Origin of the sequence: Clostridium ganghwense (assembly GCF_026735165.1) — a bacterium.
In the GTDB taxonomy this organism is placed as follows: Bacteria; Bacillota; Clostridia; order Clostridiales; family Clostridiaceae; genus Clostridium_H; species Clostridium_H ganghwense.
This window is the reverse complement of sequence record NZ_JAPQES010000001.1, coordinates 1-57,671: the sequence shown is the minus strand read 5'-3', so window position 1 is coordinate 57,671 and position 57,671 is coordinate 1. Positions and strand designations below refer to the sequence as shown.

Here is a 57,671-nt window from a genome sequence, read left to right as displayed (position 1 = left end):
TATTGCTTATCAAGAGTGGTGGAGGGACTGGCCCTATGAAGCCCGGCAACCAGTATGATATTTTATACGATACATACAATGGTGCTAAATCCTGCAGCTTAAGCTGGAAGATAAGGGTGAATAGGACTTTTAAGACCTAAGGTTATCCTTAGGTCTTTATTTTTTTATCTAGATAAGTATGACAAAAGGGGGCGTGAATTGTAGTTTATTGAAAATGTATTTAAGTTTAAATAAAATAGGGGGGCTATTGAATAATGAAGAAAATAGTTTTAAGTTTATTGAGTTTTATATTGATATTTGGTTTTATAGGATGTAGTGATAAAAGTACTTCTAAAAAAGAAGGAGAAGATAAAAAAGTAATTAAAATAGGGATTACACCAAATCCTTTTAGAGAAATTGTAGAAGAAGTTAAACCTTTGCTAAAGGAAAAGGGATATGAATTAGATATTGTAGAATTTACTGACTATATAACTCCTAATACTGCTCTTGCAGATGGAGAATTGGATGTTAACTTATACCAACATATTCCGTTTTTAAATAAGTTTAACAATGATAAACATACAGATTTAACTTATACAGCAAAGGTGTTAGTAGCTCCTATAGGAGCTTATTCAAATAAAATTAAAGATTTGAAGGAATTAAAAGAGAATGCGGAAGTAGTAATTCCTAATGATCCAACTAATGAAGCAAGAGCTTTAAAATTGCTTGCTAGTGTTGGACTTATAAAAATAAAAGATAGTGATTTTGTAACAATTTTGGACATTATAGAAAATCCTAAGAAGCTTAGTATAAAAGAGCTGGATGCTGCACAGATTGCAAGAACCTTAGATCAAGTAGATGTTGGAATAATTAATACAAATTTTGCATTAGCAGCAAAATTAGATCCAGTAAAAGATGCTATTTATAGAGAATCAAAAGATTCACCTTATTCAAATGTTTTAGCAGTAAGAAAAGAAGAGAAGGATAAACCTTATGTAAAAGCTTTATCAGAAGTATTAAATTCAAAAGAATTAAAAAAATTTATTGAAGACAAATATAAAGGAGTATTAATACCATCATTTTAACTTGTGCGTTAGTTAAGGGCTGTATTAGGGGGCTTATAAATGAATATAGAGAATTTAGCAAATAAGTATAAAGAGCATGTCATTAACCTTAGGCGAGAGTTTCATAGATTTCCAGAGGAGAGCTGGAGGGAAGAAAGAACATCTAGGCGTGTAAAAGAGGAGCTTCAAAAAATAGGGGTAGACTTTGAAGCGACTGCTAAAACAGGCATTGTAGCAACGCTTAGAGGAAAAAATCCAGGAAAGATAGTAGCTCTTAGAGCAGACATGGATGCAATTAGAGTTAAAGAAGCTACAGGAGCTGAATTTGAATCTGAAAATGAAGGTATAATGCATGCTTGCGGTCATGATGGGCACATGGCAATGCTTATAGGGGCAGCTAAAATATTAAAAGAATTACAAAATGAATGGGATGGTACAGTTAAGTTTATTTTTCAACCAGCAGAAGAAGTCGGTGAAGGGGCAGCTAAAGTAATTGAAGAGGGATTTTTAGATGATGTACAGGGGGCTTTTGGTATACATCTTTGGAGTGATTTGCCTTGTGGAAAAGTATCTGTAGAAGAAGGTCCTAGAATGGCTTGTGCAGATATATTTAAGATTAAGATTAAAGGAAAGGGCGGTCATGGTTCGCTACCGCATCAAGGGGTAGATGCGGTAGTGGCAGCTTCAGCAATTGTTATGAATTTACAGACTGCTGTAAGTAGAGAAATAAATCCTATGGAACCTGCTGTTGTAAGCGTGGGGGCGTTAAAAGCAGGAACAAGATTTAATGTCATTGCAAGTGAAGCTATTTTAGAAGGAACAACTAGGTGTTTTAATGAGGAAATTAGACAACAATTTCCTAAAATATTGGAGAGAATTTCTAAGAATACAGCTGCAAGTTTTAAAGCAGAGGCAGAGTTAGAATATATTTTTGCAACACCAATTACTATCAATGATAAAAAATGTTCTTCTATTGCAAGAGGGTCAGTAGAGAAAATTGCAGGTAGTGATGCTGTTGTATTAATGGATAAATTAACAGTAACAGAGGATATAGGAAGATATTTTGAGAAAATACATGGAGTTTTAGCTTTTGTAGGGGTTAGAAATGAGAAAAAAGATGCTATATATCCTCAGCATCATGAAAAATATACTATTGATGAGGATGCATTAGAAATAGGAACAGCATTATATGCACAATATGCTTTAGATTTTTTAAATTATAAAGGACTTTGATTTTTTTGAGACAGGGGGGAATGGCTTTGATAGAAATACAAAAAGTAGATAAGTATTTTTCAGGTAAAAAAGTTTTAGAGGATGTAAACCTAAATATAGGTAAGGGAGAAATATTTGGCATTATAGGTCACAGTGGTGCTGGCAAATCAACACTTTTAAGATGTATAAATAGATTAGAAAGTTATGATGAAGGTAGTGTTAAGGCTGATTATAAAGAAGTTAATGAATTAAAGGGAAAAGAATTAAGAGAATTTAGAAAAGATATTGGAATGATATTTCAAAATTTTAGTTTATTAAATAGAAAAGATGTTTGGCATAATGTTTCATTACCTATGGAAACATGGAAATATGATAAAAAAGAGATAGATGAAAAAGTTAAAAACCTTTTAAAACTTGTAGGGCTTGAAGATAAAGCGAAGAGTATGCCGAAAGAATTAAGTGGAGGACAGAAACAAAGAGTAGCTATAGCAAGAGCTCTTACTCTTGATCCGAAAATATTGCTTTGTGATGAGGCAACTTCTGCATTAGATCCTAATACTACAAAAGCCATTTTGCAACTTTTAAAAAAAATAAATAAAGAGTTAGGAATAACTATTGTAATAGTAACTCATCAAATGGAAGTTATTAAGGAAGCATGTAATAAAGTAGCTTTAATGGATGGAGGAAGAGTTACTGATGTAGGAGATGTAGAAGAACTTTTCTTAAATCCAAGTGAGCATATGGAGAAACTTCTAGGAGAAGAGGAAATTCTTCCAGAAGAAGGAGTAAATATAAAGATATTTTTCCCAAAACAATTTAGTAAAAATGCAGTAATAACAGCTATGGCCAGAGAACTTAATATGGATTTCTCTATTGTTTGGGGTAAACTTGAGAAATTTGGAGATGATGTTCTTGGAAGTCTTGTAATTAATATTGAAGAAAATCAAAAGGAAAGTGTATGTTCCTATCTTAGTAATAAAGGAGTAAATTGGGAGGTGTTGTAGATGGAATTAAATGAAATTTTACTACCAGCTTTGGGAGAAACTATATATATGGTTTTTATTGCTACTTTTCTTGCTGTAGTAATTGGTTTCTTGCCAGCAATCATTATGGTTATAACAGATGAAAATGGATTAAATCCAAATAAATCAGTATACAAAGTATTTGATATAATTGTTAACATTTTAAGGTCTTTTCCTTTTATTATACTTATGATAGTGATTTTTCCATTTACTAAGATAATAATAGGTAAAACTATAGGAACTACTGCAGCAATTGTTCCTCTAACTATTGGTTCAGCACCTTTTGTTACAAGGATTATAGAAGGAGCATTAAAGGAAGTAGATAAAGGTGTAATTGAAGCTGCAAGGTCTTTTGGTGCAAGTACTAGCCAAATTATTTTTAAAGTTATGCTTCCAGAAGCTCTTCCAGCCATAGTATCTGGTTTAACACTTACAATAATAAGTGTTGTGGGACTTTCAGCTATGGCGGGAGCAATTGGCGGTGGCGGTCTTGGAGATGTAGCTATTAAATACGGATATTATAGATTTAAAACAGATATTATGATATACACAGTAGTAGTTTTGATAATTTTAGTACAGGTACTTCAGACTTTAGGAATGTTTGTATATAACAAGGTAAATAGATAATATAGTTGACAATGGACAGTTATGAATGTTTTTCTTGTGAAAAGCTAAAATAAAATATTTAAATTAATTTAAGGGGGCAATAAATATGAAGAAAAAAATATTATCAATTGTATTAGCAAGTTCTTTATTAATCGGGGTAATTGGTTTAACTGGATGTGGGGCTAAGAAGGAAGCAGCAAAAGAAACTAAGAAGAAAATAGTAATAGGGGCAACACCAGAACCGCATGCTCAAATTCTTGAGAAGGTTAAGCCTATTCTTGAGAAAGAAGGATATACTTTAGAAATAAAAGAGTTTACAGATTATGTTACGCCAAATACAGCATTACAAGATGGTGAGCTAGATGCAAACTTCTTTCAACATATTCCGTACTTAGAGCAATTTAATAAGGAAAAAAATACTGGTTTAGATTATACAGTAAAGGTACACTTAGAACCAATGGGGATATATTCTAAGAAAATAAAAGATTTGAAGGAATTAAAAGATGGAGCTACTATTGCAGTTCCAAATGACCCTACAAATGAAGCTAGAGCCTTGAGAGTATTAGAAAAACAAGGAATTATGAAATTTAAAGAAGGAGAATTAATTTCTAAATTAGATATTACAGAAAATCCTAAGAATATCAAAATTGAAGAGTTAGATGCGGCACAACTTCCAAGAGTTTTAGAAGATGTTGATGCAGCAGTTATTAACACTAACTATGCAATTTCAGCAGAATTAAATCCAACAAAAGATGCTCTTGCAATTGAATCTAAAGATTCACCATATGCTAATGTTATTGCAGTAAAGAAAGAAAATAAAGATAAGGATTATATAAAAGCATTAGATAAAGCTATTACTTCTGAAGAAATAAAGAAGTTTATTGAAGAACAATATAAAGGAACTATAATTCCAGCTTTCTAGGAAAAGAAGAAAATAAAGTGAAAATACTCTAGTTGATTTCAGCTAGAGTATTTTCATTATCATTTATTTAGGGATTGAAAAATTTAAGTGAAAGTAGTATAATTTCAATATACCCTTATGGGGTATTCTGAGTGAGGAGGGATTAATTTTGAAAAAGGCATATATAGATTCAAATAAATGTGATAGATCACCGTTTTGTCCTGTGAAAAGAGTCTGTCCTGTTGAAGCAGTTTATCAAGAGAAAAAAGGATTATTTTCAAAGGGACCAGCTACTGTAGATAAAGATAAATGTGTAGGATGTGGTAAATGTCTAAAAGCTTGTCCAAGAGGTGCAGTAACTATGAAATAGAATTATATATATTGTGAGAATGAAACTTCTTAAGAATTTAGGAATTAAAGCAATCAAATAATAGAATATTAGTTAATTTTGAAAGGGTTAATTCTTAATGGATTAGCTCTTTTTTAATTTATATATAAAAGTCTTGACTTAGAGTAAACTCTAAATGATATATTTTATTTAAGGAGTGAGGCTAAATGAATATTGCTGAAGTATCAAAAAAGTTAGAGGTTAGTTCATATACTTTTAGATACTATGAAAAAATAGGACTTATAAAAGATGTTCAAAGAGATGAAAGAGGAAATAGAGTATTTTTTGATAAAGACATTAAAATGTAGGGCTGACTTATGAAGAAGTTGAAGAGATAATTATTCAAACAGTACCATATTCAGGATTTCCTACGGCTATAAATGCATTAAATGTTTTGAAATAATTTGAAAAAATATAACACGATTTACTTTTAATATATTATTGTTATTTACATTTTTTAGGTTGTTTACCTGTTAATATAAAGCTTAAAAAGCATTGTAAATAGATGCTTTTTTATTTTTTTGTTCTTTTTAAAATTAATAAATATTATCACAAATAGATGTAATTCTTTAATATCATAAGTACATATCTTATATTATATAGATTTTAGAAGGAGGGCAAAAGGTGTTGAACAAATTTATTGAATCAGAGGTGTCCAAAATTATTCAAAACAATAAAATGGAAAAAAATCAGATTTGTGAAAATAATATAAGTAAGGAAGAAAAATCAAATGAAAATTTAAAATTAAGTAAATCTTGTGAAACTGGACCATTAACACCTCATCAGAATAGTGAAAAAGCATATAAAATCCGTAAAGATGCAGCTAGCTTTCAAAAGGATCTCCCCATGCCAGGTCACCCTTGTAATACAGATGAAGGATTATATTCAAAAAAAATTGCAAACTACTCTAAGGCATTGCCACATAATAAATTAGGTGAGGTTAAGATAAGAGCCTATAATATATGGATTAAAGCGTTAACAACAGGTAATCCTGAAATGTTTGAAGATTTACCTTTAGGTGGCGTTAGAAAATTTGCCAATCCTCAGGCTTCATATGCATTCGATTTGGAAGGTCCTAATTCTCATCAATTAACTATGCCTGCACCACCTAATTTTAATAGTGCATGGATGGCTAGTGAAATGGCTGAAGATTATTGGAGAGCATTAACTCGTGATATACCTTTTGCAGAATATGATACTGATCTTCTTATTCATGAAGCTGTTTATGACATGTCAAATTTTTCAGATTATCATGGACCAAAACATGGTGGAGTAGTTACTACAGGAACATTGTTTCGTGGTAATACTGCGGGAGATTTAGTTGGGCCTTATATTTCTCAATTTTTGTGTAAGGATGTTCCATTTGGAACTAAAATTTTTAAGCAGCAATACCGTACTGCATTAGCTGCAAAGGATTATATGACTTCATATGATGAATGGTTAAACATTCAAAATGGAGGTGTTTCTAGTAGTTCAGATGTATTTGATCCTAAACCACGTTATATTCGAAATGGTAGAGATTTAGGAGAGTGGGTTCATAGAGATTTTACGTATCAAAGTGTCTTAAATACTTGTTTGATTCTATTAAGTTTTGGAGACAAAGCACTATGTTCAGAAAATCCTTATTTATATTCAAAAACACAAGTTGGTTTTATTACTTTTGGGTCAGCATATATTTTAGATTTAGTTGCAAAATCAGCAAGAATAGCACTAGAAGCTGCTTGGTTTCAAAAATTCTTAGTTCATCGTCGATTGCGTCCAGAGGAATTTGGAGGACGTATTCATAATAATTTAATAGGGGTTACTAATTATCCTATTAATTCAGAATTATTAAACTGTAAGGCTATTTCTAAAGTTTTTAATAAATATGGAACATACTTATTGCCTATGGCTTATCCAGAAGGCTGTCCTACTCATACATCATATCCAGCTGGTCATGCTTGTATTGTTGGAGCAGGTGTTACTATGATGAAAGCTTTCTTTAATGAAGATTTTATTATACCTAATCCAGTTGTAGCTAGCGCCGATGGTTTATCGTTATATTCTTATTCAAATAGACCTTTGACTATAGGCGGTGAATTGAATAAACTTGCTTCTAATATTTCTCTTGGTCGTGATACTGCAGGTGTTCACTGGCGTTCGGATGGAACAGAGGGGCTAAAAATAGGTGAAGCTGTTGCTATTGGTATTCTTCATGATTTTAAGAAAACTTATAATGAGGATTTTAAAGGTTTTTGTCTTAAAAAGTTTAATGGAACTACAGTAACAATTTAAGGTGGTATGACAGCGGAAAATTGAACTGAATAGTTGAACTAATAATTAAAAATCAAGCAAGCTCTAAATTTAAGCATTGCTTGATTTTTTGTTTTTATTGGATTTTTAGCAAGAAAAGTTGAAAATAAAAAGGGTTAATTTTTCTTTTAAAATAAAATGTAAACACTTAATTAATGATTTCACCGAGAATACATACATATACTAAGGGAATATATATAATAGGGGTGATTTAATGAAAATAAAAAGAAGTGAAGTATTACTATTGATTAGTATTATTATATTTATGTTTATAGGCTGCAAGAAAGCTCCGGCACAAGATCCTGTGAAAAATGATTTAATGAATTATATTAGTAGTGTTTCAGAAGTTTTTGTACTAGAAGAAAATGTGCTAAAAGAGTATAGGAAAGTTGTTGGCGAAAATTATAAAGAAGAAGATACTCATATAATCATTAAAAAAATAGTTATTCCAAAATATACAGAATTTGTACAGACATTAGATAATATTAAACCAAAAACAGATGAAGTGAAACAGCTTCATGAAATTTATAAAAAAGCAGCATATATTAGATTAGAGGCTTTTAGGCAGATGGAAGAAGGGTTTGAAAAGAAAGAGGGAACATTAGTGAAAGAAACAGATAAAAAGCTAGATGAAGCTCAAAATAGTATAAATAAGTATAGGGATCAGCTTACTGAATTGGCAGAAAAGCACAAAATCAAAATAAAGATTAAATAATTAAAGCATAAATTAATGTTATAATTAAACATATAGATAAAAATATTTGAATGATTGGGAGAAAAAAATGTTAGGAACTAGACTATTAACTTTTCTTACAGTTGCTAAAATTAAAAATTATACTAAATCTGCAAGAATTCTTAATTTAACTCAACCAGCTGTATCTCAGCATATTAAATTTTTAGAAGAACATTATGGAGTTAAGTTTATTAAAAAGAATGGAAGGAATATAGAACTAACACAGGAAGGTGAAGAATTTCTAGAATATGTTAAAGAACTAGAGGTCAAGGAGAGAGAAATTTACAAAAAGCTGAAGAATAAATCATCTGTAGAAAAAACTTATAACATAGGTGCAACTTTAACAATAGGTGGTTATGTACTTCCCAAAATTTTAGGTAAATATAAAGAGCAGTATCCAAACATAGAAATAATACTAACTGTAAATAATACAAAAGAAATATTGAGAAAATTATTAAGAGAAGAAATAGACTTAGGATTAGTGGAAGGACCTTTTGATAGAAATAAATTTGAATATAAAAGATTAAAGGAGGATGAGTTAATATTAGCTTTTTCGCCTAAACATGAATTTTCAAAAGAAGAATATGTTCAATTAGAGGATATACTTTCAGGGAAGCTTATTTTAAGAGAAGAAGGTTCAGGTACAAGAAAATACTTTGAAAATACTTTATTAGATGAAGGATATAGTGCAAATGATTTAAATATCTATATGGAAGTAGGGAGTATAGATGCCATAAAAGCTCTTGTAGAAGCAAATTTGGGATATACAATTATATCAAAAGCTGCTATTGAAAGAGAATTAAAGTTAGGTGTCATAAAAACTGTACCTATAAAAAATAAAAGGTTAAACGTGGTTAATTTTTATAGAGAATTCAATTTTGTATATTTATCAGGAAGTATGAATAATTATTTAAGTGATTTCATGGAGTTTTGTTTTGATTCAATTATATAAGGAAGTAGTACTATATAAGGCTATTGATAGATATCAATAGTCTTATATTTTAGATTATATATAACAAAAATTTATGGAACTATAATAAATTATAATTTTAATTTATGTAAAAGCTTTGATATAATTCATATGAGGGGTGATTAATATGGAAAAGATAAAGAAAATGATACCTGGAATTATTTTTGTGTTTTTAGTTTCTGTTTTATCTATGTATATAAATGATTCTATAAAAAATGTGATAAACTTAGAAGCATTAACTATAGGAATTATTATTGGTATAGTTTATAACAACACAATAAAAACTCAAACTGTATTTAAAGAAGGAGTAAAATTTTCTCTTAAAAAGCTTTTAAAGGTTGGAATAGTGTTGTTAGGTTTTAAACTTAATTTTAATTCTCTTTTAAAATTAGGACCTAAGGTTATTTTGATGGTATTAATATTTGTTCCAAGTGTTTTAATACTTTCAGTACTTTTAGGAAAGCTTTTTAAGGTTCAAGATAAGTTGGCTACCTTAATTGGAGTTGGTTCATGTATATGTGGAGCTTCAGCTGTAGTTGCCTTAGCACCTACAATTAATGCAGATGATGAGGATTCAGTTGTAGCGGTTTCTATAGTTAGTTTTTTAGGAGCTGTAGGAGTTTTAGTATATTCAGCAATAGCTGTAACCAGCAGTATAAGTAATATTCAGTATGGAATTTGGTCTGGAATATCTCTTCATGGAGTTGCCCATGCTATTGCAGCAGCTTTTGCTAGAGGAGATTCAGCAGGAGAAATAGGAACTTTTGTGAAAATGGCAAGAGTTGTAATGCTTGTACCTGTATCTTTAGCTTTGGGAATTATTTGCAATAAAGGTAATGGTAGCAATAAAAAAGCTAAATTTCCTATGTACGTACTATACTTCATTATTGCAGGAATAGTTAGTTCTACTGGCATTATACCAGCTAACATATTAAAAATATTAACTAAATTAAGTTCAATTTTCATATTGATGGCTATGGTAGCTATGGGACTTTCTGTAGATTTTAAAAGTATTAAGGATAAAGGAATGAAAGCATTACTTATAGGAAGTATAGTGTTTTTGATTACTTCAACATCTACTTATATGATTGTAAAAAGTTTTATATAAAAAAATAAATGAGCTCAAAAATTCAACTAAATTTTTGAACTCATTTATTTTATACATCTATTGAGTTAGCATCAAGTTTATAAACTACATCTTTTCTTTCTACAATTATTTTAATTTTTTCACGAGTTTTTGTATCTTCTAAAAGTTTGTTTATAAGTTCTTTAGTAGGATTTATTGCTGTTGGATGTTTAACTGATTTTAGCATAGAAAAATCTCCAGCAGTATCTCCATATGCATAGCTCTCACTTAAATCAATATTATATTTATCAATAAAATGCTGTATAGCTTTACTTTTATTTACACTATCCCACATAGGAACAATTTCGCCAGTGTAATTCTGGTTATCATCAAGGATATACTCTGTTCCAATAAAATCATCAAATCCATGTTTAATAGCCATTTCACGTACAAGCTCTTTTGGACTTCCTGAAATTGTTATAACAGTATGTCCTTGAGCTTTGTGCCAAGCTATCATATCTCTTGTATAAGTATAAACTCTATCTCCTTTTTCTTTAATAACTTTTTTAGCTATGAATTCTATTTGAGTTTTATGAAGTCCTTTTACTGCTTCAATGTATATATCTGCCATTTTTATCAAATAATCATCATAATTACCCAGTCTTTTATCCCATTTAATGTAGTAATCTCTTACATCGTTATACCATCGTTCAGGTTCAATTATTTCGGATTTAATTAATTTTTTAAAGATTTCAGTTATTAATCCCTCTCTATATAATGTTCCATCAATATCGAAAAATGCTGCAATTGTTTTTTTCATAGCTATATTTCTCCTTTCCTCAATGCATTACTATAATTTCAAAATATACGTGTTAAATTTTGTTATATCTAAAGTTTTTAATATCAATTATACAATAAAATATAATGATATACAAATAGGAATTTTATGATTGGCAGAGAAGAAATAAAAGATAAGCTTATTGGTGAATTTAAAGCTTATCTTTTATTAAGAGGTAAGTAATTAGATTTTTTTATAGGATTAACTTTATAGGAGGTTTCAGAATCATCATCTGAAAGTTGAGGAGTTTTTTTGGAAACCATGTTTGAATGGGCCATCATAGCGGTTACAGCTTGCATTAAAATTTTATTTTTAGTAATCTTAAAAAGTTCTTCGTTCATGTCTATAGTTTCTGTTGGAGGTTCTATACAAGTTAAAGTTTTGGAGGAACTTTGTTTGATTTTTTCAGCATTAGATATGGAATTTATTGAATTTTTTATTGTAGCAAATGAAGGCTCAGTATTTGAAGCATTTGATACTTTATGAATAGTTCTAGTAGAATTAATTGGAGGAATATTTGAGGCTATGGTTAAATTCATAAATTAATCCTTCCTTAAAATTGATAAAAGTTTTATATCATTATATGAAAGAAGTAAATAAATGATGCCAAAATATATACTTATTAAGAGAAGGAATATTTTTGTTAAGTGTAATTAAAAAAATCAAAAGAGAGATAATAAAAACGATAGATTAAAAAGCTAAATTTTTAGGAATAAACTAACAATGCAACAAATGCAAATATGTAATATATATATATGTTGACGAGAAATGCCAACGTAGATTACAATAAAAGAAGTCTTATAATAGATTAAAAATAATGTAGAAATTTATTGAATAATAAATAATAATAAAGTGAAGGTGAAAATCAAATGATAGAAATGGGAAAAATTCAAACTTTAGAAGTTGTTAATATTGCAAAAATTGGTGCTTACTTAGATGGAGGAACTGATGATTCAAACGATAATATTTTAATTCCAAATAGTCAATTGCTAGAAAATGTACAAGTGGGAGATAAATTAGAAGTATTTATTTATAGAGATTCAGAAGATAGAATTATTGCAACAAGAAAAAAACCATTAATTCAAGTTGAAGAACTTGCAAATCTTGAAGTTAAACAGATCACAAGAATAGGAGCTTTTTTAGATATGGGTCTTGAAAAAGATTTATTATTGCCATTTAAAGAGCAAAAGTATGAAGTGAGTGCAGGAAATAAATATTTGGTTGCAATGTATGTTGATAAAAGTGATAGATTAACTGCTACAACTTATGTTGGAAATTTTTTAAGAACTGATAGTGATTATAAGAAGAATGATAAAGTTAAAGGAACAGTATACTCAGTTAATCCTGAACTTGGTGCTTTAGTTGCTGTGGATAATAAGTACAAAGGATTAATACCAAAAAGCCAGTATTTTGAAAAAATAGTAGCTGGTCAAGAAATAGAAGCTAGAGTTGTTAGAGTCAGAGAGGATGGAAAGTTAGATTTAGCTACTAGAGATGTTGCTTATAAGCAAATGGACAGTGATGCTGAAATGATTTTAAAGAAAATAGAGAGATATGATGGTTTTCTTCCACTAAATGATAAGAGCAATCCAGATGAAATTAGAGATAGATTAAAGATAAGTAAAGCTGCATTTAAGAGAGCAGTAGGAAGATTATTAAAAGAAGAGAAAATTGTTCAAACAGAAAAAGGGTTAAGACTAAAAGAGTAACGAAATTATCATTAATATAATATAATTTAAATTATAAGTACAAAACATTAGAGGTGAAGTAATGAAAGCTAATAGTATTGAGGTAGCAAAGGCTGCAATAAAGATGGCTACATCTGAAAGAAGTGAAGAGAAAAGGCTTGAAGCAGCTTTTAAAGAGAGAAATATATTAACAGCAGCAGTAGATATAGGTGGAAGTCTTAATGCTTCTATTTCTAAAATTATGGAAAGAGCCCTAGTAGCTTCTAAGCGTACAGGGATTATTAAAGATTGTCATGTTCATGATGGAGCTGTAGTAGGGGCAGCAAGAGAAGCTATACTTCAAGTGGCGGCTAAAGCAAACGGACTTAATGTAGGTGGAAAAATTGGTATTGCAAGATGTGGAGAACATATTAGTGTATGTATTTTTGCAAGCATTGGATTACTTCATTTAAATGAAGTTGTTATAGGATTAGGACATCGTTCTATACCTGATGATGATAAAAGATGTTGACAAATATATTAGTATAATGTAGAATATAAGAAATTTAATTAAAAAAATTTCACATAAAAGTATTAGTAGTGAATTAATGGAATACAATTTAATAGAAATAGATTGAAGCATGGTAGATTAATAGAAGAATAGAAGAATAGTAGAATAGTAGAAGAAGAGGTTTTGATAGAAATAAAGATAAGTTAAGAGAAGAATGGTAGAAGAAAGCTAAAATTAGATATGGAAAAAATAAGCAAAGTAACAAAAAGCTTATTTAGTATATATAATTTTATTAAAAATAGCAGTATGGTAGTTTGGTAGGAGATATGGAAAGTTATTAGGTGATATACAATACATGTTTGTATTTATATTGCTTTAATAAGTATATAAAAAATACTCTCCTAAGGGAGAGTTTTTTATTTTAAAGAATTTTTAGGAGGATGGTAGTATGGTAGGAAAAAAATTATCAATTTTAGTTTCAACAATATTATTGGTAGGAGCTTTAGGTGGCTGTTCAAATTCAAAGACATCCAAAGCAGGAAATACACAAAAAGATAATGTAAAAAAAATTGGAATTACTCAAATTGTAGAACATCCAGCATTGGATTCAGCTCGAGAAGGATTTATTCAAGCACTTAAAGATAAGAATTATGTAGATGGTCAAAATATAAAAATTGATTTTCAAAATGCACAAGGAGATATGCCAACAACTCAAACAATTGCTGATAAATTTGTTAATGATGATGTGGATTTAATTTTGGCAATTGCAACTTCATCAGCACAAGCTTCGTATAATGCTACTCAAAAATCTAATAAAGATATTCCAATAGTAATTACAGCAGTAACAGATCCAGTAAAGGCAGGAATTGTAAAATCTATGGATAATCCAGGAACAAATGTAACAGGTACTTCTGATGCAGCACCTATGGATGGACAATTTAAACTTATAAAAAAGATAGTACCTTCAAGTAAAAAAATAGGTATAGTATACAATACTAGTGAAGTGAATTCAGAAGTTCAAGTAGATGAAGCAAAAAAAGTCGCAGCTAATTTTGGGTTTGAAATAATAACTCAAGGTATTACAAGTGAAAATGAGATTCCACAAGCTTTAGAAGCAGTTTTAGATAAAATAGATGTACTATATGTAATAAAAGATAATATGGTTGCTTCAGCAATGCCAACTGTTACAAGAAAATGTTTTGCTAAAAAAATACCAGTTATAGGATCAGAAAGTGCTCATGTAAAAGCAGGTGCAATAGCAACAGAGGGAATTGATTACAAAAAGCTAGGATATGAAACGGGACTTAAAGCAGTGCAAATTTTAGAAGGCAAAACACCATCAGAAATACCAGTTGAAACTCAAAAGGAATCAACAATAGTGATAAATCAAGATGCAGTTAAGAAACTTAATATAAAAATTCCTGAGGATATATCTTCAAAAGCAGAAAAGATGACTGGGGGCGTTGAATAATGGAAGGTTTCTTATTAAGTGTATTAGAGCAAGGTCTTATTTTTGCTATAGTTTCATTAGGTGTGTATATTACTTATAAGATATTAGATTTTCCAGATTTATCAGTAGACGGTACATTTCCATTAGGTGCAGCAGTTACGGCTTTGTGCCTTTCAAAAGGAATCAATCCTTTGGTGGCATGTTTATTTTCGATTTTTGCAGGCATGATAGGTGGATTAATAACTGGAATGCTGCATGTTAAGCTAAAAATAACAAATTTATTATCTGGAATATTGGTTATGATAGCGTTATATTCAGTTAATTTAAGAATAATGGGTAAATCTAATATATCATTTTTTAAATTTAATACTATTTTTACATCAGCAAAGTTTATAAATTCGGTAATTCTTATTGCACTATTTGCAGTTGGGGTTAAATTATTATTAGATTTATTTTTAAAAACAAAGATGGGATTTATGTTAAAAGCAGTAGGAGATAATGAACAGCTTGTTACATCTTTAGGAGTTAATAAGGATACTATAAAAATTATTGGTCTTATGATTTCAAATGGTATAGTTGCATTAGGCGGTTCTATAATGGCACAGCATCAGGGTTATGCTGCCGTTGGAATGGGTACTGGTACAGTAGTAATAGGACTTGCAGCAGTAATACTTGGAGAAGCAGTGCTAAAAAGATTAAAATTTGTTAGAGCAACTACTATGGCACTATTAGGGGCAGTGCTATATAAACTTGCTATTGGTGCATCTCTTAGAATGGGGCTTCCACCTTCAGATTTAAAACTTATTACTGCGGTTATAGTTATTGCAGTATTAGGAACTAATAATTTAAGCTTTAGCTTTAAAGGAAGGAAAAAGGAAGAAAGAGAGGTGAATACTATTGCTACAAGTAAAAAATCTATACAAGGTATTCAATAAAAATACTGTTAATGAAAATGAAATTTTTAATAAATTTAATTTAAAGGTAAATAAGGGGGATTTTATAACTATAATAGGTAGTAATGGGGCAGGAAAATCTACACTGTTAAATATAATTTCAGGAACAATACCTGTAGATGAAGGGGCTATAATGTTAGGAGAAAATGAAATATCAAAGTTTGCAGAGCATAAATGCAATAAGTTTATAGGAAGGGTATTTCAGGACCCATCAAAGGGAACATCACCATCTATGACTATACTTGAGAACATGTCCATGGCATACAATAAAGGAAAGAAATTTGGTCTTGGTTTTGGAGTTAATAAGAAAAAGATTTCTTATTTTAAAGAATTACTTTCAAAACTTGAACTTGGACTTGAAGATAAGCTTAATACACAAGTTGGACTTTTATCAGGAGGACAGAGACAGGCACTTACTCTTATAATGACAGCTATGTCAAATCCTGAACTTTTACTATTAGATGAGCATACTGCGGCATTAGATCCTAAAACTTCAGAAAAAATAATAGAGCTTACCAAAGATATAGTAGACGAAAAAGGTATAACAACTCTTATGGTAACTCACAATTTAAATCATGCTATAAAGTTAGGGAATAGACTTATAATGCTTCACCATGGGGAGGTTATTTTAGATATAAGTGGAAAAGAGAAAGAATCTCTTACTATAGAAAAATTGCTTAAGCTTTTTGAAAGTAACAAGAAAGAAGACTTAATTAGTGATAGAGGGCTATTTGCATCATAGAATAAAAATGCTGCATAAGTTATAAGTAACTTATGTAGCATTTTTTTATAAATCGTTGTTTTTTTCTAATTTTCTAATTCTAATTTCTGACACAATAAATACTATGCTAGTAAGTACAATTTGAATAATAATAGCATAGGGAACATATACATCCTTAAGAAAAGTTTTTTGATCCATAGTATCAGTATAAGCTAAATATCCTAATATTGAGGCTAAAAAAGTTACAGGAGCTGCAATAGTTCTATAGTCCTTAACATTAAATAAATGTGAAATACCTTTTACTGCTGCAAACAAAGTTGATGTTATTTTAGCAAAACCTACAATCATAAAAATTAAAATTACAGCTATTTCTATTCTCTGAAAAAATTCTCCCACAGTAAGTCTTCGTAAGCTCATATATGAAGGGAAATATGCCTTTGAAAAATCACTTTTTCCTAAAATAGATATGTCTAAAAAAGTAATACTAAAAAGCACTATTGTTCCTAACAAAACACCTTTAATCAAAACCTTGTAGCATGAATTATTGTTTTTTAAGCAGTCAAAAAACATTAAAAAAATTACATCTTGCGTAAATGGAAAACCTAATGCATAAATTGTTCCTTGCATAACTGGCTTTACACCATCATACATAATAGGTACAATATTATCTAAATTAATTAATTTAGTAAGAAATATTATCATAATACCTACAACAATAAATACTATAACTATAAAAAATTCACACCATTTTGCAAAAGGTTTTACTCCTTCTTTAAGAGTTAATATACTTAATACAACAATCAAACTTAAAGATAGCATTTCAGGGGTATCATCTAAACCTGCTATAGATATAAATTCTCCTACAGCTCTAAATAAAATAGATGCTAAATAAACTGCATTCCAAGTAAATAATACAGCAAAAAATTTCCCTAATATTTTTCCGAAAATAATATCTAAAAATTCAAAAAAATTACTACTATGAAAATGACTAAGGAGTCTTCCATACATTAATTGAAAAGGAATAGAAATTAATGCAGCTAATATAATTGATATCCAAGCGTTTTCTTCTGCTGGTCTAGCTGCACCATAAATCATAGCTGTACCTATTGTAAACATACAAACCATACTAATTGCCTGTCTATCAGATATTACTTCTTTTTTCATATAACATCACCCAACCATTAATTATGTAAAAAATTTTACTAAAAATTCAACAACTCTAGCAAAATGACGAGGTATAAGTTCTAAATAAGCCATTGTTCCAATTACTAAAGTTAACAATAACAAAAATGTGTACAAAAATAATTCTCTATTTTTATTATTTTTGTATAGGGTAGCTACCTCAAATATTCCAAATAAAAAATACAAAATTAATATACTGTGTGTCATAGCTTACTCCTCAACTTTTAATGGGTTTGAATATAAAGCACTTCCTTTTATATTTACTTTAACATTTATTTCATAAGAAATATTCTCAAAAATATTATCCCAATCATCTTCTACTTCTCTCCAAACATCTGGCATTTTATTCTTTACAATTTCTCCAAAGCCCAATATATCACTTTTAAACTCATTTTGAGCCTTATGAATAATATGTGCTGCATTATCTTTTATTATTTTTGTAGCTTCGTCTTTTAAAGTATTTTTTCCTTCTTCACTTATAATGTCAACGTCATAATTCATAACTTCTCCTATAAAGGAGTTAGTCGTTATATCTATTTTCATGAAAATATTATTATCTCTATATATAGGAATTATTTTGGTTTTACTATTATCAATTTCTAAAGTTATTTTTATAGGTTTAGAATCTACCTTCCACTTAACTGGCAAAACCCCTCCCTTTTCTCTATTTCTTATAACTCTTAAACTTTTTGATTCTTTTGAATTTAAAGTACCTATCATTTTATCTTTTTTAAAAACAGCATTACCAAAAATTAATGGTTGATTGATTTCAGCTATATCTTCCATTCTAATTAATGGTAGTAATCCATCTTTTCCCTTAAGAGATAAATCATCTCTGAATTCATACATTTTGTACGGATCATATTTTGATGTAGTCTTTACACTTTTAAGAGCATCAGGAATATAAAAACCGAGCTCTTTTCCGTGGGTACTGAGTTTTAATATATCTGCTGCAGAATATCCTCCAGTAGAAACTAAGACCCATATATCTTCTCTTGTTTCATCATCTCTAGCAAAGAAATCAAATACTGAAGAAATACCTTCTCGAGCAATGTCTTCACTTACTATAATAAATTTTAAGTGACCCCAAAAAATTCTTTTACCACTTTCTATTATAAAATCCCTTATTGCATCAAAAAGAGTTTCTCCTTCTGTTTGCCTAAAACTTGTATGTAAAAATTTTTCTTCTACAGATATCATTGGTTTTACAACTTGAGTAGTTAATATATAGTTATCCTTTTTCATATCTATAGCAACTCCTATAACCATTGGCATATCATCTATCTCTCTATAATTCCAGCAACCTGAAAAGTATATACACATTGTTCCTAATATAAAAATAGCTACTGATTTTCTTAATGTTTTCACTTCATTTCCTTCCTTTGTTTTTAATCTTTCTTCTAACTCTATTTTTGGATACATCTTTAGGTCTATAATTCATATTCCACAATGGCATTCTAATGGCTACATCTTCAATATCTTCAATGTTTTTGGGAATTACGTAACTCATGTAATCTATGCCATAGCTTTTCATAGACATTAAAACAATAAAAATACCCATAACTCCAAAAATATAACCATATAAACCAAAAATAAAAGATAAAATTATAAGCAAAAATCTTATTACCAACATAGGTTCCAACATAACAGGTAGAGCAAAACTAGATATACCAGTTATTGCTGTAATAATTACTATTGGGGCACTTACGAGCCTAGCGCTTACAGCTGCTTCACCCAGTATTAATGCTCCAACTATACTTATTGCCTGACCAATATTCTTAGGCAATCTTGTTCCAGCTTCTCTCAATATTTCAAAAGCAATAAGCATAATTAGAATTTCTATAATTGAAGGGAAGGGTACTCCTTCTCTAGCCATTGCAATACTTAAATATAATCTAGTAGGAAGCATTTGATGATGAAAAGTTATGAGTGCCATATATACTGCAGGCGTACTAGTAGATAAAATAAAGCATAGAACTCTGAGTATTCTGTTAAAAGTAGCAAATATATAATGTCTGTAATAGTCCTCATTAACTTGAAAATTTTCTATGAAAAGATAAGGTATAGTTAAAGCTAAAGGAGTTCCATCACAAAAGACTGCAATTCTTCCTTCCAGAAGTTTACCAGCAACTACATCTGGTCTTTCTGTAGTGCCTACAGTCATAAAAGATGAAAATGGCTCATCCTTAATATATTCCAATATATATTCAGAATCTAAAATACCATCAATATCAATATTATTTAATCTTCTTTTAAGTTCATTTAGAATTTTAGATGAGGCAAATCCTTCTATGTATGATATACATACTTTAGTGTTGGTTCTTTCACCTAATTGCATATACTCAAATTTCAGAGCAGGATTTAATATTTTTCTTCTTAAAAGAGATGTATTTACAATTATTGATTCTGTAAATCCTTCTTTTGGTCCTTTTACTATGCTCTCAGAAGTAGGTTCACTTATATTTCTTCTTTGCCATCCTTTGGTATTTAAAATAATTCCTTCAGAAACTCCATCTATTATAAGTAATGTATCTCCATATTCTACACTATTGATAATTGTATCTATATCCGAGCTTTTGACTATTTCATCACAGATTAAAAGCTTATTTGTCAGATAGTCTAACAATTCATTTCCATGAATATTTTCATTTATAGATGTACTAACTAGCGGTCTAATTATGTTTTCATTTATAATTTCACTCTTTACCATTCCTTCAATAAAAACAATACAACATCTTATACTTGAATTTTTACTTTCAAACCGTCTAAATTTTACTGAATTATCATTCTTAAATCTATTTTGGAGTTCATTTATATTTATTTCTAAATTGGTACTATACATATTCACCATTTCCTTATATTTAACTTATATAGTGTATTGTTTTCTAACATTTGTTTAATATGCATTAAATGAATACATAAGTATTTTATGTGAATTTTTATTTTGCATAATTAAGTTAAACTAAAGAACTATGGAGTTTTATCATCCGTATTACTAATATTTCTTAGAATGTTTTTGAGAATATATATTTTTACATAGGGGGAAAATACCAATAAGTATATTTGTAATAAAAATAATTTTAAATTACATTTTCCAATAATCCTATAAAGTTGTAGGATAAATTCTTAAAAAAGAGGTTGTAACCGTGAAAAATGGATATAATATACATAAAACACCTATTACAGGAAATTTAATTGAAGATACTAAGTATTTTAAAGATATATTTAAAGACGATGATAATACTATATTCAGGCTTTTTAGGAATAAGAATTCTAGTATAAACTGCTGTATTATTTTTGAAAATCATATAGTGGATAAAGAGATGATAAATGAAAATATTATACAGCCTATTATGAAGAGCTACTTATATAAAGATACAGACAATAAAATTGATTTTTTAATGAATAAAGTAGTGATCAATTGTGATGTAAGAATCTCATGTGATGAAGAAGAAATTATAAATTCCATGTTATACGGTGACACGATTATTTTTTGTGATGGAAGTTATGGAGCTATGATAGCTAATACAAAAGATTGGAAAGTAAGAAATATTAAGGAGCCAGAAGGGGAATCTGTAGTTAGGGGATCAAGAGAAGGATTTAATGAATCTATAGATACTAATATTTCATTAATAAGGAGAAAAATTAATTCTCCTGAATTAAAATTTAAGTATAAAGAAGTAGGAAAGATTACAAAAACTAAAATATGTATTTGTTATATAGATAATTTAGTGTCAAAGCAAATACTTGAAGATTTAAATAGTAGATTAGATAAAATAAAAATAGATGGAATTTTAGAATCAGGTTATATAGAGGAAAAGATAAAGGATCATCCACACTCTATTTTTCATACCATAGGTAATACTGAAAGGCCTGATGTGGTAGCTGCCAAATTATTAGAAGGTAGAATTGCATTAATATGTGATGGTACGCCTAGTGTGCTTACCATACCGTTTATATTTACAGAATATTTTCAATCTAGTGAAGACTACAACAACAACTTTGTTTATGGATCTTTTAATAGAATACTTAGGATAAGTGGATTTATACTTGCTACTAGTGTTCCAGCTGTATATGTAGCATTAGTAACTTTTCATCAGGAGTTGATACCTAGAGAATTACTTCTTAGTATAGCATCGTCTAGAAAAGGAGTACCTTTTCCAACTATAATTGAGGCAATTCTTATGATAACTGTATTTGAAATATTAAGAGAAGCAGGTACAAGATTACCTAAAAATATAGGGCAGGCAATTAGTATAGTTGGGGCATTGGTTTTAGGAGAGGCAGCTGTATCAGCAGGTTTTGTTAGTGCACCTATGGTAATAGTAGTTTCTATTACTGCAATCAGTAAATTTTCAGTACCTAAAATGGCAGTAGTAATAATGGTAATAAAAAATATATTTTTATTATTAGCTGGTTTTTTAGGTTTATATGGTTATATATATGGAATGATTGGGCTATCTTTATATTTGTTTTCTATGAAATCTTTTGGAGTAGAGTATATGTTAAAGGTTGGATCTATAAATAAGGAAGATTTAAAAGATTTAGGTATAAGAGTTCCCTGGGAATTTATGAAAAACAAAAGTAAATTTATTATTGGGAAAACTGATAGTGATGAAGAAGGAAGATAATAAATGAGAAATTTAAAAAAGATATTACTGATAGTTTTAATATTAATAAATACTATTATTTTATCAGCCTGTTGGAATTATAGAGAAATAGATAAATTCATAATTGTAGCAGGAATGGTTATAGATAAAGACAAAGATACAAACAAATATATTTTAACTGGAGAACTTATAGAACCTATGAGAAAAGGTGAAAAGAGTGGACCAGAGTCAAAAATTATTCAAGTTAAAGGCGATTCTATATTTAATGCAATAAGAGAAGGTATAGAATTAAATGGGAAAAAGATGTATTGGGGTCATAGTCAAATTATGATTATAAGTGAGGAAATTGCTAAATATGATTTAATGTCTGTTATAGATCTTGTAAATAGAGATACTGAAATAAGAGGTGATATGAAAATATTTGTTTCAAAAGATAATACTGCCAGTGAAATATTATATAAGACTTATGAAACAGGTGAAGAGATAATTTCCTATAAGATTAATGAGGTATTGAAAAATCAAAAAAGTATATCTAACTATCCTGATATAAACTTTTGGGAGCTTGCAAAACAGTTATTGGCAAAAGGTTCTTCTCCTATAGTTCCATGCATAAATATAGAAATTCAGGAAGGAGTTCCTATGTTTAGGGTATCAGGAAGTAATGCTTTTAAAGGGAATAAATTGGTAGGAAATTTAAATGATATTGAAACTAAAAGTGCCTTATTTATAAAAGATGAGGTAAAGGGTGGATTTCTGGTAATAGAAAGTGAAGTGGATGGAAATAAATACAAGAATACTTTAGAGATTTTTAAAAGTGAAACTAAGGTTAAACCAGAGTATAAAGATAACAAACTTACAATGAATATTAATGTAGAAATGGATACAGGAATAATTGAAATAGATGGAGAAAGAGACTTTATAGAAAAAAAAGGAAGACAAATTTTACAGAAAGATGCTGAAGAGTATGTGAAAAAGAATATAAAGAAAGTTATAGATAAAGCTCAAACAGATTTTCAAAGCGATATATTTGGGTTCGCGGGTATTATAATGAGAGAAATGCCTAAAGAATGGAAGGAAAAAATTGAACCTAATTGGGAAGAGGAATTTAAAAAGTTAGATACTAATATGCAAGTGAAAATTAACATAAGAAATAGTGCGTTGATTTCAAAAACTATTAAGGTAGGTGAATAAGCAGTGACTTTTGTTATAATTTTTACATATATAGCTATTAGTTACTTTGAAGCTATTCATTTACTAAAAAATAATAAAAAAAAAGAAGTGACATTATATTTTATTATGATGATAACATCTTTAGTGCTAAGCATTTTATTGAGTATAGGGGTAAAAGTACCTAGTCCAGCTGTTTTTATAGAAAAGATAGTTACTATGGTTACAGGATAATATAGTGGAGGTTAACATGGAAGATACGGCTATAACATATAAGCAAGGTATAAGTCTAATAATTTTATTTATATCAGGTAGTGCTATAATTTTCACACCAGGTATAGCAGCAAAACAAGATGTATGGTTAGCTACAGTATTAGCTATGTTATTTGCACTACCAATATTACTTATATACGAAAGACTTCTCTATCTTTTTCCACATAAAGATCTATTTGATATCTTGCAGATTACTTTTGGCAAAGGTATAGGAAAGATTATTAGTATATTGTATGTATGGTTTTCTTTTCACTTAGGCTATTTAGTATTAATAAATTTTGGGGATTTTATAAGTATTGTAGGTTTAAATGAGACACCAGAAACAGTATCATTACTATGTATAATTGTACTATGTATAGGAGCAGTAAAGTATGGTATAGAAGTTATAGGGAGATGGGGGGAAATAGCTGTTATCTTTTTGGTAATTTCTACATTTATTCTCATAATACTCTCAATTAATAACATGGATATAAATAATTTAAAACCAATATTATATAATGGTATGAAACCAGTTTTAAAAGGAACATTCTCAATTTTTTCTTTTCCATTTGCAGAGTTAGTTATATTTACTATGGTGTTTACTATCTTTAAAGAAAAAGGTGCTCCTAAGGTTTACAGGAAAGGACTATTTTTAGGTGGCATACTTATACTTATTACTTCGGTAACAGACATATTAGTCTTAGGAGCAAGTATAGCAGAAATATACTATTTTCCAGCGTATGCGGTTGCTCGGAGAATCAATGTAGGGGAGTTTATACAGAGAATAGAAATATTTACATCATTAGTGTTTTTAATAGGAGGAATTGTAAAAATTAGTATGTGTCTTTTAGCAGCAAGTAAAGGAGTAGCTAAGTTGCTTAATTTTAAAGATTATAGATTTATTGTTACTCCTATTGGAATTATGATGGTTAATTTGTCTATTATAAGTTACGAAAGTGTTATGGAAATGTCAAAATGGGCTGTGGAAGTATGGCCTTATTATGCTTTTCTATTTCAGGTAATATTGCCTATTATCATATTGGCTGGTGTTGAAGTTAAAAGGAAAAGAGTGAAAAGTATTTAAAGTAAAATTGGTAACATAAAACAAATTCTCAAATAAAATATAATATAAGGATATATATAACCACTTTATAAGAGGTGATTAACATCGGTAAAAAGTATTTAGGAATAGATATAAAAAAATGTAAATTTTTAGGCGAAGGCTGTGAAGGAAGAGTATATCTAACGCCTGATGGACATGCTTTAAAAATATTTAAAAATAAAGCTAACTGTAAAGCTGAATGTAACATACTAAAAAAGGTAGAGGGGAGTAAATATTTTCCTAAAATAATAAAAGCAAATTCCAGATATATTTTAAGAGAATACGTAGATGGAAATACACTTGAAAATTATATTATTAAAAATGGTTTATCAAAGAAGTTGGCGATAAATTTAATTAAACTAGTAGAAGAATTTAAAAAATTAAACTTTAAAAGATTAGATATGAGAGGTGTCCACATATTTGTTCAAGAAGATGAGTCTGTAATGGTTATAGATCCAAGAAAAACCTTTACAAAAAAGATTTCTGGACCTGTTAGTATGTTAAAATCTTTAGAAAAGGTAGGAGCTTTAGATAAATTTATAAAAGTATTAATTAGTGAGAGGCCTGATTTAGCGGTAAAATGGATAAAAGCTTTTGCAAGATAATTAAGTATTTTAAATTGGTAACTGTATAGAAGTTTAATTTTAAAAATTCTATACAGTTTATTTAAAAATTTTTTTATTTATATAGACTTTTTTTTATTTTTCGATAATATAATTATGACAATAATATTAAGGAGGAAGAATATTTTTTTATGAGTAAAAAAGTTCTAATAATTGAAGATGAAGCAAAAATAAGAAGAGTAATAAAAGATTATCTTATGTGTGATGATATAAATATTTTGGAAGCAGAAGATGGAATAAAGGGTATAGAATTATTTGAAAAAAATAAAATTGATTTAATAATATTAGATATTATGATTCCAGGTTTAGATGGGTGGAGTGTATGTGAAAAAATACGACAAAAATCTGATGTAATGATAGTTATGTTAACAGCAAAATCAGAAGAAGGGGACAAGCTATTGGGTTATGAACTTGGAGCAGATGATTATATAACCAAACCTTTCAGTCCAAGAGTGTTAAGGGCAAAGATAAATGCTTTGTTAAGTAGAATTGATAAAAGCAAGGAAAACAAGGAACAAAACCAAATTTTTATTTATAAACATTTAAATATAGATTTAAAGGCACGTAAAGTTTTTGTTAAAGATAAAGAAATGAATCTTGCTTCAAAGGAATATAATTTGTTGGTATATCTATTAAGTAATAAAAATATTGCATTAGCAAGAGAGCAAATTCTTGATAAAATTTGGGGAATTGATTTTAATGGTTTAGATAGAACTGTGGATACCACCATTAAGAGATTAAGAGCTAAAATAGGAAATGAAGTACTTCCTATAAAGGCAGTTAGAGGTTATGGGTATAGATTTGAGGTGAAGGAATGAGAAAATTAATATTTACAGCATTCAGTGTTTTTGTTTTTATTCTTTTTATAGGAATTTTTACTGTTCAAAAAAAATTATCAGATACGTATTATTATGAGAAAAAATTTCAAAGTATAATGGGGAATTGTAAAAAAATTGAAGAAAAATACAATAAATTAAAAGAGAAGAATGAAAGCATACATATAAGTGCTGATTTTGGTAAATATATGGCTGATAGCGGTAATGCTGTTGCCTTTATAGATAATAAAGGAGAGATAATGTTTTCAACCTTTGTCTATGGAAAATATCTTGAAAACATAGATCTTGAAAAATATTATCAAAACAGAATTAAAAAACATTTAAAAGAAATAATGGCTATAACTAGTGGGAAATATGTTATTGAGAAAAATGATTATTTAAATCAAAACCATCTGCTATGTGTGTATCCTTTTAAAAGTGGTGAAAAACTGTTAATTTTTAGTAGTGTAAATGAAATTAAGCAAGCGATTAATATTGTTAATGAGTTACTGTTTAAGGTATTAGGAGTAGGAATAATTGTTGCTTTATGTATAATTAACTTGATTTCAAATAGAATTAATAAATACCTTTTAAAACTTACTGAACAAGCAGAAAAAATCATAAAAATGAATTTTGATGAGCAGGTTGAAATAGAAGGACCAAAAGAAATTAGAATGCTTGGAAAAACTATGAATTTTTTGTCTAGTGCATTAGGAGATAACATAACAAAATTAAATAAAGCAAATCAAAAACTAAAGGAAGACATAAATTTAAAAGAAGAACAAGAGGAAATAAGAAAACAGTTTATTTCAGATGTTTCTCATGAACTAAAGACTCCTGTTACAATTATAAAAAGTTATTCAGAAGCTTTGATAGATGGAATAGGAGATAGAGAGTATTATATTCAAGGAATTAACGATGAAACCAATATTATGGAAAAAATGGTAGGAGAATTGTTAGAGTTATCCAGGCTTGAATCGGATACAATAATGTTTGATTTTGAAATAATAAATTTGGGTGATTTAATTGAGATTAATTTGAAAAAATTTGATAATATAATTGAAAAATATGATAGAAGTATAAGATTTAAATATTCTAAAGACATTGTAGAAATAGAAGGAGACAGAAATAAATTAGAGCAGGTTATTAAAAATCTAATAATGAATGCTGTAATTCACAGTACTAAAGAGGTAATTGAAGTTTCTTTGAATGTAGAAAGTAACAAAGCTAAATTTTCTGTTTACAATAAGTGCAAAGAAATATCAGAAGAAGAAATGGAGCAGTTATGGAATAGATTTTATAAGGTTGACAAATCAAGAAAAAGAGAAAAAAGGGGAAGTGGATTGGGACTAGCTATTGTAAAAAACATTGTAGAAAAACATAATGGGGAGTATGGAGTAAATTATATAAATGAAGGATTGGAATTTTGGATAGAGTTTGGCGTACAAACTTAAAATTGTGTCATTAAAATGACACAATTTTTTTTTATACTTCTAAAGTGATAAGGCTAAAGAAATGGAGGATTTTTAATGAATTTAAAGAGAATAGTTTCGAGTATAGGGATATGTAGTATATTATTTATTTCAGGTTGTGGTGTTGAAAATAAAGTTTTAAGTACTGCTAAAGCTGTTAATCCTAAGATGACTTCTGTAGTAGTAAACAAGGTTGTAAAAGGAGATATATCAAAAAAAGTGGTTTATATAGGTAAGATTGAACCAAAACAGAAGATATCAGTAGTAAGTAAGATTCCTGGTGTTGTACAGGAAGTTAATTTTGATATAGGCGATATGGTGAAAAAAGGAGATGCTTTATTTAAAATTGATGATAGAGATATAAGAAATTCTATAGAAGACTTACAAGCGCAGATAGAATCATCAGAAATATCTATACAGACACAGGAAAAGCAGATTGAAAGTTTAAAAGGTTCTCAATTTGAAAATCAATTAAATCAATTAAATCAAAATTTAAAAATGGCACAAATTCAATGTGATGAGGCAAAAAATAATCTAGAAGATGTGAAAAAACTATTTAAAGAAGGCATTGTACCTCAAAATGATTTAACTAAATCAGAAAATGCATATAAAAAGGCAAAGACGTCTTTAGAATCTGCACAAAAAGCTTATGATTTAATGATAAATAGTATAAATGAAGAAAATGTTGAAAAAGCACAAAAGCAGCTGGAACAGGCAAAACTAAACAAGGAAAGATTAGAGATAGCATTGAAAAACGCACAAAATAAATTGAATGACACTATTATAAAAAGCCCTATAGATGGAGTTATAAGTAAAAAACAAATAGAAGCAGGAGAAATGGTAGGGAATAATTCTATACCATTTGAAATTGTACAAACAGATAAGGTTTATGTTGATGCTAAGTTGTCTGAGCAGTATATAGATGAAATTAAAAAGAATAGCAGTGCAGAAATTTATATTGATTCTGTTTCTGATAAAGCTTTTAAAGGACAAATTAAGTATGTAAGTCCTGCAGCAGACGAGAGAGAGTTAACTTATTTAGTTAGGATAGAGGTAGATAATAAACAAAATTTATTAAATCCTGGTATGTTTTGTGAGGCTCATTTTAATGTAGAAAATAAATCAAATGCAGTATTAGTACCTACTGAAGCTGTTTTACAAGAAGAAGGTAAAAATTATGTTTTTATTGCAAAAGAAAACTCTCTTGCTCAAAAGATAGTAGTTAAAACAGGATTACAAAATGAAAAAAATACAGAAATTCTCTCAGGATTAAAAGGAGAAGAAATTATTATTACTAAAGGTCAAAACTACTTAAAAGATGGAGGTAGCATTAAAGTAGTAGAAAAATAAAACTGAGGGAGAGATAATAATGAAAATTTCAAAGATGTCCATTAATAGACCAGTAGCTATAGTAACTATAGTTTTTATTGCTATTGTATTTGGAATAGTAGGTTTTGCAAGTTTACCTGTAGATTTGTATCCTTCTATGAATATGCCCTATGTATCCATAGTAACTGTATATCCAGGTTCAGGACCAGAAGAAGTTGAAAATTTAATAACTGAGCCTATAGAAAAAACTTTAAGTTCGGTAAATGATTTAGATGAATTAACTTCTTATTCATCAGCAGGGGTTTCACAGATAGTATTAAAATTTCAAGATAGTACAGATGTAGAAACAGCAGTGAACAACGTAAGAGAAAAAGTTGATGGTGTTTTGAGTAGTTTACCTGATGATATACAAAAACCGATAATAAGAAAAGCAGATCCAAATGCTTCACCAATAATCAAAATAGCAGTTTCTGGGAATGAAGATTTAAATCAATTAAAGAAATTTATTGATGATAAAATGGTAAATCAATTGCAAAGAGCAGAAGGAGTAGCTTCAGTAGATGTAAATGGTTATAAGGAAAAAGAAATACAAATAATATTGAAAAGAGATAAATTAGAAGGATACAATTTAAGTATTAATAAGGTAATGCAAGTATTAAAAGCACAAAATATGAGTATGCCTATAGGAGATATACAAGAAGGAATTTCAAATTTAAGTTTAAAAATTGAAGGTGAATTTAAGAGTATAGAAGAAATAAGGAATTTACCAATACCAATAAAATCAGGAACAATTAAACTTAGAGATATTGCTGTAATACAAGAAGTAGACAAAGATATGGAAGCATATACTTTTGTTAATGGACAACCAAGTATTACATTGGACATAAAAAAACAATCTACAGCGAATACTGTAGCAGTAGCTGATGAAATTAACAAAGTAGTAAATAAAATTAAGAGTGAAAATCCTGATATCAATATAGTAATAAATAAAGATGATTCAATTAATATAAGAAATTCTATTAGTTCTGTTCAAAATACAGGATTAATAGGTGGAATTTTAGCTATAGTGGTATTATTTATATTTTTGAAGAATTTTAGAAGTACTTTGATAATAGGAACAGCAATTCCAATATCTATAATTATAGCTTTTGCTTTAATGTATTTTTTCAAAGTAGGTTTAAATATGGTTTCTCTTATGGGATTAGCTTTGGGAATTGGAATGTTAGTAGATAATGGTATTGTAGTTTTAGAAAATATTTTTAGATACCGTAAGGAAGGGCTTGGAAGGAAAGAAGCTGCCTACAAAGGAGTTTCAGAAGTAGGATTTTCAATTATAGCTTCTACATTGACAAGTATTGCAGTTTTTCTACCGATAGTTTTTACAGAAGGATTTGCTGCTGATATTTTTCGTGACATGTCATTAACAGTTACGTTTTCTCTTATAGCTTCATTAGTTATTGCACTTACACTAATACCAATGATGTGTTCTAAATTTTTAAAGATAGAAAATAACAGTAGAGAAAACTTTGCCAGTAAAATATCGAATAAATGGGAAAATGTATTAATAAGTATTGAAAAAAAATATAAAAAACTTTTATTAAAAGCGTTAAATCACAGAAAAATTACCTCTTTTATAGTTGCTTTAATTTTTGTAGCTACAGTATTTTTAGTTCCAATGTTAGGAATGGAATTTATGCCTAAAATAGATGAGGGAACTTTCAAAATTGATGTTAAGATGCCGCAAGGAACGGTAGTAGAAGAAACATTAAAAACAGTTGATAAAGTTGAAAAAAAATTAAATGGTATAGATGAGATTAAGGAAATATATGTTAAAGTTCAAAACAATACTGCAAACATTCAGGGAGATGTGGGGACAGTAAATGAAAGAAAACGATCTATAGATGAAATTGTAGAGCAGATAAGAAATGAGATTAAAGTTATTCCAGGAACAGAATTTTCAGTTGCAGCTTCAAGTATGGGAAATGGAGGTAGTAGTGGAAAACCTATTGCAATTAAAATTGTAGGAGATGATTATAATAAACTTCATAAAATATCAAAGGAGTTTGTAGATGTAATTGAAAATGTAAATGGAACAAGAGAGGTAACTTCATCACTATCTGATGGAGGAAATGAAGGTGTAATAGAAATTAATAGAAATAAATCTTCCTTGTATGGTATGACAATATCAGGAATAGTTGGTGAACTAAGAAGTGCTGTGAATGGTAGTATAGCTTCAAAATATAAGGTTAACGGCGATGAAATTGATATAAAAATTATGTATGATAAGAACAAGATAAATAATTTACAAGATGTAAAAAATCTACCTATATCAACCGCTTTAGGCATAAAAGTTCCTTTAGATGAAATTGGAGATATTAAAAAAGAGAAAGCACCTTCTCAAATAAATAGAGAAAATCAAAAAAGGATAGTTATAGTAGATGCAGCACTAAGTGGAATAGATACTAATACAGCTAAAAAACAAATTTCTAAAAAGCTAGATGAATACAATATGCCTGAAGGATACTATTATGAATTTGGGGGAGATTCAAAAGATATGATGGAATCTTTTTCAAGTTTGGGAAAAGCATTAGTTATAGGGATTATACTAACTTATTTAATAATGGCAGCACAATTTGAGTCATTTTTATATCCTTTTGTAATAATGTTTTCTGTTCCCTATGCATTGGCAGGTGGAGTGTTTGCGTTAGTTATATCAAAAACAACACTAAGTATAGTTGGAATAATAGGAATGATAATGCTGGTAGGTATTGTTGTTAATAATGCTATAGTACTTATAGATTATACAAATCAATTAAGAGAAAAGGGATATAGCCGTAGAGAAGCTTTGTTGATAGCAGGACCTACTAGATTAAGACCTATACTTATGACTACAATGACTACGGTTTTAGGTATGCTTCCTATGGCAATAGGTATGGGACAAGGGGCAGAAATGCAGGCGCCGCTGGCAAGGGTTATTATTGGAGGATTAAGTTTAGCAACTTTAGTTACTCTGATTATTATACCAGTTAATTATACTATTTTTGAAGATATAGCAAGGAAAATAAATAAAACCAATAATAATATGGAAAAAAATATAAATAAGGTAGCAAGTTAGAGTAATTAGTTATATATAAGAGTACAATATATACTTCTTACTTTGGTATAAGGAAAAAGCATATACTGTGTAAAATACATTTAAATAAACACTAAAATTGATTTATGAAGTGAAATGTATTTTTAGCAGTATATGCCTTTGTTTTTTATAATATTTTTTCGAAGCAAGTGAAAGGAGTAGTTCTGTGGCTAAAATATACTTTACCAGTTCTTTTATAACCACATTTATCATAAAGACTTAAAGCTTTTTGATTTTCACTAAAAGTATCTAATCTTATAGAAGTATAATTGTTTTTTCTAGCATATTCTTCAGCAAAATTTATTAGATTTTTTGCAATACCTTGTCTTTGAGCAGAGGGGTGAATTGCAAGTCTATGTATGATTAAAGTTTTTTTACCAGATGTAAGCCAATTTACATCTACATATTCAGGTGATTGATCTTCATTTATAGTTATAGTTCCTAGATAATTTTCTTCGTTCTTTATAATATACAGAGAATTATTGTTTATGTCATCAGCAATAATATCTACATCAGGGTAAGATTTATCCCATTGATAATTCTTTTCTTGTATCATAGTTTCAACTGTTTTTGATATCAAAAGCATTATATTAGATAAATCACTTTCTTTAGCTTTTATTATTCTCATAATATTTCTCCCCCTATTTCAAGATGATTTATATTAATAAAATTTTATCATAATTTAAATCTGTTGTCTTGTTACTAATTTATAAAAAAATCGTTAACATATGAGATATAATTTTTGAAATTTTCTATAATTATAATAGAAATTTACAGAAAATAATGTTAAAATTATGTTAATATTGTTAATGAATTTTAAACAAATATACTATTAGCAATTATTTATTTAAATAATATAATATTACAAATTAAAGAAAAAATTATATATATTAATTATTCATAAATATATTTATACATATAATTATAGCAAGTAAGAGTAAAGTTATTATGGTAATAGAGGTTAAGGAATGATATAGTAGAAATACATAATGGTTTATATTACTGAATAGAAAGTTACATAAATTTATTAAGTTTGTGTAAACAATAGTACTAAAGAAAAGAGTAATGAGAAAGGATAGTGTACTAATGAAAAATTTTGTTATAATTACAGACTCGTGCTGTGATTTGCCTATAGAAATTATTGAAGAAAAACAAATTCCTTTTGTAAGTCTTACTTATAGCTACTATGAAGAGGAATATAAGGATGATTTAGGTAAAAGTATGACTCCTAATAAATTTTTTGATGATATGAGAAATGGTGCTATGCCAAAAACATCTCAACCTAGTAGCCAAGCTTTTTATGAAGCATTTAAAGAAATAGTTAGTAGTGGAAGAGATATAATATATATTTGTGTGTCTACAGGATTAAGTGGTACTTTAAATAGTTCTAATATTGCTAAAAACATGATAAAAGAAGAATTTCCACAAGCAAGAGTTCATATAGTGGATATTTTGACAGCTTCATTAGGGCAGGGTTTAATGGTTTTAAAAGCATATGAAATGCAGGAAAATGGATCAAGCTATGAAGAAATAGTGGACTATTTAGAAATGAATAAGCAGAAGTTAAACACATATATGACAGTAGATGATCTTGGTCACTTAAAACGAGGAGGAAGAATTTCTGCTGCTGCGGCTACTATTGGAATGGTACTGCATATAAAACCTTTGCTAACTCTTAATCATGAGGGAAGAGTAATGCCTGTGGTTAAAATAAGAGGAAGAAAAAAAGTTATAAAAAAGTTAGCACAAATTGTTAAAGAAAGAATAGAAAATTCTGAAGAACAAATCATTGCTATATCCCATGGAGATTGTATTGATGAAGCTTTTAAATTAAAAGAATATATTTTAGAAGAAGTTAAAGTTAAAGACGTCCTTCTTAATTATATAGGACCTGCTGTTGGAACTTTTGGAGGACCAGGAGCTTTAGCAGTATTTTTTATGGGAAGAGAAAGACAACATCATATAATAGAAAATTAGAGATAACAAATTTGAAAGAAATTTGAAAGAATGCTGCACTGCAGCATTCTTTTATTAACCGCCAAGAGTTATATCTTGAGAGTTATACCAGTTAAGAGCTTCATAAAAATGATTTTTGTTAAACTCTGGCCAGTAATCATCAATTACATAAAAGTCTGAGTAAATAGATTGAACAGGCAAAAATCCGCTTAAACGTCTTCTGCCACCCCATCTAATTATAAGGTCTACTCTAGATATATCATTAGTTTTTAAGCAATTAGTTATGAGTTTTCTATTATTACTATCATTTTCCATTAAATTACCCAGATCCCACTCCCATCCGTAATTAACTAAGAAGTTAACTTTCATACCACCTTTTCCAAAGGTTTTTCTTGTTGTATAAGGTAAAAGTTCTTTTGGAAACATAGGAGATTTGTTATTTCCAACGACTAACAAATCAGCATTTTCATGGCTTAGCATTTCAACAGCTTCAACACAAGCTTTTGTAAAAGCTTCTCTTTGAACTTTAGGTCTTTTAGTATTGTCTGTAGTAAAGCCATAGTAAGTTAATTCTTTTACTCCAACTTTTTGACACAACTGGAATAGCATTAAACCTGGAAGTAAACCTGAGTTATAACCTTTTTCTTTAGAAAATCCTTTATTTACAGACCACCGTCTGTTTCCATCTGGGATCACTCCTATATGATTTGGTATTCGCATGTAATAACCACCCTTATTTACAATATATTTATTTATTAGTCTTTCCAAGAAATAGTAGATTATTCAAGGAAAGTTAACTAATTAGTATAAAAAAAGGTATTATTATGTTTTAAAATATTTATTTTACATTGTTTTTATAGGAATTTATTAAAATAATTAGAAATATAAAACTAAATGTATATTGTAAATATTATTAGGCTATAATATGGCTATAACATTCTTAAAACTTCATAATACTTTGGGGTGATATACGAAGTTCACAATATTGTATATCACCCTTTTGTATTATGAAGTTTTGTTTAAGAGTATGAATAACAAATTAAAGGAAAAGATATGTTGATTACACATCTTTTCCTCTAATGGGGAAAGCTCAAAGATATCAAAGAGAATCTTTAAACTGTCCTTATGATATTATGATGTCCTTTTTTTAGTTAATTATGTGTGGAGATAGATGTAAAAATTTATAAATATAAGAATGTTATTTTATTAATAATGCATGTCCACATTTTTTATTAGATGCATATTTACTATATGAATATAGATATTAATAAGAAATGAGGGACAAGCATTATGAATAAGGATATAGAACTTTTAGTAAAGAAGGCAAAAGAAAGTGATTTAAAAGCAAAAGAAGAATTATTAAATAGATTTAAGCCGTATGTAATAAAAAAGGCTAGAGGAATATACATAAAAAATTATGATATGGATGACTTAATTCAAATAGGGAATATATCTATAATGAAAGCTATCGATAAATATAATTTAGAAAAAGAAAATTTTGTTTCTTATGTTACTTTGGCTATAAATAATAATTTTAATTATGAGATACGAAAAATGAGTAAAAGTAGATATGACAGCAGCTTGAATAAGGTTGTAGAAGGAGATTTAGAAATTATTGATATTATATTGGAAGAAGAAAATATTGAGGAAGACTTTATTAAAAAAGAAAAATTAAATACTGTTTATATAGCTTTAAATAAACTAAATGAAAAAGAAAGAAAATTAATTTATAGTATATATTTTAAAGATATTAAGCTTAAGGAATATGCTTTAAAAGAAGAAATTAAATACGGTACTGTTTTAAAGAGAAAAACTAAAATTTTGAAGAAATTAAGAGAATTTTTGAAAGAAAAATAGAGATACTGTTTAAAGATTTTAATCACTGTATAGGCTTATGAAATGGTGATAAAGTTATAAATGTAAATAGTTTAAAAAATGTGTTAGAATAATATATAAAGTTTAGAGCAATAGGAGGATTATATATTGACTGATTTTTTAACAAATGATATTAATATTAAAATTATAAAATTTATTCAAAGCTTTTCGAATCCAATTTTAGATAGATTTGCAGAGCTTATTACTATGATGGGTGAGGAAGCTTTTTTTATATTAGTTATTGCGATTTTATTTTGGTGTGTCAACAAAAAGTTTGGATATAGATTAGGATTTACACTTCTTTCGAGTATGATACTTAATGGAGCTATTAAAGGAACCTTGAAAGTACCACGTGTTTTTGGTACAGAGGGAATTAGAACACTTAGAATAGAAACAGCAACAGGATATTCTTTCCCAAGTGGACACACTCAAGGAGTTACAACATTTTGGACATCTGTTATGAGTAATTTAAAGAGAAGATGGACTTATGTTGTAGGAATAATAATTATTATTTTAGTTGGACTTTCTAGGATATACTTAGGAGTTCATAGACCTGTAGATGTTATTGGAGGTATAATATTTGCTTTGATTTGGGTAGTGGTAGCAAACAAAATCTTTGATTATTTAGAGTATAGTGGTAATAAGGAGATTCTTTTGATTTTTATTATTCCAATTATTATAGGATTATTTGTTTTTAAAGGACATGATTATTATACAGTATCTGGAACGGTTACAGGATTTGTTATTGGGTATATTATTGAGACAAAATATATTAAATTTAACGAAAAAGCTTCTGTTCTAGGAAATATATTAAAGCTTATTTTAGGTATAGCTGTAGTTTTATTAATTAAAGTTGGGTTAAAAAAAATACTCCCTGGATATTTAATTTCTGATTTTATTAGATATGTTTTTATAGCACTATGGATGACAGTAGGAGCACCATACTTATTTAAAAAATTAGGAATTGTAGCTAGTCATTAGTTAATTCAAACTTTAATAAAGTGGTAAAACTTATAATTGCGACATAAGTTACTAATAACTTATGTCACAACATTTTTCATATGATTAATTCTTAAAGCTATGCACTGGTGCAGGTATTTGTCCACCTCTATTGACAAAATCAGCACTACTAAATTTACTAACATTCATTATAGGTGCATTTCCAAGAAGTCCTCCAAATTCAACCATATCTCCTACAGTTTTTCCATAGACAGGTATTACTCTTACTGCTGTGGTTTTATGATTAATCATACCTATAGCAGCTTCATCAGCTATTATAGCAGAAATTGTTTCTGCAGGAGTATCACCAGGTATTCCTATCATATCAAGACCTACAGAGCAAACACAAGTCATTGCTTCAAGCTTTTCAATGTTTATAGAATTGTTAAGTACTGCATTAATCATGCCAGCATCTTCACTTACAGGTATAAAAGCTCCACTAAGGCCACCAACTCCAGAGGCAGCCATTATACCACCTTTTTTTACAGCATCATTTAAAAGAGCAAGTGCTGCTGTAGTACCAGGTGCACCACAACTTTCAATTCCCATTTCTTCTAATACATGAGCAACACTATCACCAACAGCAGGAGTAGGTGCTAGTGATAAATCTATTATTCCAAAAGGAACATTAAGTCTTCTAGAAGCTTCAGATGCAACTAGTTGACCCATTCTTGTAATTTTAAAAGCTGTTTTCTTAACGGTTTCTGCTACTACATCAAAGCTTTCTCCTCTAACTGTTTCAAGAGCAGATTTTACTGTTCCAGGACCACTTACTCCAACATTAATAATACATTCTGCTTCTCCAATTCCATGAAAAGCACCTGCCATAAAAGGATTATCTTCTACAGCGTTTGCAAATACAACAAGTTTAGCACAACCAATACTATTAGAATCCTTAGTTATTTCAGCAGTCTTTTTTATAATTTGTCCCATTTCTTTTACAGCAGTCATGTTTATACCAGCTTTGCTTGTAGCAATGTTAACAGATGAACAAACTTTTTCTGTAACACTCAAAGCTTCAGGTATGGATAATATTAATTTTCTATCCCCTATAGAATATCCTTTATGTACTAAAGCTGAAAAACCACCTATAAAATCTATACCAACAGTTTTTGCTGCTTTATCTAAAGTTTTAGCAAATTCTACATAATTATCATCTTCACAAGATTCAGCAACTAAAGAAATAGGAGTTACAGATACTCTTTTGTTAATAATAGGAATACCGTATTCAGTTTCGATTTCGTTTCCCACTTTTACTAAGTTTTCAGCATATCTAGTTATTTTATCATATATCTTTTGGCGTGATTTTTTTCCATCAAAAGAGCAGCAATCTCTTAAAGATATACCCATTGTAATGGTACGTATATCTAATTTTTCTTTTTCAATCATTCCAATTGTTTCTATTATTTTGCTTTGGTTTATCACAAATTTCACATCCTTTCTGTTTTATACGTTATGCATAGAATTAAAGATATCTTCATGTTGAATTTTAATAGATAATTCCATTTTGTTACCTTTAGAATCTAGAATATCCTGTATTTCTTTGAATGATTTAGTAGATTTAGAAAGATCAACTAGCATTATCATAGTGAAATATTCTTGAAGAATTGTTTGACTAATATCTAAAATATTCACATTAGCTTCTGCAAGTATAGTACTTACACCAGCTATAATTCCAGTTTTATCTTTACCTAATACAGTTATAATTGATCTCATAGTATTCCTCCTCATCTAATAGTTACTAATTTTATTTTTAAATATAATAATATAACAAATTTACTAAAAATACAATCAATTTGAAAAAATCAAACAAATTTTAGCGAGTTAAAGTAAGAAAGAGCATTTTTAGAGAAATCAGCTCCTAACTAAATCCAAACACTCTATATATAATAACATTTTAGGAATAAATTGTTAAGGGAGATTTTTTCGAAGTATTTATAATAGTTGAGAAGTTTATTTAAAAAACTTATAATGAAAATAAGTTAAAATATAAACTAAGGTGGATAAAATGAATATGAACACAGCAGTTGAAAATTTAATGATTAATATTATGAAACAGAAACCTATAAAAATAGATAGAATGAATTTAGGTTTTATAAATATGGTTTATAATGTTAAACTTAATGATAATGAAGTTATAGTAAGAATAAATAACAACTCAGAAATTTTTCAAGGATTAGAAGGAAATTTGAATAGACTTAAAGAAATAGGAGTGCCAGTGCCAAGGTTATTATATTCTGATTTGAGTAAAGATAAATATGATTTTGCATATACAATCTTAGAAAAGATTCCTGGATATGATTTAAGGTATGAAATAGAGAATATGTCTTTAGATGAAATGACAGATATTGCAGAAAAGGTAGTAATGTATCAAAAAAAGGTTGGAAGACTTTTTTTAGGAAAAGGCTTTGGAAGATGTAATATAGGTGAAAGAGGAAAGTATAATAGCTGGACAGAAGTTTTAGATAATGAATTAATTAAGTTAAAACCTAACATAGACAAGGTAATGGATTTAAAATATTCAAGTAAAATAGTAGAATTATTTAATAATTACAAAGAGTATTTTAATGGCATTGAATCAAAATGTTTTCTAGATGATATATCTTTAAAAAATGTAATTATTAATAATGGAAAGTTGCAGGGATTTATAGATTTTGATTGGGTATGTTATGGTGATCCTTTGTATAATGTAGCTCTTGTACAAACAGGAACAATGCTGCATTTACAACCTAAATGTATGCATTATGTGAAAGAATTATGTAGGGAGTGGAAAATTACAGATTATGAAAAAATCATAATAGACTTTTATTCTATCATATATGCAGCAGATTTTTTAGGGTTTCAATTAAAAAGAAACAATACAGGGTTAATAAGTAAATTGACTGATATAATAAAGGTATTACTCCAAAGAATACAACAGGTATAACTTAAGGTTTACTTATTTTAGTAGATAATTATTATATAGTTATTTAACTAAAAGAGGAGGAGTTTAATGAGTTTAAAAAATAAAAGCACAAGGGTATTTATTCTTACATTGTTTGCAAGTTTATTCTTTATATTTCAATGTGTTTTTGCAAGTGAAGTAGATTATAAAGCATGGGGTTCTAAAAAGGATATAGATATCAACAAAATTTGGACAATGAGTTTTAATAAAAATTTGGACAAGAATACTTTAGACAATATAACAATAGCTGAAAAAGATACTAATAGAAGTATTGATTTAGAGTTTAATTATGACGAAATCAATAAAGCTGTTAAAGTTTCAGCTTTAAATGGATATAATTATGGAAAAACTTATTATATGTTAATCAACAGTGAATTAAAGTCTTCTGATGGCAAAAAAATTGTACAACCTATAAGATTTGAGTTTAAAACTAAGGATAAACCTAAAGAACAGGAATGGATTAATAAGATACCAAGTAGTGATATTAATACTTATGATGAATTTTACTCTTTAATAAGATATGCTCTATATAATTTTGAAGATAAACTTGAACTTAAAATAAATAAATATAACTCCAAAGATTATAAATTAGATGTTATTAATAAAGTTATAGAAGCTTATCCTAATATTGATTATGGTTATAATGGAGCAGAGGGCAGTATAAGAACTTATAGTAATGGGTCAGCTCAGATGAGCATAAATATTAAATACCAGTTTTCAAAAGAAGATATGATGGAAATGAGAAAATTATCAGAAGAAAAGGCTGAGGAGGTAATTTCCAAAGTTATTAAACTTAATATGAGTGATTATGAAAAAGAAGTAGCACTGCATGATTATATAGTTAACAATTCAAAATATGATAAAAGATTGTTTACACAAAATATGCCACCAGAATCTTATACTGATTATGGGATTCTTGTACAAGGTATAGGGGTTTGTTCAGGCTATGCAAGAGCTATGTATAGATTATTAAATATGGTAGGAATTGAATGTTTGTATGTTACAGGATATGGTAATGATGGCACAAGAGATGTTCCACATGCATGGAACATTGTAAAAATAGAAGGTAACTATTATCATTTAGATGCAACATGGGATGATCCGATAACTTACACAGGAAGAGATATAATAACACATAATTATTTTAATATAAATGATGAAAAAATGTCTCTTGATCATTCTTGGGATGTAAATAAATATCCTAAATGTCCAAGAACAAAATAGAATTACGGAGGGAAAACAATGAGATACGAAGGAGCGGTATATAGACCACCTAGCGAAGCATACAGTTTAATTATACAAGTTACATTAGGATGTTCACACAATAAATGTACATTCTGTAGTATGTATAAGGATAAGAAATTTAGAATAAGAAAGTTAGAAGATATATTTGAAGATTTACAAATGGCAAGAGCTTATTACAGCACAGTAAAAAGGATATTTCTAGCGGATGGGGATGCCTTAATCTTAAAAACAGAGGATTTAGAAAAGATTTTAATAAAAATAAAAGAATTATTTCCAGAGTGTGAACGAGTAGGTGTTTATGCTACTCCAAAGGATATAATAAGAAAAAGTGAAGAAGATATGATTAAATTAAAAAATTTAGGATTAAAAATAATATATATTGGAGTAGAATCAGGAAGTGAGGAGATACTAAAAGATATAAAGAAAGGTGTCACTGGTAATGAAATGATTGAAGCTGGTAAAAAAGTTAGAAAATCAGGAATAAAATTATCAGCAACACTCATTTCTGGATTAGGAGGAAAAGAAAAGTGGGAAAAACATGCTGTAGAATCTGCAAAAGTAATTAGCAAGATGAATCCAGATTATTTAGGGTTGCTTACTCTTATGGTTGAAAGAAATACAGAAATGTATGAAAAAATACAAAAAGGTGAAATTACTCTTTTATCTCCTAAGGAAGTTATGATAGAAACTAGAGAATTTATTAAAAACTTACACGTAAGTAATTGTGTATTTAGAAGTAATCATGCATCAAATTATGCCCCTCTTGCAGCAGTGTTAAATGAGGAAAAGGAAGAATTGCTAGGACAATTAGATGATTTCATAGATGGAAATTGTGATTTTAAGAGTGAAGTTTATAGAAGATTATAGAATAGAAAAGTTGAAAAATTCTTTTAATTAACAATTTATTAATACTTTTTTAAAGGTTAATTAGTACCATATTGTTTGAAAATGTGATATAATATATTCAAATTCAGATATCAAAGAGAGGGATTGTTATGGAATATTCAAATAATAGAGTTGATGCAGTGAATACTTTAAAGTCAATAATATCTGTAGTAATATTTGCTTTTGTTTTATTGATTTTATTAAAAGGGATATTAGTTCTAATCCCTGTAGGGATAATTGCATGGGTAGGTTATAAGATTATAAAGTTTATGATGAATAAATTTAGTGAATTTACAGGAAAAGAAGAGTATGATGACATGGAAATAAGTGAAATGGCTGAAATGAACATAGATGATATATTTAATTCTCAAGTAATTGATGTTGAGTACGAAGAAATGAAAAAATAAATTAATGAAAAAGTGGCATTTTTAAGTGCCATTTTTTTATTATATAGTATTAGTAAAAAATAAACGAGGTGTTATACTATGATATTAAAAGACGATACAAGATTAGATTTGCATATTCATTCTACAGCTTCAGATGGAACCTATACTCCTGAAAAAATTGTTGAGGAAGCATTAAGAAAAGGTATAGGGTTAATATCGTTAACTGATCATGATGCAATTAAGAATGTTAAAGAAATAGAGAAAATTGCTAAAGATAAGGGTGTAGCATTTTTACCAGGAATTGAAATTTCAAGTACTTTAGATAGAGAATTGTTTCATATTTTAGCTTATGGTACTGATAATACAAATAAAGAGTTATTAGATTTATTAGAACATAATACATATTTATTAGAAAAAAAGGATGATGATTCAATAAAATATTTAATAGAAAAAGGCTATGATATTGATTATTCAAAATATGAGAAATATGAACAGGATAATACTAGAGGAGGTTGGAAGGCACTAAATTTTCTAATTGATGAAAAACTATGTGTAGACGTAAAGGATTATTTTACAAGACTCTTTTGTGAAGAAAATGGAATTAAATTTCCTGAATTTACTCATACTGAAAAAGTAATTGAGATAGTTAAAAAAGCTAACGGAATACCTGTTTTAGCACATCCTTACTACAGCAAAGATGATACACCTGTTTATGATAAGTTGGATAAATTTTTAAAATTAGGAATTGAAGGAATAGAATGTTTTCATCCCCACCATAGCAAAGAAATAACTCAATTATGTTTAGAATGGTGTAATAAGAATAATCTTATTATAACTGCAGGTTCAGATTTTCACGGAGGTTTCATAGAAGATAGAAGTATGGGGAATCCAAAAGCTGCAATTAAAGATGTGAATTTAGGCAAATTACAAGAACGTATAATTTAAGTTATAGTTATAGGAAGATAAAAATAACAATATAAAAATACTATTCTTAATTTAAAATTAAGAATAGTATTTTTATATAAACTTAAATTTTGATATAATGTTAATATAGTAATTAAAAGGGGAGAAGCATTTGAGTATATTATTTGGAATTATATTCACTGCGGTGTTTTTTATAGTACTTTTTTCAATTTTAGGAGCAATTGTTTTACCAATTGCAGGTATAGCATTAGCTATAGGGCTTGTAATATCCATTATATCAATTATATTTGGTATATTTAAAATAGTATTTTCTATACCAATGCTGATAGTGATTATAATTTTATTCATTGTTTATCAAAAGAAAAACTAATTTTTATGCAGAGAAATATAAAAGGGTTAGTTCTTATCCAGAACTAACCCTTTTTCATTTGTATCTTAAATACGTTTATGTATAGTTTTTCTTGTGTTAATATAAATTCTTCTTACGTTAATATTATTAATTCATCTTTTGATACTTATATTATATAACATATAAATACAAATTTCAATAAAAATCCCATAAAAAATATAAAAACAATGAAAATTCACATAAGAAATGTCGAATTATATTTATGAATTAATTATTCCGAGGGAGGTTTGTACAAAAGATATTCCTTCTTTATCGATAATCATAATTATTCGAGCGTTAATATCTTCTTTTTCAATTTTACTACAGTCTTTAATTATAGATAATAATTTTTCAACACTACTTACTGTTTTAGATAATATAGTGGCATCAACTATTGAAGGTGGAATATGAGTTGAATTTGTTAATATATTTTTATTGTTATTATTAGCTTTATGTATTACGCCTATTACCAAAGAAAGCTTGTCTTCATTTAAGAATATTTCTTCTTTAATATAATTTATTTTATTTCTCAACTTGTCTATGTTTATAGTATCTCCTGGATTAATTGTATCAACTAATATTTTTTTATCTCCTGATTTTGCAAGATAATCAAAAGTAAATCTATCATATTCATAATTTGTATAAAAATTATATTCACCTATACCTTGTTCTATTTTAAATTTATTTATTTTAGTTTCGCTAATATTGGGAAAAAAATAATGTGTGTTTAATAGTGAATAAATATTTTGTATAATATCTTCCTTGGTCAAATTATATTTCACATCTATTTTTTTTAACTCTGACTGTAATTGTTTATATTTTTGTTTAGGAAAAGCGTAACTAAATATAGTATCCGTAGAAAGTAAATCAAAGCTTTGGATACATGGAAGTAATTTTTCACAAATAGCTATTAATTGTAAATCTATTTGATTTATGTTAGAGTCTTTAATATATTTCATTTTTTCTAGTTCCATTACAAAGTGAATATGTTGAGGTGAATATCCATCAATGATTAAGTTGATACCTTTTCTTAAAAATTTAAGTTCTATAGGGTCTATCTCTATTTCTCTTAGTATCTCTTTAAGACCAAGCATTTCTTTTAGTTTTATGTAGTTTAGTGCTTTTATTACTACATTAGCTAGTTTAAATTTCCTAGAGTCAAATGAAAGTAAATTCATATATACCACTCCTCGTATTGATATAAAATTAACATACTATTTCATATTAAGAATATTACACCCAATTTACAAAAATGTAAATGCTATCCATAAAAATATGTTTAAGGCAGAGTAAACAAGATTTATATTTTTATATATGATTTATTGATGAAAAGTATATTTAAAATAAATAAAAATATATTTATTAAGAGTAATCTTAAACTTTAAAAAATATTAAATAAAGTAAACCATGGGGGTACTATTATGAAAAATATATTTTTAACAGGGGAACCCGGTATAGGAAAAACAACCTTATTAAAAAACATTTTAGAAAGTTTAGATACTTCTATAGGAGGTTTTATAAATGAGGTTAAATACAATAAACAAATTAAACAATGGCATATACAATCTCTGCAGGACGGTAAGAAAGAGAAGATTACTGATTGTTTTGATAATGTAAAAAACTACAATGATGTGATTAATAAAACATGTACAGGAATATTATATAATAGCTATAAAACTAGAAAGGTTATTGTTATTGATAAACTTGGAATTTTGGAATCTAAAGTTAATATTTTCAAAACTTTAGTTAATAGAATACTAGATTCAGATAAAGTAGTTTTAGGTGTTATAGATAAAAATAAAGATGAATTTTTAGAGGAGATTAGAAATAGAGAAGACTTAATTTTAATAGAAGTTACTAAGAGAAATAGAGATATTTTAAGAGATAAAATTATTTCTAAGTTAAAGGAATGGGGAGTTAAACATAAGCCTTTGCAATTTTTTAAAGAAGAAAAAGAATTCATTAAATGGTACGATAGCTTTTTACAGTATAATAACAATATATATCATCAGATAATTCTTGATGATATATATAAAAATGTTATAAATTTTGCAAATTTAAAAATATTAGATATAGGAACGGGTGTAGGAAATTTGCCTATAGCTTTTGCAAAGAAAGGAGCTAAAGTTACAGCCGTTGATAATTCTTTCTTTAAGATTCAAGAATTAAAGAGAAGATCTTTAGAAGAAGGGGAAAAAGGAATAAAATGTTTGTTATCCAATTGGCTGGATTTAGACTATGAAAAATACGATATAAGCATATGTTCATATGCTTCATCAGCTATATACAGTAAGGAAGCTTTAAAAAAAATATTTGATTGTAGTAATAAATATATTTACATAATAAATTATTCTGATAGCATATGTAGAAATTTTAAGATGGATGTTTTAAATGATAAGTTGGGAAGAAAGCAAAAGGAATTAAAGCATTCACAGAAAGAGATATTAGCTTTAATAGAAGAAATGGGATATAAATATACTTGTAAAAGGGTTAGTTGTGATTTTAATCAATATTTTTCAGATACGTTTAAAGCAAAAAGATTATTTTATGATTATTTTGATATAAGAAATGAAAAAGAAGCTAAAGTTGTAAATAAAATATTATTTGAAAGTTTAGAAAAACATAACTATGGTTTGAGATTTAGAGATAAAAGAGAAAGTATAATTATTACAATATCAAAATAAATATAGCAAAGACATACATAATTTGTATGTCTTTATTCTATATATAAATTTTTGTTATAGCATCAATATCTCTTTTGTAAATTAATTTTTTATGACTCAATCCATCGAGATAAGAATTAATTATCATATAAAAAGTGTGTTTATGAATAGAGCTAAGTTGAGTATACATGGAGGAAAAATATTTTCACAAATTGGCTATAGACAACAATAAAAATAAATTAAATATGTAAGAATGATTATAGAAAATGCTAAAGAAATGTGTTGAAAAATATTGGAAAATATGGTATAAATATAATGAAAAAATAAGTTTGATATATAAGTGCTATGTAACGATGTAATATTATAGTGGAGATATATGGAGAATAGGAAGGAGTAATAGTTATGGTATTACACAAATATATTGGAGGAAAAGTTGAAAATAGAGTTGGAAAAGAAATAGGAAAAATAAAAAAAAGGATTAATAATTTAGTGTTAAATGAAAATAAAAATATTATAGATGCGGAAGTAGTAAACCTTAGCCAAAAGTTAGATGATCTATTAATATATTATATAAGAACTAGTAAAGAAGCTTGTTAGAGAATAAGAGGAAAAACAATATATGATATATATTTAAAATCTAAACATATATAATCTATGTGTTTAGATTTTTTTCATGTTAAAAATTAAAATATTATTTTTGTATAATTTTGTGGAATTTTCACAGCTTAATATTAAAAGGTTGTAAATAAATTGTTAAAAAAATATTTATTATTGACATAATTCTAAAAATATTGTACTATCTAGTTAACCGATTAAGTAAACCGATTAACTAAGGGTTAAAGGAGGTAATTAAGTGAATGATATTTGTGTATTAGGCAGTATGAATATGGATATTGTGCTTAAAGTAAATAGAATGCCTAAGGTTGGAGAAACTATACTTGCTGAAGGCTTAGATAATATACCCGGGGGTAAAGGAGCAAACCAAGCAGTAGCTTGTTCTAGACTTGGTGGAAACGTATACATGATTTCTAAGGTTGGAATAGATGGAAATGGGGAAGTTTTAATTAAAGAACTTGTAAAGGATAACATAAATGTAGATTTTATATTTAAAGATAAAATTCATCCTACAGGTACAGCAATAATTACAGTTGATGATGAAGCAAATAACTCAATTATTGTTGCATCAGGAGCAAATATGTGTATAAACAAATCAGAGATTATAAAAGCTGCAGAGGTTATAAAAAAAAGTGATATAATTATTTCTCAATTTGAGACACCTATAGAATCAACTGTAGAAGCTTTTAAAATTGCTAAAGATAAAGGGAAAATCACAATTTTAAATCCAGCACCTGCAAAAGATATTGATGAAGAACTTTTGAAATATACAGATATAATAATTCCGAATGAAACTGAAGCTTATGAACTTACTGGTGTAGAAGTTAAAACTTTAGAAGATGCTAAGAAGGCAGCAGAAAGACTCTTTCAAAAAGGAGTGAATTTTGTAATTATAACTCTTGGATCAAAAGGCGCTGCTATAGTTACTAAAGAAAATGCTGAGGTTATTCCAGCTCATAAAATTGATGCAGTAGATACAACAGCAGCTGGAGATAGCTTTATAGGTGCATTTGCAAGTAAATTAGATATAAGGGAACTTAGTTTCAATAATATCAAACAAGCAATTAAATTCGGAAATAAAGTTTCAGCTATTGCTGTTCAAAGGGAAGGAGCTCAACCTTCTATTCCTTGTTTAGAAGAAATAATAGAAATATATGGGGAGGAATAAAAAATGAAAAAAACACCTTTGTTAAATAGCAGTATATCAGAAGTTATATCAAAAATGGGACATAATGATACTATAGCAATTGGGGATTGTGGGCTACCAATACCAGATGAAACTAGAAGAATAGATTTAGCTCTTATTAAAGGAATTCCAACTTTCAATGATACTTTAAAAGCTGTTTTGTTAGAGCAAGAGATAGAAGAAATCATAATTGCAAGAGAAACAGAAAAAGTTAGTCCAGAGATATTTGAAATAATTAAAAAGGAAGTTGGAAATGTAAAAATAACATTAATATCACATGAAGAACTTAAGGAAGAATTAAAAAATTGTAAAGCAGTTATAAGAACAGGAGAGCAAACTCCTTATGCAAATGTAATTTTAAAGTCAGGAGTTGTATTTTAAGGAGGGGTAAGATGAAAAAAAATAATCCTATACTTGAAATGACGGATATTACAAAGTCTTTTCCAGGTGTAAAAGCTTTAGATGGTGTAAATATTAAAGCTTATGGTGGTGAGGTGTTAGCTTTACTTGGAGAAAATGGAGCTGGAAAATCTACACTTATGAAAATACTAAGTGGAGTATATAAAAAGAATTCAGGGAAAATTATTATAGAAGGAGAGGATGTAGAACCTAACAACATAAAAGAAGCTGAAAAGCTAGGTGTTGCTATAATACATCAGGAATTAAGTGTACTTCCAAATCTAACAGTAGAAGAAAATATATTTTTAGGAAATGAAAAATATAATAAGTATTCTAGAAAAGTGGATAAAAAATTACTTAAAGAGAGAAGTAAAAGATTTTTAGAGCAGATAGGATGTAGAGTTGAACCAGATACTTTGGTAAGAGATATAAATGTAGGGGAACAACAATTAATTGAAATTGCAAAGGCGTTAACTAAAAATTCAAGAATAATAATAATGGATGAACCTACTACGGCTCTTACTGAAGTAGAGACAAAAAAATTATTTGAAGTTATAGAAAAACTTAAAGAAAAAGGAATTGCAATTATTTATATATCACATAGAATGGAAGAAATTTTTACAATATGTGATAGAGTTACAGTTTTAAGAGATGGTAAATATGTAGGGGAAGCTAAAATTAAAGATGTAACTAAGGATGAGCTGATTACTATGATGGTAGGAAGAAAGTTAGAAGAACAATTTCCATATAAGAAAGCTAAAGTAGGAAAAACTTTATTAAAGGTTGAAAATTTGAAGTATAAAAATAAAGTAAATGATATCAGTTTTGAAATTAGAAGTGGAGAAATATTAGGTGTAGCAGGTCTTATGGGATCAGGTAGAACTGAACTGGCAAAAACTATATTTGGTGAACATAAAAAAGAAGCTGGTGAAATTTTCATTGAAGGTGAAAATGTTAAAATATCTTCACCTAAGGATGCCATAAAAAACGGAGTATGTTATCTTTCGGAAGATAGAAAAAGAGAAGGTATAGTTCTTGGAATGTCTGTTGGACATAATATGAGTCTTTCAAATTTATCTAAATATGAAAATTCAATGAAAAAAATAGACAAAACTAAAGAAAAAGAAGATATTGATGAATATATTAAAAAATTGTCTGTAAAAACCCCAAGTGCAGATCAGCTAATAAAAAATCTTAGTGGAGGAAACCAACAAAAGGCAATACTTGCAAAATGGATTATGTTATCTCCAAAGGTATTAATTATTGATGAACCTACAAAAGGTATAGATGTAGGTGCCAAAAAGGAAATTTATGAAGTATTAAATGAATTAAAGGAAATGGGAAAAGCTATTATAATGATATCTTCAGATATGCCTGAAGTACTAGGAATAAGCGATAGAATAATGGTTATGCATGAAGGAAAAGTTACAGGAGAAGTTACTCGTGAAGAAGCAAATCAAGAACTTATAATGAAATACGCGGTGGCAACTGATATAAACTAATTAATAAAAATACAAAGGAGAAATTATATGGAAAATACTTTGAAAAAGAATTTGATGAAATACAAATCACTTTTTGGTTTATTAATACTATGTGTTATTGTATCAATTATTTCACCAAGATTTTTAAGTATATCTAATATAAAGAATGTACTTACACAAGTTTCTGTAAATACAATTATTGCAATAGGTATGACATTTGTAATTTTGACAGGTGGTATTGATTTATCTGTTGGCTCAAGTTTGGCTATAAGTGGTGCCGTTGCTGCTACTGTAGTTAAAGCAACTGGCAATGTATTTTTAGCAATTATTGTAGCTGTGATTATTGGGGCTATAGTTGGTGTGATAAATGGAATTTTTGTTTCAAAAGGTAAAATTCAAGCTTTTATAGTAACTCTTGCTACTATGACTATATTTAGAGGAGTTACTCAAGTATATACTAATGGTACTCCAGTTTCGGGACTTGGTAAAAGTTTTGGTGTAATAGGAAATAAGTCGTTTATAGGACTTCCTATACCTGTAGTTATCACTTTAGTTGTATTTTTCATAGCTTATTATATTTTAAGTCAAACAAGATATGGTAGATATGTATATGCATTAGGTGGAAATGAAGATTCTGCAAGACTTTCAGGGATTAACACAGATAAAATAAAGACTATAGTATATGTTATATCAGGTATAACGGCAGCTTTAAGTGGAATAATAGTTACCAGTAGGATAGGTTCAGCTTCAGCTACAGCTGGTGCAGGTTATGAATTAGATGCAATTGCTGCAGTTGTGCTTGGAGGAACTAGCTTGGCAGGAGGAGAAGGAAGTGTTGTAGGAACAATAATAGGTGCACTCATTATTGGAGTACTAAATAATGGACTTAATCTTATGAATGTATCACCTTATTATCAATTAATAGTTAAAGGACTAGTAATCTTATTAGCTGTTATGATTGATAAAAAAAATAAATAATAAAAAACAGAAGCTAAAAAGGAGGAATTCAAATGAAAAGAAGAAGTAAGTCAATACTAGGGATTCTTACAATGATTTTTCTAATTGCAGGTCTTGTAGGGTGTGGACCAAAAACGGAAACTGATGAAGGTGCTGCAAAAGGTGACAAAATAGGGATGGTATTATCTACACTTAATAACCCTTTCTTTGTTTCAATGAAAGAAGGTGCCGAAACAAAAGCTAAAGAATTAGGTTATGAATTAATAGTATTAGATTCTCAAGATGACTCTGCTAAAGAAAGAGCAAATGTAGAAGATTTGGTTCAAAAAGGAATTAAAGTTTTAATAATCAACCCAACAGATAGTGATGCAGTTGCAAATTCAATTCAAGTTGCTAATGATGCAAAAATACCTGTTATAACTGTAGATAGACAATCAAATGGTGGGGAAGTAATATCTCATATAGCTTCCGATAATGTTAAAGGTGGAGAAATGTCTGCAAATTATATTCTTGAACAATTAAAAGATAAAAAAGAAATTAAGATAGTTGAGCTTCAAGGACGTCCAGGAGCTTCAGCTACAAGAGAAAGAGGAGAAGGTTTCCATAAAGTTGTAGATGGAAAAGACAATGTTAAGGTAGTTGCTAGTCAAGCAGCAGATTTTGATAGAACAAAAGGTTTAACTGTAATGGAAAATATTGTTCAGGCACAACCAGAATTTGATGCAGTATTTGCACATAATGATGAGATGGCACTTGGTGCAGTAAAAGCATTAAAAACTGCTAACAAATCAGTAATTGTTGTAGGGTTTGATGGAAATCAAGATGCTAAAGATGCTATAGAAAAAGGGGATATGTCTGCTACAATAGCACAACAACCAGAATTAATGGGAAGTACTGCTATAGAAAATGGAGTAAAGGTTGCTAAAGGCGAGACTGTAGAGAAAACTATTCCTGTTGAACTTGAGCTTGTTGTTAAAAAGTAAAATCTATAATAGTGAGTTTTAGAAAACGTCGATATTTTCGACGTTTTCTATATATACAAGATAAATACTATAAATATATAATATGTTTTATATATTTATAGTATTTGATATAATTAAATAATATCAGTACATAGATTATGGAGGAATTATACATATATGAACAAAGTTACAATGAAAGATATAGCTAACTTAGCTGGAGTATCAAAAGCTACTGTGTCTATGGTTTTAAATAATAAAAATATAAGTGTAAGTGAAAGTACAAGAAATAAAATACTAAAAATAGCTGAAGAATTAAATTATATTCCAAATGGTGTAGCAAGAAGTTTAAGTACAAAAAAATCTCAAACTATTGGAATCATTCTTCCTGATATTATTAATCCTTTTTTTTCAGAGATAGCAAGAGCTATAGAAGATACTGCAAACAAATTAGATTATAATGTAATATTTTGTAATACTGACAGCAATTCTAAAAAGGAAGAAAAATATATTAAATTACTTATAAGCAAATTGGTTGATGGAGTTATTTTTATAACAGGTGGAGGAGAAAACAAAAGTTTAGAAATACTAAAGAGTAATAATGTTCCTTTTGTTTTAGTTGATAGAGATATAGACAATAAGGAAAAATACTGTGGAGTGTACTGTTTAAATGAAGAAGGGGTAAAAGAGGCAGTAGAATATCTATTAAAAAAGAAAAAGAAAAAAATAGTTTTTGTAACAGGTAAGAAAGAATTAAGAATATCAAAGCAGAGGGTTAAAGGATATAAAAGTATTATGGTTAAAAATAATATATACGATGAAAAGCTAATTTTTGAAGGCGATTTTACCATTGAAGGTGGAATGAAAGTTACAGAAGAAATTATTCAAGCTAATAAAGATGTTGAAGCTATTTTCTATAGTAATGATATAATGGCTTTTGGTGGAATAAAAGTACTTATTAGAAAAGGGTATAGAATTCCAGAGGACATAAGTATTATAGGATTTGACAATATTAATATATCCAACTTTATCGAACCAGAGCTAACAACAGTAGCCCAACCTATATATGATATGGGAAAACAATCTTGTGAAGCTTTAATAGAGATAATTGACGGTAAACCATCTAATAAACAAATATATTTTAAGCCTAAATTGATGATAAGAGGAACTGCTTAATGAGATTTTGAGATGTTAATAAAAAGTAATTAATTACTTGATTAATTACTTTTTATTAACAATTATCATTATCAATTGATAATGAAGTTTATTGAAAAAAAGTTGTTACAAATACTATATACAGTGCATATAATATATAGTGTATATTATATAAAGTATTATCAATTAAAAATGAGGTGTAACAATGAATTCTGTAGAACGGTTGAAGATAGGGAACAGAATATCAAAATTAACAATTGTTCTGAATTTCTTACTAGCAGCTATAAAAATTATAGCTGGGGTATTTGGAAGGAGTAGTGCTGTAATATCAGATGGGATTCATTCCTTATCGGATGTTATGAGTACATTTTGTGTTATTCTTGGATTAAAGCTATCTCAAAAACCTGAAGATATAGACCATCCTTATGGACATGAAAAATTTGAACCTATTATTACTAAAGTTCTAGCTTTTATTTTAGGAACTACAGCAATGTTAATTGGATATAATGCTGTGAAAATAATTTTGTTGGGTCAATATAATATACCTGGTAAAATTGCTATTTACGCAGCTGTTTTATCTATAATCACTAAAGAGTGGATGTACAGATATACAATAAAAGGAGCAAAAATAATAGAGAGTTCTGCACTGACGGCAGATGCATGGCATCATAGATCAGATGCTTTTTCATCTATTGGTACTTTGGTTGGAGTTCTTGGTGCACGAATAGGATATCCTGTTTTAGACTCTGTAGCATCCATAGTTATATGTATAATAATCCTGAAAGTAGCTGTAGATATATATATTAAAGCTGCAAATCAATTGATGGATCATTCAGCAGATAAAGGTACTATTGAAACTATTACGAAAGATATTACAGAAATAGATGGAGTGATTAAAATAGATGATCTTAAGACACGAATACATGCTAGTAGATTATATGTAGATGTAGAAATTTCAGTATCTAAAGAATTATCTTTAACACAAGCACATGATATAGCAGAAAATGTTCATTTTAAAATAGAAAATAATAATACAAGAGTAAAACATTGTATGGTACATGTAAATCCATATTAATTTTTGTGTTAAATACTACGATAATAAAATCGTGGTATTTTATTTTTAAGAAAATTATAGCTTTTATAGTTTGCTGATATAATATACCATAGAGTTAAAAACATATAGATAAGGGTGGTAGACATGAGGAGAAAAAAGAGTACAGTTATTTTGATATGGGCATTAATTGCTATAGGATTTATAGTAGGAATGAAGATAAAAACTTCAAAAGATGATAGCGGACTTAAAATTGTAAAATGGAATAATCTTTATGAAGGCAAAAATATACATTTTTATTATGGAAGTTCTGATAAGGCTATTTCAAATAGTTTGAAAGAAAACTATCAATTAGAAAAAGTAGTTGGAGAAGAAAAAGATGATTTTGAGAAAATTCTTAAGTTATTAAAATGGACTAATGAGAAACTTAATTATAAAGATGATGTTAAACCTTTGAGTGGAGAAAATGGAGCTATAGATATATTGGAGAAAATTGAAAAGGATAAGAAAAAAAAATATTATTCAGATACTGAATATACAACTATATTCAATGAGAGTTGTATAGCTTTAGGAATTACGTCTAGAATAGGGGAGTTGGTAACTGCAGATGATACAAAAATTAAAGAAAAAGAAAGTTTTAAAGTTTGTGAAATTTGGAGCGTTAAATATAAAAAATGGATGATGGTAGATCCAGCCAATGGATGTTATTTAACTTATAAAGGATTGCCTATGAGTGTCACAGAAATTATAGAAAAAGGCATTGATAGTTTGACAGCAGTAGGAATAGAAAACTCAGATAAGTATAAAAAAAATATGAAAAAATATTTTTATTCATATATTATTCCTATTGATAATAATATATATGGAATAAAGAATAGTAATTCATATATTGGATATATAAGCAAAGACAATGAAGCTAAAATTCCAATTAAGATAAGTATAAAGCATCCTGTTATTTTTACAAATAGTAATTACTTATTTGTGTTATCACCAAATAATAAATATGTTGAAAAGAAAGAGGACAAAATACCTACTTTAATATTCTCTAAAAAAAAATCAAAAGAAAATCTAAAAATAAATAATAAAGAAAATAATAAAGAAAATAATAAAGAAATTCAATTTTGGGGTGGAGTATTTAAAGATAGTGTAATGGTTGAAAATTATTACATAAGTATAAATAATGAACCTTTTAGACAAGTTAATAATTATTTTGAGTTTCCTATAAAAGATGGAATGAATACTGTGAAACTATCTGTTGATGGTAAAAATATGGTTAGAGAGGTAGTTTTCGAATTAAAAGAAAAATAATAAAAAAATATATATAATTAAGTGGACAAGAACAGGTATAAAAGAGTATAATTTTAAATGTGTTTTAAATTGCTTAATATATAAGGAAGTGAGAGTGGATAGATTGTGACTAATTTAATATTTATACTTAAAGCAATTATTATAGGTATAGTTGAAGGAATTACTGAGTTTTTACCAGTATCATCAACAGGACATATGATTATTGTAGGACACCTCATAGGATTTAATGAGGGGGGCGGGCCAGCAGCAATATATTCTAAAGCCTATTTAAATATGTTTGAAGTAGTTATTCAACTAGGAGCTATTTTAGCGATAGTAGTTCTATATTGGAATAAAATAAAAGGTTCTTTTGAAAATTTTTCACCTTCAAAACCAAAATCGGGTTTTAAGTTTTGGTTTAATATTTTTGTTGCATGCATTCCAGCAGGAATATTAGGAATACTATTTAAAGATAAAATTGAGGCAAAGTTATTTTATCCACTACCAGTATCAATTGCTTTATTAGTAGGAGCGTTTTGGATGCTTTATGCCGAAAAAAAATATAGACGTAAATTTACCACAAGAACTATAGATGATATAACTGTAAAGCAGGCGATTATTGTAGGGATTTTTCAATGTTTAGCTTTATGGCCTGGAATGTCAAGATCTGCTTCAACTATAATCGGAGGTTGGATATGCGGATTATCAACTGTAGCAGCCGCTGAATTTTCTTTCTTTTTAGCACTACCGGTAATGGTAGGTGCATCTGCACTATCTATATTGAAGCACACTGTAGCTTTAAATATTCCACAGGTTATTGCACTTACAGTTGGATTTGTAGTGTCATTTATTGTGGCACTTATAGTAGTAGATAAATTTATAACATTTTTAAAGAAAAAGCCAATGAGGGTTTTTGCTATTTATAGAGTACTTATTGGTATAATAATGTTAGGGTTGATTTTTACACAGGTTATTTAATCGATACATAATAAAATAAAAGCATATATATAAAGCTGTTGAATTTTCTTCAGCTTTTTTATTATTTTTTGAGAAGTTGGAAATAATAAAGTTATAAAAGAAATTTTGGCGTAAATGTGTATACATCTAGAAAATATTGTATAAAAGGAGTAGATTCTATGGATTGGAGTGTAAAAGTTCAAAAGATAATTGATAAGGACAAATGGACCAAAAATTCTATTACTATGAGTAGAGTTCAATGTGGCAAACTCGTTGAAGAAAATGATAAACTTATGTTGTTTATAGTATCAGACATATTAGATAAGCCATTTTATACTAGAGTAGAAAGGGTATTAGTTGCAGATAACCAAATAATAGCTTTTTATGATGGAGAATATGGAAGTTTGTTAGAAGAAAATGAATACAATAAGTTTTCAGCATTTTTTAAAAAGGAAGAATGGGATATTTTATTTGGAGGAAATACTATAGATAGACTTGATAAAATGAATATGATATCTGAAGAAGAAGGGTTTTATATTGAAGCTCATGAAACTATGGAATCTTTTTTAGGAAGATATGATAAAAATGCAACTGAACAAATATGTACACATTATAAATTGTAAATGAAAAAAGTGAGAAGAATAAAGTTTCTTTTCACTTTTTAATATATAATTAGCAATAAACATTGCCAGGAGTATCAATATAAGCAATTCAGAGAAAAATAAAAAAAAATCAAAAAATATAGATGTAATTTGTAGAAATAAAACATTTGATGTAGAATTTATATAATAAATTTGCTAAAATAACATCTGTCGTCACGAGGACAGGACGACTTGCTTGAAATGTTAACATTAAAAAAGTGTTGACAAGAAAGAAAATGTGATATAAAATTACAAATGTCGTCGAAAGATGACGAGTTGGTCTTTGAAAATTAAACAGAAGTAAGGAAACACAGTCAGTCAATAAATTTGAGTAAAGATTAAACTTTTAAATTGAGAGTTTGATCCTGGCTCAGGACGAACGCTGGCGGCGTGCCTAACACATGCAAGTCGAGCGATGAAGCTTCCTTCGGGAAGTGGATTAGCGGCGGACGGGTGAGTAACACGTGGGCAACCTGCCTCAAAGTGGGGAATAGCCCTCCGAAAGGAGGAGTAATACCGCATAATATGAAGGAATCGCATGGTTCTTTCATTAAAGATTTATCGCTTTGAGATGGGCCCGCGGCGCATTAGCTAGTTGGTAAGGTAATGGCTTACCAAGGCGACGATGCGTAGCCGACCTGAGAGGGTGATCGGCCACAT

58 protein-coding genes, 1 rRNA gene and 1 riboswitch are annotated in these 57,671 nt (G+C 28.3%); of the genes, 48 read left to right on the top strand and 11 right to left on the bottom strand.

Annotated elements, in window-relative coordinates:
• The first annotated feature begins 3 nt into the window (after positions 1-3).
• Positions 4-117, top strand: a riboswitch (SAM riboswitch).
• Positions 118-254: 137 nt separating this feature from the next.
• The 12 genes from OXH55_RS00295 (at position 255) to OXH55_RS00240 (ending at position 10,275) form a co-directional block, all read left to right on the top strand.
• Positions 255-1,064, top strand: a complete 810-nt coding sequence (locus tag OXH55_RS00295; RefSeq protein ID WP_268047408.1) for a MetQ/NlpA family ABC transporter substrate-binding protein — start codon at positions 255-257, stop codon at positions 1,062-1,064.
• Positions 1,065-1,103: 39 nt separating this feature from the next.
• Positions 1,104-2,276, top strand: coding sequence for a M20 family metallopeptidase (locus tag OXH55_RS00290; RefSeq protein ID WP_268047407.1), 1,173 nt, complete (start codon positions 1,104-1,106; stop codon positions 2,274-2,276).
• Positions 2,277-2,302: 26 nt separating this feature from the next.
• A complete protein-coding gene (locus OXH55_RS00285; RefSeq protein WP_268047406.1) occupies positions 2,303-3,259 on the top strand; it encodes a methionine ABC transporter ATP-binding protein in 957 nt (318 codons plus the stop codon).
• Positions 3,260-3,904, top strand: coding sequence for a methionine ABC transporter permease (locus OXH55_RS00280; RefSeq protein WP_268047405.1), 645 nt, complete (start codon positions 3,260-3,262; stop codon positions 3,902-3,904).
• Positions 3,905-3,989: 85 nt separating this feature from the next.
• Positions 3,990-4,805, top strand: a complete 816-nt coding sequence (locus OXH55_RS00275; protein WP_268047404.1) for a MetQ/NlpA family ABC transporter substrate-binding protein — start codon at positions 3,990-3,992, stop codon at positions 4,803-4,805.
• 148 nt (positions 4,806-4,953) lie between these two features.
• Positions 4,954-5,154: a 4Fe-4S binding protein gene (locus tag OXH55_RS00270; RefSeq protein ID WP_268047403.1), complete on the top strand. Its 201-nt coding sequence runs from the start codon at positions 4,954-4,956 to the stop codon at positions 5,152-5,154.
• Positions 5,155-5,339: 185 nt separating this feature from the next.
• Positions 5,340-5,480: a MerR family DNA-binding transcriptional regulator gene (locus OXH55_RS00265; protein WP_268047402.1), complete on the top strand. Its 141-nt coding sequence runs from the start codon at positions 5,340-5,342 to the stop codon at positions 5,478-5,480.
• Positions 5,481-5,482: 2 nt separating this feature from the next.
• Complete coding sequence (locus OXH55_RS20180; protein ID WP_268048994.1) at positions 5,483-5,575, top strand: carboxymuconolactone decarboxylase family protein; 93 nt, start codon at positions 5,483-5,485, stop codon at positions 5,573-5,575.
• A 275-nt stretch (positions 5,576-5,850) separates the two neighbouring features.
• Positions 5,851-7,446 carry a vanadium-dependent haloperoxidase gene (locus OXH55_RS00255; RefSeq protein ID WP_272508948.1) on the top strand — a complete coding sequence of 532 codons (1,596 nt, stop codon included), beginning with the start codon at positions 5,851-5,853 and terminating at the stop codon, positions 7,444-7,446.
• A gap of 232 nt (positions 7,447-7,678) precedes the next feature.
• On the top strand, positions 7,679-8,179 hold the full coding sequence (locus OXH55_RS00250) for a hypothetical protein (RefSeq protein WP_268047400.1): 501 nt from the start codon (positions 7,679-7,681) through the stop codon (positions 8,177-8,179).
• A 67-nt stretch (positions 8,180-8,246) separates the two neighbouring features.
• Entirely contained in the window at positions 8,247-9,149 is a 903-nt protein-coding gene (locus tag OXH55_RS00245) for a LysR family transcriptional regulator (RefSeq protein WP_268047399.1), read from the top strand.
• A gap of 145 nt (positions 9,150-9,294) precedes the next feature.
• Complete coding sequence (locus tag OXH55_RS00240) at positions 9,295-10,275, top strand: YeiH family protein (protein ID WP_268047398.1); 981 nt, start codon at positions 9,295-9,297, stop codon at positions 10,273-10,275.
• 49 nt (positions 10,276-10,324) lie between these two features.
• On the opposite strand, the gene OXH55_RS00235 is transcribed toward OXH55_RS00240, so the two are convergent.
• Positions 10,325-11,053: an HAD family hydrolase gene (locus OXH55_RS00235; RefSeq protein WP_268047397.1), complete on the bottom strand. Its 729-nt coding sequence runs from the start codon at positions 11,051-11,053 to the stop codon at positions 10,325-10,327.
• A 176-nt stretch (positions 11,054-11,229) separates the two neighbouring features.
• On the bottom strand, positions 11,230-11,610 hold the full coding sequence (locus tag OXH55_RS00230; RefSeq protein WP_268047396.1) for a hypothetical protein: 381 nt from the start codon (positions 11,608-11,610) through the stop codon (positions 11,230-11,232).
• A 330-nt stretch (positions 11,611-11,940) separates the two neighbouring features.
• Here OXH55_RS00230 and OXH55_RS00225 point away from each other — a divergent pair, with 330 nt between their 5' ends.
• The 5 genes from OXH55_RS00225 to OXH55_RS00205 all read left to right on the top strand — a co-directional run bounded on the left by OXH55_RS00225 (position 11,941) and on the right by OXH55_RS00205 (position 16,394).
• Positions 11,941-12,780 (top strand): CvfB family protein, encoded by an 840-nt coding sequence (locus OXH55_RS00225; RefSeq protein ID WP_268047395.1) that lies wholly within the window; start codon positions 11,941-11,943, stop codon positions 12,778-12,780.
• A 61-nt stretch (positions 12,781-12,841) separates the two neighbouring features.
• Positions 12,842-13,270, top strand: coding sequence for a HutP family protein (locus OXH55_RS00220; protein WP_268047394.1), 429 nt, complete (start codon positions 12,842-12,844; stop codon positions 13,268-13,270).
• Between the two features lie 427 nt (positions 13,271-13,697).
• A complete protein-coding gene (locus OXH55_RS00215) occupies positions 13,698-14,720 on the top strand; it encodes an ABC transporter substrate-binding protein (protein WP_268047393.1) in 1,023 nt (340 codons plus the stop codon).
• Positions 14,720-15,634: an ABC transporter permease gene (locus OXH55_RS00210; RefSeq protein WP_268047392.1), complete on the top strand. Its 915-nt coding sequence runs from the start codon at positions 14,720-14,722 to the stop codon at positions 15,632-15,634. Before OXH55_RS00215 ends, OXH55_RS00210 begins: the two co-directional genes overlap by 1 nt.
• Entirely contained in the window at positions 15,597-16,394 is a 798-nt protein-coding gene (locus tag OXH55_RS00205; protein WP_268047391.1) for an ABC transporter ATP-binding protein, read from the top strand. Before OXH55_RS00210 ends, OXH55_RS00205 begins: the two co-directional genes overlap by 38 nt.
• 45 nt (positions 16,395-16,439) lie before the next feature.
• On the opposite strand, the gene OXH55_RS00200 is transcribed toward OXH55_RS00205, so the two are convergent.
• Genes OXH55_RS00200 through OXH55_RS00185 form a run of 4 tightly spaced genes read right to left on the bottom strand, consistent with a single transcriptional unit; the run spans position 16,440 to position 20,397 of the window.
• Positions 16,440-17,537, bottom strand: a complete 1,098-nt coding sequence (locus OXH55_RS00200; RefSeq protein WP_268047390.1) for a GerAB/ArcD/ProY family transporter — start codon at positions 17,535-17,537, stop codon at positions 16,440-16,442.
• A 21-nt stretch (positions 17,538-17,558) separates the two neighbouring features.
• The gene (locus tag OXH55_RS00195; protein WP_268047389.1) at positions 17,559-17,762 is read right to left on the bottom strand and encodes a hypothetical protein; all 204 of its coding nucleotides are present in this window, start codon (positions 17,760-17,762) and stop codon (positions 17,559-17,561) included.
• A gap of 3 nt (positions 17,763-17,765) precedes the next feature.
• Positions 17,766-18,977, bottom strand: coding sequence for a Ger(x)C family spore germination protein (locus OXH55_RS00190; RefSeq protein WP_268047388.1), 1,212 nt, complete (start codon positions 18,975-18,977; stop codon positions 17,766-17,768).
• Positions 18,925-20,397 (bottom strand): spore germination protein, encoded by a 1,473-nt coding sequence (locus OXH55_RS00185; RefSeq protein WP_268047387.1) that lies wholly within the window; start codon positions 20,395-20,397, stop codon positions 18,925-18,927. The genes OXH55_RS00190 and OXH55_RS00185 overlap by 53 nt, the downstream gene beginning before the upstream one ends.
• A gap of 304 nt (positions 20,398-20,701) precedes the next feature.
• Here OXH55_RS00185 and OXH55_RS00180 point away from each other — a divergent pair, with 304 nt between their 5' ends.
• From OXH55_RS00180 to OXH55_RS00140, 9 genes are all read left to right on the top strand, one after another.
• Entirely contained in the window at positions 20,702-22,186 is a 1,485-nt protein-coding gene (locus OXH55_RS00180) for a spore germination protein (protein ID WP_268047386.1), read from the top strand.
• 3 nt (positions 22,187-22,189) lie between these two features.
• A complete protein-coding gene (locus OXH55_RS00175) occupies positions 22,190-23,356 on the top strand; it encodes a Ger(x)C family spore germination protein (protein ID WP_268047385.1) in 1,167 nt (388 codons plus the stop codon).
• Between the two features lie 3 nt (positions 23,357-23,359).
• Positions 23,360-23,566 carry a hypothetical protein gene (locus OXH55_RS00170; protein ID WP_268047384.1) on the top strand — a complete coding sequence of 69 codons (207 nt, stop codon included), beginning with the start codon at positions 23,360-23,362 and terminating at the stop codon, positions 23,564-23,566.
• A gap of 16 nt (positions 23,567-23,582) precedes the next feature.
• Positions 23,583-24,668 (top strand): GerAB/ArcD/ProY family transporter, encoded by a 1,086-nt coding sequence (locus OXH55_RS00165; protein WP_268047383.1) that lies wholly within the window; start codon positions 23,583-23,585, stop codon positions 24,666-24,668.
• Positions 24,669-24,742: 74 nt separating this feature from the next.
• Positions 24,743-25,291, top strand: a complete 549-nt coding sequence (locus tag OXH55_RS00160; protein ID WP_268047382.1) for a serine/threonine protein kinase — start codon at positions 24,743-24,745, stop codon at positions 25,289-25,291.
• Positions 25,292-25,440: 149 nt separating this feature from the next.
• Complete coding sequence (locus tag OXH55_RS00155) at positions 25,441-26,127, top strand: response regulator transcription factor (RefSeq protein ID WP_268047381.1); 687 nt, start codon at positions 25,441-25,443, stop codon at positions 26,125-26,127.
• A complete protein-coding gene (locus OXH55_RS00150) occupies positions 26,124-27,578 on the top strand; it encodes a sensor histidine kinase (protein ID WP_268047380.1) in 1,455 nt (484 codons plus the stop codon). Before OXH55_RS00155 ends, OXH55_RS00150 begins: the two co-directional genes overlap by 4 nt.
• Positions 27,579-27,653: 75 nt before the next feature.
• On the top strand, positions 27,654-28,946 hold the full coding sequence (locus OXH55_RS00145; protein WP_268047379.1) for an efflux RND transporter periplasmic adaptor subunit: 1,293 nt from the start codon (positions 27,654-27,656) through the stop codon (positions 28,944-28,946).
• Positions 28,947-28,965: 19 nt separating this feature from the next.
• The gene (locus OXH55_RS00140) at positions 28,966-32,040 is read left to right on the top strand and encodes an efflux RND transporter permease subunit (RefSeq protein ID WP_268047378.1); all 3,075 of its coding nucleotides are present in this window, start codon (positions 28,966-28,968) and stop codon (positions 32,038-32,040) included.
• A gap of 145 nt (positions 32,041-32,185) precedes the next feature.
• Here OXH55_RS00140 and OXH55_RS00135 read toward each other — a convergent pair whose 3' ends face one another.
• A complete protein-coding gene (locus OXH55_RS00135; RefSeq protein WP_268047377.1) occupies positions 32,186-32,686 on the bottom strand; it encodes a GNAT family N-acetyltransferase in 501 nt (166 codons plus the stop codon).
• Between the two features lie 458 nt (positions 32,687-33,144).
• On the opposite strand from OXH55_RS00135, the gene OXH55_RS00130 reads away from it, so the two are divergent.
• A complete protein-coding gene (locus tag OXH55_RS00130; RefSeq protein WP_268047376.1) occupies positions 33,145-34,035 on the top strand; it encodes a DegV family protein in 891 nt (296 codons plus the stop codon).
• A 54-nt stretch (positions 34,036-34,089) separates the two neighbouring features.
• Here OXH55_RS00130 and OXH55_RS00125 read toward each other — a convergent pair whose 3' ends face one another.
• On the bottom strand, positions 34,090-34,734 hold the full coding sequence (locus tag OXH55_RS00125; protein WP_268047375.1) for an undecaprenyl diphosphate synthase family protein: 645 nt from the start codon (positions 34,732-34,734) through the stop codon (positions 34,090-34,092).
• A 570-nt stretch (positions 34,735-35,304) separates the two neighbouring features.
• Between OXH55_RS00125 and OXH55_RS00120 the strand changes: the two genes are divergently transcribed.
• Positions 35,305-35,871, top strand: coding sequence for a sigma-70 family RNA polymerase sigma factor (locus OXH55_RS00120; RefSeq protein WP_268047374.1), 567 nt, complete (start codon positions 35,305-35,307; stop codon positions 35,869-35,871).
• A gap of 126 nt (positions 35,872-35,997) precedes the next feature.
• Complete coding sequence (locus OXH55_RS00115; RefSeq protein WP_268047373.1) at positions 35,998-36,870, top strand: phosphatase PAP2 family protein; 873 nt, start codon at positions 35,998-36,000, stop codon at positions 36,868-36,870.
• A gap of 84 nt (positions 36,871-36,954) precedes the next feature.
• On the opposite strand, the gene OXH55_RS00110 is transcribed toward OXH55_RS00115, so the two are convergent.
• Together OXH55_RS00110 and OXH55_RS00105 are read right to left on the bottom strand one after the other, a co-directional pair.
• Positions 36,955-38,313 (bottom strand): PFL family protein, encoded by a 1,359-nt coding sequence (locus tag OXH55_RS00110; RefSeq protein ID WP_418921813.1) that lies wholly within the window; start codon positions 38,311-38,313, stop codon positions 36,955-36,957.
• 21 nt (positions 38,314-38,334) lie between these two features.
• Positions 38,335-38,604, bottom strand: a complete 270-nt coding sequence (locus OXH55_RS00105) for an ACT domain-containing protein (RefSeq protein ID WP_268047372.1) — start codon at positions 38,602-38,604, stop codon at positions 38,335-38,337.
• Positions 38,605-38,896: 292 nt separating this feature from the next.
• On the opposite strand from OXH55_RS00105, the gene OXH55_RS00100 reads away from it, so the two are divergent.
• The 6 genes from OXH55_RS00100 to OXH55_RS00075 all read left to right on the top strand — a co-directional run bounded on the left by OXH55_RS00100 (position 38,897) and on the right by OXH55_RS00075 (position 43,642).
• Positions 38,897-39,814 (top strand): phosphotransferase, encoded by a 918-nt coding sequence (locus OXH55_RS00100; protein WP_268047371.1) that lies wholly within the window; start codon positions 38,897-38,899, stop codon positions 39,812-39,814.
• Positions 39,815-39,880: 66 nt separating this feature from the next.
• The gene (locus OXH55_RS00095) at positions 39,881-41,056 is read left to right on the top strand and encodes a transglutaminase domain-containing protein (RefSeq protein WP_268047370.1); all 1,176 of its coding nucleotides are present in this window, start codon (positions 39,881-39,883) and stop codon (positions 41,054-41,056) included.
• An 18-nt stretch (positions 41,057-41,074) separates the two neighbouring features.
• A complete protein-coding gene (locus OXH55_RS00090; RefSeq protein WP_268047369.1) occupies positions 41,075-41,944 on the top strand; it encodes a radical SAM protein in 870 nt (289 codons plus the stop codon).
• A 128-nt stretch (positions 41,945-42,072) separates the two neighbouring features.
• A complete protein-coding gene (locus tag OXH55_RS00085; protein WP_268047368.1) occupies positions 42,073-42,369 on the top strand; it encodes a hypothetical protein in 297 nt (98 codons plus the stop codon).
• Between the two features lie 78 nt (positions 42,370-42,447).
• Positions 42,448-43,293, top strand: coding sequence for a PHP domain-containing protein (locus OXH55_RS00080; RefSeq protein WP_268047367.1), 846 nt, complete (start codon positions 42,448-42,450; stop codon positions 43,291-43,293).
• Positions 43,294-43,423: 130 nt separating this feature from the next.
• Entirely contained in the window at positions 43,424-43,642 is a 219-nt protein-coding gene (locus OXH55_RS00075) for a hypothetical protein (protein WP_268047366.1), read from the top strand.
• A 239-nt stretch (positions 43,643-43,881) separates the two neighbouring features.
• Here the strand turns inward: OXH55_RS00075 and OXH55_RS00070 are convergent, their stop codons facing one another.
• Positions 43,882-44,838: a hypothetical protein gene (locus OXH55_RS00070; protein ID WP_268047365.1), complete on the bottom strand. Its 957-nt coding sequence runs from the start codon at positions 44,836-44,838 to the stop codon at positions 43,882-43,884.
• 243 nt (positions 44,839-45,081) lie between these two features.
• On the opposite strand from OXH55_RS00070, the gene OXH55_RS00065 reads away from it, so the two are divergent.
• The 13 genes from OXH55_RS00065 to OXH55_RS00005 form a co-directional block, all read left to right on the top strand.
• Positions 45,082-46,344 carry a nucleoside-triphosphatase gene (locus OXH55_RS00065; protein WP_268047364.1) on the top strand — a complete coding sequence of 421 codons (1,263 nt, stop codon included), beginning with the start codon at positions 45,082-45,084 and terminating at the stop codon, positions 46,342-46,344.
• Positions 46,345-46,725: 381 nt separating this feature from the next.
• Positions 46,726-46,920 (top strand): aspartyl-phosphate phosphatase Spo0E family protein, encoded by a 195-nt coding sequence (locus tag OXH55_RS00060; protein WP_268047363.1) that lies wholly within the window; start codon positions 46,726-46,728, stop codon positions 46,918-46,920.
• A gap of 256 nt (positions 46,921-47,176) precedes the next feature.
• A complete protein-coding gene (gene rbsK / locus OXH55_RS00055; RefSeq protein WP_268047362.1) occupies positions 47,177-48,106 on the top strand; it encodes a ribokinase in 930 nt (309 codons plus the stop codon).
• A gap of 3 nt (positions 48,107-48,109) precedes the next feature.
• Positions 48,110-48,505, top strand: coding sequence for a D-ribose pyranase (gene rbsD / locus OXH55_RS00050; RefSeq protein ID WP_268047361.1), 396 nt, complete (start codon positions 48,110-48,112; stop codon positions 48,503-48,505).
• 11 nt (positions 48,506-48,516) lie between these two features.
• Positions 48,517-50,025, top strand: coding sequence for a sugar ABC transporter ATP-binding protein (locus OXH55_RS00045; protein WP_268047360.1), 1,509 nt, complete (start codon positions 48,517-48,519; stop codon positions 50,023-50,025).
• A gap of 27 nt (positions 50,026-50,052) precedes the next feature.
• Positions 50,053-50,982: a ribose ABC transporter permease gene (rbsC, locus tag OXH55_RS00040; protein ID WP_268047359.1), complete on the top strand. Its 930-nt coding sequence runs from the start codon at positions 50,053-50,055 to the stop codon at positions 50,980-50,982.
• A gap of 32 nt (positions 50,983-51,014) precedes the next feature.
• Positions 51,015-51,944 (top strand): ribose ABC transporter substrate-binding protein RbsB, encoded by a 930-nt coding sequence (gene rbsB, locus OXH55_RS00035; protein WP_268047358.1) that lies wholly within the window; start codon positions 51,015-51,017, stop codon positions 51,942-51,944.
• A 156-nt stretch (positions 51,945-52,100) separates the two neighbouring features.
• Positions 52,101-53,096 carry a LacI family DNA-binding transcriptional regulator gene (locus tag OXH55_RS00030; protein WP_268047357.1) on the top strand — a complete coding sequence of 332 codons (996 nt, stop codon included), beginning with the start codon at positions 52,101-52,103 and terminating at the stop codon, positions 53,094-53,096.
• A gap of 184 nt (positions 53,097-53,280) precedes the next feature.
• A complete protein-coding gene (locus tag OXH55_RS00025; protein WP_268047356.1) occupies positions 53,281-54,150 on the top strand; it encodes a cation diffusion facilitator family transporter in 870 nt (289 codons plus the stop codon).
• Positions 54,151-54,273: 123 nt separating this feature from the next.
• Positions 54,274-55,434 carry a transglutaminase domain-containing protein gene (locus tag OXH55_RS00020; protein WP_268047355.1) on the top strand — a complete coding sequence of 387 codons (1,161 nt, stop codon included), beginning with the start codon at positions 54,274-54,276 and terminating at the stop codon, positions 55,432-55,434.
• 102 nt (positions 55,435-55,536) lie between these two features.
• Complete coding sequence (locus OXH55_RS00015) at positions 55,537-56,391, top strand: undecaprenyl-diphosphate phosphatase (protein WP_268048992.1); 855 nt, start codon at positions 55,537-55,539, stop codon at positions 56,389-56,391.
• Positions 56,392-56,549: 158 nt separating this feature from the next.
• Positions 56,550-56,993, top strand: a complete 444-nt coding sequence (locus tag OXH55_RS00010; protein ID WP_268047354.1) for a hypothetical protein — start codon at positions 56,550-56,552, stop codon at positions 56,991-56,993.
• Between the two features lie 365 nt (positions 56,994-57,358).
• Positions 57,359-57,671, top strand: a 16S ribosomal RNA gene (locus OXH55_RS00005); the annotation flags it as partial.

Excerpts from the sequence above, each read along its gene's own strand:
- OXH55_RS00245 (WP_268047399.1), top strand. The coding sequence starts at position 8,247 with ATGTTAGGAACTAGACTATTAACTTTTCTTACAGTTGCTAAAATTAAA.
- OXH55_RS00025 (WP_268047356.1), top strand. The coding sequence starts at position 53,281 with ATGAATTCTGTAGAACGGTTGAAGATAGGGAACAGAATATCAAAATTA.
- OXH55_RS00265 (WP_268047402.1), top strand. The coding sequence starts at position 5,340 with ATGAATATTGCTGAAGTATCAAAAAAGTTAGAGGTTAGTTCATATACT.
- rbsB (WP_268047358.1), top strand. The coding sequence starts at position 51,015 with ATGAAAAGAAGAAGTAAGTCAATACTAGGGATTCTTACAATGATTTTT.
- OXH55_RS00095 (WP_268047370.1), top strand. The coding sequence starts at position 39,881 with ATGAGTTTAAAAAATAAAAGCACAAGGGTATTTATTCTTACATTGTTT.
- OXH55_RS00235 (WP_268047397.1), bottom strand. The coding sequence starts at position 11,053 with ATGAAAAAAACAATTGCAGCATTTTTCGATATTGATGGAACATTATAT.
- OXH55_RS00290 (WP_268047407.1), top strand. The coding sequence starts at position 1,104 with ATGAATATAGAGAATTTAGCAAATAAGTATAAAGAGCATGTCATTAAC.
- OXH55_RS00210 (WP_268047392.1), top strand. The coding sequence starts at position 14,720 with ATGGAAGGTTTCTTATTAAGTGTATTAGAGCAAGGTCTTATTTTTGCT.
- OXH55_RS00125 (WP_268047375.1), bottom strand. The coding sequence starts at position 34,734 with ATGCGAATACCAAATCATATAGGAGTGATCCCAGATGGAAACAGACGG.
- rbsD (WP_268047361.1), top strand. The coding sequence starts at position 48,110 with ATGAAAAAAACACCTTTGTTAAATAGCAGTATATCAGAAGTTATATCA.
- OXH55_RS00070 (WP_268047365.1), bottom strand. The coding sequence starts at position 44,838 with ATGAATTTACTTTCATTTGACTCTAGGAAATTTAAACTAGCTAATGTA.
- OXH55_RS00275 (WP_268047404.1), top strand. The coding sequence starts at position 3,990 with ATGAAGAAAAAAATATTATCAATTGTATTAGCAAGTTCTTTATTAATC.
- OXH55_RS00135 (WP_268047377.1), bottom strand. The coding sequence starts at position 32,686 with ATGAGAATAATAAAAGCTAAAGAAAGTGATTTATCTAATATAATGCTT.
- OXH55_RS00190 (WP_268047388.1), bottom strand. The coding sequence starts at position 18,977 with ATGTATCCAAAAATAGAGTTAGAAGAAAGATTAAAAACAAAGGAAGGA.
- OXH55_RS00225 (WP_268047395.1), top strand. The coding sequence starts at position 11,941 with ATGATAGAAATGGGAAAAATTCAAACTTTAGAAGTTGTTAATATTGCA.
- OXH55_RS00100 (WP_268047371.1), top strand. The coding sequence starts at position 38,897 with ATGAATATGAACACAGCAGTTGAAAATTTAATGATTAATATTATGAAA.
- OXH55_RS00295 (WP_268047408.1), top strand. The coding sequence starts at position 255 with ATGAAGAAAATAGTTTTAAGTTTATTGAGTTTTATATTGATATTTGGT.
- OXH55_RS00165 (WP_268047383.1), top strand. The coding sequence starts at position 23,583 with ATGGAAGATACGGCTATAACATATAAGCAAGGTATAAGTCTAATAATT.
- OXH55_RS00085 (WP_268047368.1), top strand. The coding sequence starts at position 42,073 with ATGGAATATTCAAATAATAGAGTTGATGCAGTGAATACTTTAAAGTCA.
- OXH55_RS00215 (WP_268047393.1), top strand. The coding sequence starts at position 13,698 with ATGGTAGGAAAAAAATTATCAATTTTAGTTTCAACAATATTATTGGTA.
- OXH55_RS00060 (WP_268047363.1), top strand. The coding sequence starts at position 46,726 with ATGGTATTACACAAATATATTGGAGGAAAAGTTGAAAATAGAGTTGGA.
- OXH55_RS00130 (WP_268047376.1), top strand. The coding sequence starts at position 33,145 with ATGAAAAATTTTGTTATAATTACAGACTCGTGCTGTGATTTGCCTATA.
- OXH55_RS00195 (WP_268047389.1), bottom strand. The coding sequence starts at position 17,762 with ATGACACACAGTATATTAATTTTGTATTTTTTATTTGGAATATTTGAG.
- OXH55_RS00045 (WP_268047360.1), top strand. The coding sequence starts at position 48,517 with ATGAAAAAAAATAATCCTATACTTGAAATGACGGATATTACAAAGTCT.
- OXH55_RS00185 (WP_268047387.1), bottom strand. The coding sequence starts at position 20,397 with ATGTATAGTACCAATTTAGAAATAAATATAAATGAACTCCAAAATAGA.
- OXH55_RS00145 (WP_268047379.1), top strand. The coding sequence starts at position 27,654 with ATGAATTTAAAGAGAATAGTTTCGAGTATAGGGATATGTAGTATATTA.
- OXH55_RS00090 (WP_268047369.1), top strand. The coding sequence starts at position 41,075 with ATGAGATACGAAGGAGCGGTATATAGACCACCTAGCGAAGCATACAGT.
- OXH55_RS00080 (WP_268047367.1), top strand. The coding sequence starts at position 42,448 with ATGATATTAAAAGACGATACAAGATTAGATTTGCATATTCATTCTACA.
- OXH55_RS00140 (WP_268047378.1), top strand. The coding sequence starts at position 28,966 with ATGAAAATTTCAAAGATGTCCATTAATAGACCAGTAGCTATAGTAACT.
- OXH55_RS00230 (WP_268047396.1), bottom strand. The coding sequence starts at position 11,610 with ATGAATTTAACCATAGCCTCAAATATTCCTCCAATTAATTCTACTAGA.
- OXH55_RS00105 (WP_268047372.1), bottom strand. The coding sequence starts at position 38,604 with ATGAGATCAATTATAACTGTATTAGGTAAAGATAAAACTGGAATTATA.
- OXH55_RS00010 (WP_268047354.1), top strand. The coding sequence starts at position 56,550 with ATGGATTGGAGTGTAAAAGTTCAAAAGATAATTGATAAGGACAAATGG.
- OXH55_RS00030 (WP_268047357.1), top strand. The coding sequence starts at position 52,101 with ATGAACAAAGTTACAATGAAAGATATAGCTAACTTAGCTGGAGTATCA.
- OXH55_RS00020 (WP_268047355.1), top strand. The coding sequence starts at position 54,274 with ATGAGGAGAAAAAAGAGTACAGTTATTTTGATATGGGCATTAATTGCT.
- OXH55_RS00200 (WP_268047390.1), bottom strand. The coding sequence starts at position 17,537 with ATGAAAAAAGAAGTAATATCTGATAGACAGGCAATTAGTATGGTTTGT.
- rbsC (WP_268047359.1), top strand. The coding sequence starts at position 50,053 with ATGGAAAATACTTTGAAAAAGAATTTGATGAAATACAAATCACTTTTT.
- OXH55_RS00220 (WP_268047394.1), top strand. The coding sequence starts at position 12,842 with ATGAAAGCTAATAGTATTGAGGTAGCAAAGGCTGCAATAAAGATGGCT.
- OXH55_RS00250 (WP_268047400.1), top strand. The coding sequence starts at position 7,679 with ATGAAAATAAAAAGAAGTGAAGTATTACTATTGATTAGTATTATTATA.
- OXH55_RS00155 (WP_268047381.1), top strand. The coding sequence starts at position 25,441 with ATGAGTAAAAAAGTTCTAATAATTGAAGATGAAGCAAAAATAAGAAGA.
- OXH55_RS00280 (WP_268047405.1), top strand. The coding sequence starts at position 3,260 with ATGGAATTAAATGAAATTTTACTACCAGCTTTGGGAGAAACTATATAT.
- OXH55_RS00240 (WP_268047398.1), top strand. The coding sequence starts at position 9,295 with ATGGAAAAGATAAAGAAAATGATACCTGGAATTATTTTTGTGTTTTTA.
- OXH55_RS00150 (WP_268047380.1), top strand. The coding sequence starts at position 26,124 with ATGAGAAAATTAATATTTACAGCATTCAGTGTTTTTGTTTTTATTCTT.
- OXH55_RS00175 (WP_268047385.1), top strand. The coding sequence starts at position 22,190 with ATGAGAAATTTAAAAAAGATATTACTGATAGTTTTAATATTAATAAAT.
- OXH55_RS00120 (WP_268047374.1), top strand. The coding sequence starts at position 35,305 with ATGAATAAGGATATAGAACTTTTAGTAAAGAAGGCAAAAGAAAGTGAT.
- OXH55_RS00065 (WP_268047364.1), top strand. The coding sequence starts at position 45,082 with ATGAAAAATATATTTTTAACAGGGGAACCCGGTATAGGAAAAACAACC.
- OXH55_RS00255 (WP_272508948.1), top strand. The coding sequence starts at position 5,851 with ATGGAAAAAAATCAGATTTGTGAAAATAATATAAGTAAGGAAGAAAAA.